The organism is Rhodovulum steppense, assembly GCF_004339675.1.
Lineage (GTDB): Bacteria > Pseudomonadota > Alphaproteobacteria > Rhodobacterales > Rhodobacteraceae > Rhodovulum > Rhodovulum steppense.
Window position 1 is genome coordinate 1 of the sequence record NZ_SLVM01000021.1, and the last position, 55509, is coordinate 55509.

The following is a 55509-nucleotide window of genomic DNA, read 5'->3' on the forward strand; positions in this document are numbered from 1 at the left end:
GTGGCAGAAGTCCCGGCCCGGCCGATAATGCCGGACAATGCCGGGCCATCCGGGATAACCCCCGGACCTCGACCCTCTTCCGGTATCAAACCCCTTGTAACCCCCTGTCAGAACCACCCGTAACGACACACAAGCCGACCCGCCGGGGGCGCTGCCCCCGGACCCCCGGGGTATTTCAGCCAAGAAGAAGGGGGAACCGGGTGTGCCCGGATCACCTGTGCCATCCGGATGCATGGTCACGGGCTTGTGGCTTTCGGGACGGCCTGAACCGGGCTTATCCTTTCGTCGCGAAGGAGGCCGGGAAAGATGCGCATGCGTGACACTCTCAAACCGCTGCTTCTGGCGGCAGCAATCGTTCTGGGCCTGGCCGTCAAGCATCCGGGGGCGCAGGCGGGCGAGATGCAGACCGCGATCGTGGCGGGGGGCTGTTTCTGGTGCGTCGAGGCGGATTTCGAACGGGTCGCGGGGGTGGAGGAGGTCGTGTCCGGCTATACCGGCGGGACGGTGGCGAACCCGACCTATCGACAGGTCACCGCGGGCGGCACCGGGCATTACGAGGCGGTCCGCATCGTCTATGACCCGCAGGTGATCGGCTATGAGCAGATCCTGTCGCTTTTCTTCCGCTCGGTCGATCCGACCGATGCGGGCGGCCAGTTCTGTGATCGGGGCGAGAGCTATCGGACGGCGGTTTTCGTCTCCGATCCGGCGGAGCGGCGGATTGCCGAGGCCGCCAAGGCCGAGGCGCAGGCAGCGCTGGGGCAAGCGGTGGTGACGCCCATCCTGGAGGCCGCACCCTTCTATCCGGCCGAGGAGTATCATCAGGATTATTACCGCAAGCGGGACATCGTGATCACCCGATACGGCCCGAAATCCAAGGCCGAGGCCTACAAGCTGTATCGCGAGGGCTGCGGGCGCGATGCGCGGGTTCGCGCGCTTTGGGGCGATGCCGCGCCCTTTGCAGGATCCTAGGCGCGGGCGAGGAATGCCTCGACCTCGGCGCGTGGCGGCATCGCGTCGGCGGTGCCCGGGCGGGTGACCTGGATTGCGGCGGCGGCGCTGGCATAGCGCAGCGCCTCGGGCCGGGTGAGGCCTCGATCCAGCGCCGCGACGAGCGAACCTATGAAACAGTCGCCCGCCCCGGTGGTATCGACCGGGGTCACCGGGAAAGCGGGCATCGAGAGGGTCTGGCCGTCGATCCGCCAGATTGCGCCGCGCGGGCCATCGGTGACGATGATCTCTGGCCCGTCGATCCGGCCCGGTGCGGCGCGCATCTGGGCGTCCTCGACTGCGTTGAGCACCAGAAGCGACAGATGCGGCAGGACCGCGCCCAGCGCCGCCAGATCGAAGGGCGCGGCGGAATAGACCACGCGCAAACCTGAAGCCGTGGCCAGAGCGGCCGCCTCGGCCTGGTGCGAGGTTTCGTTCTGGAGGAGAAGCGTGTCGCCCCGCCCCGCACCCGCCAGCGCGTCGGCGATCCGGCCTGCATCCTGCCGCATGTTCGCACCGGGCAGGATCACGATGGCATTCTCGCCATCGGGTGCGACGTTGATGATCGCATGACCCGTGGGCGCGTCGCAGATCGCGATGTGATCGGTCTCGACCCCGAAGCGCGCCAGCCGTTGCACCGCCCAGTCGCCCTCCGCGCCGACCGCGCCGATATGGACCACGCGGGCCCCTGCCCGTGCCGCGGCGACGGACTGGTTCGCGCCCTTGCCGCCCAACCCGCGCGTCAGGCCGGTGGCGGCAAGGGTTTCGCCCGGCGCGGGCAGATGCGGGACCGCGTAGACATGATCCGCATTGATCGAGCCGAGGCAGTAGACCGTCACTAGCCGACCTCGCAAGCGGCCAGCAGCGCCATGTTCAGGATGTCGTTCACCGTGGACCCGGTCGAACAGATCTGGATCGGCTTGTCGACGCCCGCAAGGATCGGGCCGATCACAGTTGCCCCCGCCATTTCCTGCATCAGCTTGACCGAGATCGAGGCCGAATGCCGGGCGGGCACCACAAGGATGTTGGCGGGGCCCGAAAGACGGCAGAACGGGTATTTCGCCATCGCCGCGGGGTTCAGGGCGACATCCACGGTCATCTCGCCATCATACTCGAAATCCACCCCGCGCCGGTCCAGAACCCGCGCCGCAAGGTGCATCTTGGTCGCCCGTTCCGACACCGGATAGCCGAAGGTCGAGAATGACAGGAAGGCCACGCGCGGCTCCAGCCCGAGGCTGCGCGCAACATCGGCCGCGCGCTCGGCGATGGTGGCAAGCTCCTCTTCCTCGGGCCATTCATGGACCAACGTATCGGCCACGAAGACGATCTTGCCCTTGTTCAACAGCGCCGTGACGCCGACCGCCCCATCCTCGGCCCTTGCGTCGAAGACATGGTTGATGAGGTCGAGCACATGGGCCGATTTCCGCGTCGCGCCGGTCACCAGCGCGTCGCCATGGCCATGCGCCAGCATCAGCGCCGAGAACACATGCCGGTCGCGCTGGGCCAGCCGGTTGATGTCATGCGCGTCGAAGCCCTTGCGCTGAAGCCGTTGGTAGAGGAAGGACCGATAGGCCTCCAGGTGGCGCGTATTGGCGGCGTTCACCACCTCGATCTCGCGACAGGCATCGCCGAGGCCCGCCTGGTCCAGCTTTTCCTTGACGTCCGCCTCGCGGCCCACGACCAGCGCCTTGCCATAGCCCGACCGCTGATAGGCGACCGCGGCGCGCAGCACCCGTTCATCGTCGCCCTCGGCAAAGATCATCCGCGCCTGCGCCGCCTTGGCCCGAGCCGCGATGCCCGACAGCACGGACGCCGTGGGATCCATCCGCGCCTTGAGGTTGTGGCGATAGGCGTCCATGTCCACGATCGGCCGCCGCGCGGCGCCGGTATCCATGCCCGCACGGGCCACCGCAGGCGGGATCGTGTAGATCAGCCGCGGATCGAAAGGCGTCGGGATGATGTAGTCGCGGCCAAAGCTGAGCTTCTTGCCATAGGCCATGGCAACCTCGTCGGGCACATCCTCGCGTGCCAGTTCGGCCAGCGCCTCGGCGCAGGCGATCTTCATCTCGTCATTGATGGCGCGGGCATGGATGTCCAGCGCGCCGCGGAAGAGATAGGGAAAGCCCAGGACGTTGTTCACCTGGTTGGGGTAGTCGCTGCGTCCGGTGGCCACGATGGCATCGGGCCGGATCGCATGTGCCTCTTCGGGCGTGATCTCGGGATCGGGGTTGGCCATGGCGAAGATCACCGGGTTGTCGGCCATCGCGGCCAGCATCTTGGGCGTGACCGCACCCTTGACGCTGACGCCCAGGAACACGTCGGCGCCCACCATCGCCTCTTCCAGCGTGCGGGCCTCGGTGCGGGCGGCATGGGCCGATTTCCACTGGTTCATGCCCTCGGTGCGGCCCTGCCAGATCACGCCCTTGGTATCGCAGGCGATGCAGTTGTCGTGCCTGGCCCCCATCGCCTTGATCAGTTCCAGACAGGCGATCCCGGCCGCCCCTGCCCCGTTCAGGACGATCCGGCAATCCTCGATCTTCTTGCCTGTCAGGTGCAGCGCGTTGATCAGCCCCGCGGCACAGATCACCGCCGTTCCATGCTGGTCGTCATGGAAGACGGGGATATCCATCTCTTCCTTGAGCCGCTGCTCGATGATGAAACATTCCGGCGCCTTGATATCCTCAAGGTTGATGCCGCCAAAGGTCGGCCCCATCAGCTTGATGGCGCGGATCAGTTCCTCGGGATCCTCGCTGTCCAGTTCGATGTCGATGGCGTTCACGTCGGCGAACCGCTTGAACAGGACCGCCTTGCCCTCCATCACCGGCTTGGCGGCCAGCGCGCCCAGATTGCCCATGCCAAGGATCGCCGTGCCGTTCGAGATCACCGCCACCATGTTGCCCTTGGTGGTGTAGTCATAGGCGGTTCCGGGTGCGTCCGCGATCGCCTGCACCGGCACCGCGACGCCGGGAGAATAGGCCAGGCTCAGGTCGCGCTGCGTGGTCATCGGCTTGGTGGCCACGATCTCGTATTTTCCCGGAACGGGCTCGATATGGTAGCTCAGCGCCTCTTCGGGGGTGATCTTCGACTTCTCGGCCATTCCGGGCGTCTCCTCCTGCTGGTTCTGCCTCTTATCCCTCTGCGGGCCGCGTCTCAATAGACGAGGTTTTCCGGCTTTCGTGGCGGGGGCGGGGTTTGTAAGGTCCGGGTTCGACAGACCGGGGGACAAGGTGAGCGCAGAGGCCGAAACCGTCACGCCGATGATGGCGCAATATCTGGAAATCAAGGCGGCCCATCCCGGGGCGCTGCTGTTCTACCGGATGGGCGATTTCTACGAGATGTTCTTTGACGATGCCGTGGCCGCGGCCGAGGCGCTGGATATCGCGCTGACCAAACGCGGCAAGCATCAGGGACAGGATATCCCGATGTGCGGGGTGCCGGTCCATTCGTCGGAAAACTACCTGCTGACGCTGATCCGCAAGGGGTTTCGCGTGGCGGTCTGCGAACAACTGGAGGATCCGGCCGAGGCAAAGAAGCGCGGGTCCAAGGCCGTCGTGAAACGCGACGTGGTGCGGCTGGTCACGCCCGGCACGCTGACCGAAGAATCCCTGCTGGAAGCGCGGCGGCACAACTTTCTTGCCGCCTTTGCCGGGGTGCGCGATGCGGGCGCGCTGGCCTGGGTGGATATCTCGACCGGCGCCTTCCGGGTGACCGACTGCCCCCCTGTCCGGTTGGGTCCGGAACTGGCCCGGCTGGCGCCTCGCGAGGTGCTGTTGAGCGATCCGTTCGAGCCGGGCTGGGCCGAGATAGTCACTGAATCCGGCGCCGCGCTGACGCCGCTATCGCGCGCCAGCTTTGACAGCATCTCGGCCGAAAAGCGGCTGGCCGCGCTGTTCGGGGTGGATACGCTGGACGGCTTTGGCAGCTTTGGCCGGGCCGAGTTGTCGGCGATGGGGGCGCTGGTCGACTATCTGGAGATCACCCAGAAGGGCAAGCTGCCGCTGCTGCGCCCGCCGGTGCGTGAAACCGCGGGCGGCAGCGTCCAGATCGACGCGGCGACACGGCGGAACCTGGAACTGACCGCTAGCCTGTCGGGCGGGCGTGACGGCAGCCTGCTGCACGCCATCGACCGCACCGTGACCGCGCCGGGCGCGCGGCTGCTGGAACGGCGGATCTCCAGCCCCTCGCGCGATCTGGCCACGATCCACGCCCGGCTGGCAGCGCTGCGTTTGCTGGTCGAGGATGCGGGGCTTTGCAATGCGCTGCGCGATGCGCTGCGGAAATGCCCCGACATGGACCGCGCGCTGTCGCGCCTTGCGCTGGACCGGGGCGGCCCGCGCGATCTGGCGGCGATCCGCAACGGTCTGGCGCAGGCGGGCGCGGTGGCCTTGCACCTGTCGGGCGATCTGCCGGGGCTGCTGGCCGAGGCGCGGGCGGCGCTTCTGGGCCATGACGACCTGCACGATCTGCTGGACGCCGCGCTGATCGCCGAACCGCCGCTTCTGACCCGCGATGGCGGCTTCATCGCACCCGGCCATGATGCCGACCTGGATGAGGCGCGCAGCCTGCGCGACGAGGGGCGCGGGGTGATCGCGGCGATGCAGGCCGAGTTCACGAGGGAAACCGGGATCGGGTCGCTGAAGGTCAAGCACAACAACGTGCTGGGCTATTTCATCGAGGTCACCGCCACCCATGTCGAGCGGATGCTGTCGCCCCCCCTGTCGGAACGCTTCATCCACCGCCAGACCACCGCGAATGCGGTGCGGTTCACCACGGTCGCGCTGTCCGAACTGGAAACCCGCATCCTGAACGCGGGCAACCGGGCGCTGGAGATCGAAAAGCGGCTCTATTACGGCCTGAAAGCCGCCATTCTGGCCAAGGCCGGACCGGTCGCACAGGCCGCCGCGGCGCTGGCCGAGATCGACCTTGCGGCGGGGCTGGCCGATCTTGCCCGGGGCGAGGACTGGTGCGAGCCCAAGGTGGATGACAGCCGGGCCTTCGAGATCGAGGGCGGGCGCCATCCGGTGGTGGAGCGGGCGTTGCGGCGGCAGGGCGGGACACCCTTTGTCGCCAATGACTGCGCGCTGTCGGATGGTGCGGAGGGCGCGGCGATCTGGCTGCTGACGGGGCCGAACATGGCAGGGAAATCGACCTTCCTGCGCCAGAACGCGCTGATCGCGCTCTTGGCGCAGGCGGGCAGTTTCGTGCCTGCGGCCCGCGCCCATATCGGGCTGGTCTCGCAATTGTTCAGCCGGGTCGGCGCGTCCGACGATCTGGCGCGGGGGCGGTCGACTTTCATGGTCGAGATGGTCGAGACGGCAGCGATCCTGAACCAGGCCGATGACCGCGCGCTGGTGATCCTGGACGAGATCGGGCGCGGCACCGCGACCTGGGACGGGCTGTCCATCGCCTGGGCCACGCTGGAACATCTGCATGACGCGAACCGCTGCCGGGCGCTGTTCGCGACACATTACCATGAACTGACCCCGCTGGCGCACCGGCTGGCGGGGGTCGAGAACGCGACCGTGGCGGTGAAGGAATGGCAAGGCGACGTGATCTTCCTGCACGAGATTCGCAAGGGGGCGGCGGACCGGTCCTATGGCGTGCAGGTCGCGCGCCTGGCCGGTCTGCCCGAGGCCGTGATCGAGCGCGCCCGCGCCGTGCTGGACACGCTGGAACGCGGCGAGCGTGAGGGCGGGCGGCCGCAGAAGGCGCTGATCGACGATCTGCCGCTGTTCTCGGCCATACGCAGCGCGCCACCCGCTGCTGCCCCGAAAGGCCCCTCGCCCCTCGAAGAAAAGCTCGCCGGGCTACATCCCGACGAGCTGACACCGAAACAGGCGCTGGAGCTGATCTACGAACTGAAGGCGCTGGCCCGCGGCGATTAGGACGCGGGCGTAGAGGACACGCCGACCTGCGCCGGGCGCAACAGCCGGTCATGCAGCATGAAGCCGACGGTCATCACCTGAATGATCTCGCCCGCCTTTGTGCCCGGCACCGGCGCCTCGAACATGGCCTGGTGCTGCTGCGGGTCGAACGGGTCGCCGGGTTCGGGCGAGATACGCTCGATCCCGTGCTTGGAGAACACGTTCAGCAATTCGCGAAGCGTGAGTTCCACACCTTCGAGGAACGCCTTCTGCGCCTCGCGCTGTTCCTCGGTCACGATATCCAGCGCGCGCGACAGGTGGTCATAGACCGGCAGGATGTCGCGGGCGAACTTGGCCCCGCCGTAATTCTCGGCCTCGCGCCGGTCGCGGTCGGCCCGCTTGCGCGAGTTCTCGGCATCGGCCAGCGCCCGCATGAAACGGTCGCGCAGCTCGTCGCGCTCGGCGCGCAGGGCCTCGATCTCGGCCTCGGGCGCCAGCCCCTCGGCCGCGGCATCCTCGGCGATATCGTCGATCTCGATGTCGGTCTTTTCTGGTTGTGCCATGCCTTATCCCTTGCCCCGGTCGGAAATCAGCTTTCCGACCAGCTGTGCCGTATAGTCCACGATGGGCACGATCCGCCCGTAGTTCAGCCGGGTCGGCCCGATCACGCCAACGGCTCCGATGATCTTCCGGTCAGCGTTCATATATGGAGAGACCACCAGAGAGGAACCCGAAAGTGAAAAAAGCTTGTTTTCGGAGCCGATGAAGATGCGCACGCCCTCGCCTTCCTCGGCAAGCTCAAGGAACTCGACGATGTCGCGCTTGCGTTCCAGATCGTCGAACAGGGTGCGGATGCGGTCCAGTTCCTCGGCCTCGGCGCTGTCGGCCAGCAGATTCGCCCGGCCACGCACGATCAGCCGCTCATGCGGCTCGCCCTCGTTCTCCCAGACGGCCAGTCCGGCCTCGACCATCACGCGGGCCAGTTCGTTCAACTCGCGGCGACGGCGCGCGATCTCGACCTGCATCACGTCGCGCAACTCGCTGAGCGTCTTGCCGGCGGCCAGGGCGTTCAGGAAATTCGCCGCCTCGCGCATGGATGAGGGCGTCTGGCCCGGCGCGGGCTGGAAGATGCGATTCTCGACATGGCCATCGGCAAAGACCAGAACCGTCAGCGCCCGGTCGGGGGCAAGGCTCACGAACTCGATATGCTTGATCGGCGCCTCGTATTTCGGCGCCAGGACCAGCGACGCCCCCCGCGTCACGCCCGACAGCGCCGCGCCGACCCGGTCCAGCATCACGCCCACATCGCGTTCGTTGCTGCCCAGCGTCGCGTCGATCTTTTCTCGATCCTCGCTCTCAAGCTCGCGCATCTCCAGCAGGCCATCGACGAACATGCGCAGGCCCAGTTGCGTCGGTATCCGCCCGGCCGAGACATGCGGGCTGTCCAGCAGTCCCAGGAATTCCAGATCCTGCATCACGTTGCGGATGGTGGCGGCGCTGACCTTCTCGCTCATGCTGCGGGTCAGCGTGCGCGAGCCGACCGGATCGCCGGTTTCCAGATAGCCCTCGACCACGCGGCGGAACACCTCGCGCGAGCGGTCGTTCATCTCGTCGAGAAGTCTCGGGGTTTCGGTCACCTTGGGCAGCTTTCCTGAGAGGCGGAGCAATTAAAGGACAGGTCGCGCTTGCGTCAATCGGGCTTGCATCATGGCCCCTCTCATGGGAGCAAAGCGCCGAACCCGAGAGAGGATATCCCATGCGCCCGTCTGGTCGTGATGTAAGCGAAATGCGCCCCGTTTCAATCGAGACCGGCGTGACGAAACATGCCGAGGGCTCCTGCCTGATCCGGATCGGCGATACCCATGTGCTGTGCACAGCCTCGCTGGAAGAGCGCGTGCCCCCCTTCATGAAGAACTCGGGCCTTGGCTGGGTGACGGCGGAATACGGGATGCTGCCGCGCGCGACCACGACGCGGATGCGGCGCGAGGCGTCGGCGGGCAAGCAGGGCGGGCGCACGGTGGAAATCCAGCGGCTGATCGGGCGGTCCTTGCGGGCCGGTGTCGACCGGGTGGCGCTGGGCGAGCGGCAGATCACCGTCGATTGCGACGTGATCCAGGCCGATGGCGGCACCCGCTGCGCCGCGATCACCGGCGGCTGGGTCGCGCTGCGGCTGGCGGTGAACAAGCTGATGAAGACCGGCGAAGTGATCTCGGACCCGATGACCGATCCGGTCGCGGCGGTGTCCTGCGGGATCTATGCCGGGCAGCCGGTGCTGGATCTGGACTATCCCGAGGACAGCGAGGCGGGCGTCGACGGGAATTTCGTGATGACCGGCTCGGGTCGGCTGATCGAGGTGCAGATGTCAGCCGAGGGCGCCACCTTCACGCGCGAGCAGATGGACAAGCTGCTGGGGCTGGCCGATGCCGGTGTCGCCCAACTGGTCGCGGCGCAAAGGGCCGCGGTCGGAGCCTGAGCGATGCGCCGTTTCACGGGCAACCGGCTTCTGGTGGCGACCCATAACCGGGGCAAGCTGGAAGAAATCGCGCATCTGCTGGAGCCGCACGGCATTTCCGTGGTCGGCGCGGCCGAGATGAACCTGCCCGAACCCCCCGAGACCGAGGACAGTTTCATCGGCAATGCCCGGATCAAGGCCCATGCCGCCGCCAAGGCCACCGGCCTGCCCGCCCTGGCCGATGACAGCGGGCTTTCGGTCGATGCGCTGGGCGGTGCACCGGGGGTGCATACGGCGGATTGGGCCGAAACAGGCTCTGGTCGCGACTTCGGGATGGCGATGGAACGGGTCTGGCGCGAGCTTCAGGCGACCGGGACGCCAGCGCCCTACTCCGCGCGGTTTTCCTGCACCTTCGTCCTCGCCTGGCCCGATGGGCAGGACGAGGTCTTCGTGGGCGAGGTTCCCGGCCGCATCATCTGGCCCGGCCGCGGCGATCAGGGCCATGGCTATGACCCGATCTTTCAGCCCGACGGGTTCGACGTGACCTTCGCCCAGATGGACCGTTGGGAAAAGAACCGGATCAGCCATCGCGGCCGCGCCTTCGAAAATCTGGTGCAGGCCATTGGCGGCTGAGGACTGGCAGGCAGGCGGCTTCGGGCTGTATGTCCACTGGCCGTTCTGCCTGTCGAAATGCCCCTATTGCGACTTCAACTCCCATGTCGCGGCCAGCATCGACATGGACGCATGGCAGCGCGCCTACCTGTCCGAGATCCGCCGCATCGGCGCAGAAACCGGCCCGCGCACGCTGAACAGCGTCTTTTTCGGCGGCGGAACGCCCAGCCTGATGGCGCCCGATCTGGTGGCCGCGATCCTGGACACCGTGCGCGCGATCTGGCCCTGCGCGAACGACATGGAAGTGACGCTGGAGGCCAATCCCGGCTCGGTCGAGGCGGGCCGGTTCGCCGGGTATCGCGATGCGGGCGTGAGCCGGGTATCGCTGGGCGTGCAGGCGCTGAACGATGCCGACCTGCACCGCCTGGGTCGGTTGCACTCCGCCGCCGAGGCGCGCGCCGCCTTCGACATCGCGCGCAACACGTTCGAGCGGGTCAGTTTCGACCTGATCTATGCAAGGCAGGACCAATTGCTTGCCGATTGGCAGGCGGAACTTGGTCAGGCGCTGGCGATGGCCGTCGATCACCTGTCGCTTTATCAACTGACCATCGAGCCCGGGACAGCCTTTGGCGACCGCCATGCGCGGGGCGGATTGCGCGGCCTGCCGGATGACGACCGCGCTGCCGACATGTATCTGGCAACGCAAGAGATCTGCGCCGCCGCCGGGATGCCCGCCTATGAAGTGTCGAACCACGCCCGCCCCGGGGCGGAGTCGCGGCACAACCTGATCTATTGGCGCTATGGCGATTATGCAGGTATCGGCCCCGGTGCGCACGGGCGGCTGACGCTGGGCGGGCGGCGCCTTGCAACGGAAACGCCGCTTTCCCCCGCGGACTGGCTGGCGCGGGTTGCCCGCGACGGGAATGGCGAGGTGCCTAGGGCCGCGCTTTCCCCGCAGGAACAGGCGACCGAATACCTCATGATGGGGATGCGGCTGACCGCAGGGCTATCCCTTATGCGGTATCAGCGCCTTGCCGGGCAGCCGTTGGACGCCAGCCGGATCGCAGGGCTTGAGGGCCTGGGCCTGATTCGATGCGAGGGCGACCGCCTGCAGACCACCGATGCCGGGCGCGCGGTGCTGAACGCGGTGATCCGCGAGCTTCTGCCGGACTGACCTGCCCTAGCTGAAATCGCTGCCGCGCGCCGAACTCAGCGCCCCGCAAAGCCGGTCCAGATCGTCGAGATTGCGATAGCCGATCACCAAGCGCCCCGAGCCGTCGGCGGAATGCTCGATCGAAACCTTCATCCCCAGATTGGCCGACAGATCCTGTTCCAACGCGCGGGTATCGGCATCCTTTTCCGCCGCGCCACCCGACTTGCGCGGCGCAGCGCGCGGTTCCGTCGCGCGTTTCGCCAGCTTCTCGGTCTCGCGCACCGACATCGCGCCGGCGATCACCTCGCGCGCCATCCGCGCCGGATCCTCGGTCGTGATCAGCGCGCGCGCATGACCCGCGCTCAACCGACCCTGCCGCACATGGTCCAGCACCTCGTCGGGCAGATGCAACAATCGCAACAGGTTGGCGATATGGCTGCGGCTCTTGCCCAATGCCTCGGCCACCTTGTCCTGGGTGTGGCCGAACCGGTCCATCAACTGCCGGTATCCCATCGCCTCTTCGACGGCGTTCAGATCGGCGCGCTGGATGTTCTCGATGATCGCGATTTCCAGCACCTCGATATCGTCGAGGTCGCGCACGATCACCGGAACCTCATGCGTCTGCGCCATCTGGCAGGCCCGCCAGCGCCGTTCGCCCGCCACGATCTCGAATCGCCCCTCGGTCCGCTTGCTGGGGCGGACGATGAGGGGCTGAATTACCCCCTTCTCTCGAATCGAGGCGGCGAGCTCCTGCAACGCCTCGTCCGAGAATTGCCGCCGCGGCTGATCGGGATTCGGTTCCAGCAGGTCGAGCGTCACGATCTGGTCGGGCTTGCCGCGCGGCGCCTCGCCCCGCTCCGGCACGGGGTCGATCTGCACATCCGCCATCAGCGCCGACAGACCCCGGCCGAGGCCCCGCTTGCCCGTGTTCTTCAGGGTCATCGGCAATCTCCCAACATCATGCGGTTACGGCTGGTTTAAACCCCAATATCTCGCGTGCCAAGGCCCGGTAAGCCTGCGCGCCCTTGGACATGGGATCGTAGCTCAACACCGGCATGGAAAAAGACGGCGCCTCACTCACCCGCACGTTCCGCGGAATCACGGTCTGGAACACCAGATCGCCCAGATAGGCCCGCGCGTCATTCTCGACCTGCTGGGACAGGTTGTTACGACGGTCGGTCATTGTCATCACGACCCCCTCGATTCGCAGCGAGGGATTCGCGGTCTGGCGCAGCTCGCGAATCGTCAACATGAGTTGCGACAGCCCCTCGAGCGCGAAGAACTCGCTTTGCAGCGGCACCAGAACCGAATGCGCGGCAACCATCGCGTTGACGGTCAGCAGGTTCAGCGAGGGCGGACAGTCGATCAGCACGAAATCCAGCCCAAAGGCGTCGATTGCGGGCTGGCGCAGCGCGTCATGCAGCAGGAAACTGCGCTTTTCATTCGCGACCATCTCGATATCGGCCGAACTGAGATCGGTGGTTCCGGGCGCGATCAACAGGCCGTCGATCTCGGTCTTCACCACGATCTGATCCAGCGGTGCCTCTTCCAGCAGCAGGTCATAGGTGGTGCGCGTCCGCTGTCCGGCCTCGATCCCCAGCCCGGTCGAGGCGTTGCCCTGCGGGTCGATATCGACGACCAGCACCTTGCGCCCCTCTTCGACCAGCGCAGCGGCCAGGTTGATCGCGGTCGTGGTCTTGCCGACGCCGCCCTTCTGGTTGGCCACGGCAATGATCTTCGGGCCTTTGGGACGCGTCGGATCAGACACGGGCGATGCCTCCGATTTTCAGGATGACGGCCTGGGAGTCGGTCGTGCTGGGGATCTTCTGAACGTCGAACTGCCAGGATGCAAGCGCGTCGTCCAGTTCTTCTTCATGGCGCGCGCCCTTGGGGAAAAGCGCGATGCCGCCATGCGCCAGATGCCGGTCGGCAAAGTCCAGAAGCTGGTTCAGCGGCGCCAGGGCGCGTGCCGAGACCACGTCCGCCTGTCGCGATGGCACGGTCTCGATCCGGCTTGCGAAAACGGTCACATTATCAAGGCCAAGCTCCTGCGCCGCTGTCCGCAGGAACACGGCTTTGCGCTGATCGCTTTCGATCAGGTCAACCGCCAGATCCGGCGCGCCTTCGGCGGCCAGGATCGCGATGACCAGGCCGGGAAAGCCGCCGCCGCTGCCCAGGTCGGTCCAGCGTCGCGCGCCATTCGGCAAATGGCTGAAAAGCTGCGCGGAATCAACGATATGTCGGCTTTCCAGAACGTCGAGCGTCGCGCGCGAAACCAGGTTGATTGCCGGGTTCCACTTCCGCAGCAGAGCAGCAAGGTGGTCAAGCCGGTCCGATGTTTCACGTGAAACATCGGAAATTCCCCCGGGCGACGCCGTCATGCCGAGCGCTGCTCGATCTGCCGCAACCGGGCAAGGATCAGCGTCAGGGCGGCCGGTGTCATCCCCTCGAGTCGCGCCGCCTGCGCCAGGGTTTCCGGTCGGGCCGCCATCAACTTGCCCTTCAACTCGTTCGACAGCCCGTCAATGCGGTCATAAGGGAAATCATTCGGCAAGGCATGCGCCTCGTCGCGCCGCATCGCCTGCACGTCCTGTTCCTGACGGCGGATGTAATTCGCATAAAGCGCGTCCCGCTCCAACTGGGCCGCAACCTCTGCATCAACCGCTGCAAGGGATGGGTCCAGCGTCAGGAGATCCGCAAAGCGGACGTCAGGAAAGGCCAGCAGGTCGAAACCGCTGCGCCGGTTTCCATCGGCGTTCACCCTGATTCCGGCCGCCGATATCTCGCGCGGCGTGAGCGACATGGCGTCCAATTGTCCCCGCGCCCGCGCCATCCGCTCCATCTTGTCAGCAAAGACCTGCGCGCGCTCTGCCCCGATGCATCCCAGTTCCAGACCCAGCGGAGTCAGCCGCTGATCGGCATTGTCGGCCCGCAAGGACAGCCGGAACTCGGCCCGCGAGGTGAACATCCGGTAGGGTTCGCTGACGCCGCGGATCACGAGATCGTCGATCATCACGCCGATATAGCTGCTTGTCCGGGTGAATTGCGCCGGACCCTCGCTCCGCACATGGCGCGCAGCATTCAGCCCGGCAACCAGCCCCTGCGCCGCGGCCTCTTCATAGCCCGTGGTGCCGTTGATCTGCCCGGCAAGATACAGCCCCGGCACGTCGCGCAATTCCAGCGTGCTGCGCAGCGCGCGGGGATCGACATAATCATACTCGATCGCGTAGCCGGGTTGCAGGATCACCGCGTTCTCAAGCCCAGCAATGGAGCGGACATAGGCCTGCTGCACCTCTTCGGGGAGCGAGGTCGAAATGCCGTTGGGATAGACGGTCGGATCGTCCAGCCCCTCGGGTTCGAGGAAGATCTGATGCGATTCCTTGTCGGCGAACCGCACGATCTTGTCCTCGATCGAGGGGCAATAGCGCGGCCCGACCCCTTCGATATGCCCCCCATACATCGCCGAGCGCGACAGGTTCTGGCGGATGATCTCATGCGTTTGCGCATTGGTGTGGGTGATACCGCAGGAGACTTGCGGCAGGTGCAGCCCTTTGGAAAGAAAGGAGAAAAGCACCGGCTCTTGGTCGCCGGGCTGACCCTCCAGACGATCCCAGTCAATCGTGCGGCCATCCAGGCGCGGCGGCGTGCCCGTCTTGAGCCGACCCAGCGGCAGGCCGAAACTGTCGATCCTTTCGGCCAATGGCACGGATGGACGGTCGCCCATCCGACCGCCCGGGAACTGCCGGTCGCCGATATGGATAACCCCGCGCAGGAAGGTGCCTGTGGTCAGCACCACCGCGCCCGCGGCGATCTCGGCCCCATCCGCCAGCCGGAGCCCGACGATCCGCTCGGCGGCTTCGATCAGGTCCGCAACCTCCGCCTCGAGGATCGTCAGGTTCGGCACGGCGGACAGCGCCGCCTGAACGGCCTCGCGATAGGCCCGTCGGTCGGCCTGGGCGCGTGGCCCCTGCACGGCCGGCCCCTTGCGGCGGTTCAACAGACGGAACTGGATGCCCGCGCGATCCGCGGCCTGTCCCATGATTCCATCCAGCGCATCGACCTCACGCACCAGATGGCCCTTGCCCAGCCCGCCGATGGCCGGATTGCAGGACATCACGCCAATCGCGTCGCGGCGCAGCGTGATCAGCGCGACCCGGACGCCAAGGCGCGCGGCGGCATGGGCGGCCTCGGCCCCGGCATGACCGCCCCCCACGACAACGACATCGAAGTCGCGATGTTTCACGTGAAACACTCCTCACTTCCCAAGGCAGAACCGCGCGAAGATCTCGTCCAGCACCTGCTCCACATCGACACGGCCAACAAGGGAATCAAGAGCACGAATTGCACGGTGCAGATCCTCGGCGGCCAGTTCCGCCGCGTCCATTCCCAGCGATAGCCGATTCTGCGCCTCGGCAATAGATTCGCCTGCGCGAAGCATCGCCATACGATGCCGCTCCCGCGTGGCGGTTTCGGCACGGGCCGCGCGGGTTTCGAGGAATGCGGTGATCCGCGCAACCAGATCGCCAACGCCCTGACCCGTCTTGCCGGACACCGCGAATTGCCCATCCCTGACAAGATCCGCCTTGCCCCGCACGACGATATCCTCGGGCGCCGGGTCCAACCCCTCGATGCGCCCGGCCTCGTCCAGGAGGAAGACGCGCAGATCGGCACTCCGCGCCCGCGCAATCGCACGTTCGATGCCAATCGTCTCGACCGCGTCGGCACTGTCGCGCAACCCGGCCGTGTCGAGGATCGTCACGGGCAGGCCATTCAGGTCCATCCGAACCTCGATCACATCCCGCGTCGTTCCCGCATGTTCCGACGTGATCGCCGCCTCGCGTCTGGCCAGATGGTTTAAAAGCGTCGATTTTCCGGCGTTCGGGGGACCGACGATAGCAACCTCGAACCCCTCGCGGATGCGCTCGGCCGCCGCGACCCCAGCAATTTCGGCGTCCAGCGATCTGGCGACGCCTTGCAAGAGACCCGCCACTTCGGGCGTCACATCGACGGGCACATCCTCGTCGGCGAAGTCGATCACCGCCTCGAGCAAGGCCGCGGCCCGGATCAGAGCGGACCGCCAACCCTCCGCCTTTTCACCCAACGCCCCGGACAGAACGCGCAAGGCCTGCCGCCGCTGCGCCTCTGTCTCGGCCTCCAGCAGATCGCCCAACCCTTCGACCTGGGCGAGGTCCAGAACCCCGTTCTCCAGCGCGCGGCGGGTGAATTCGCCGGGCTCGGCCATGCGCAGGCCATCCATTTCGCCCAATGTCCGCAACAGCGCGGTCACGGTCGCCGGGCTGCCATGGCAATGCAGTTCGACCACGTCTTCGCCGGTGAAACTGGCCCCCTCTTCGAAACGAAGGACCAGCGCGCTATCCAGAACGTCGCCCTGCGAATCGACCAATCGGCGCAGCCCGGCCCGCCGTGCGGACGGCAGATCTCCCGCCAGCGCCCGCGCCGCGGTCAATGCCTGCGGACCGGAAATGCGTATAACGGCCACGCCGGCCTTTCCGCGCGCCGTCGCCAGGGCGAAGATCGTGTCCATTGTTCACCTCCGGGCGCCGCCCTCAGGTGTTCATCGAATCGAAGAATTCGGAATTGGTCTTGGTCTGCTTCAACTTGGAAATCAGGAACTCGATGGCGTCGGTCGTGCCCATCGGGTTCAGGATGCGCCGCAGGACAAAGGTCTTTTGCAGATCCTTCTGATCGACCAGCAGATCCTCTTTCCGCGTGCCGGATTTCAGGATGTCCATCGCCGGGAAGACCCGCTTGTCCGCCACCTTGCGGTCCAGCACGATCTCGGAGTTGCCGGTGCCCTTGAACTCTTCGAAAATCACCTCGTCCATGCGGCTGCCGGTGTCGATAAGGGCGGTCGCGATGATGGTCAGCGACCCTCCCTCCTCGATATTTCGCGCGGCGCCGAAGAACCGTTTCGGCCGTTGCAGGGCGTTGGCGTCCACACCACCGGTGAGCACCTTGCCCGAGGACGGCACTACGGTGTTGAACGCACGTCCAAGTCTTGTGATCGAATCTAGCAGGATCACAACATCTCGTTTATGTTCGACCAGGCGCTTGGCCTTCTCGATCACCATCTCGGCCACCGCAACGTGACGCGTTGCAGGTTCGTCGAAGGTCGAGGAAATGACCTCGCCCTTCACGGAGCGCTGCATGTCGGTCACCTCTTCGGGGCGTTCGTCGATCAGCAGGACGATCAGATAGGTCTCGGGGTGGTTCGTCTCGATCGAATGGGCGATGTTCTGCAACAGCACCGTCTTCCCGGTGCGCGGCGGCGCAACGATCAGCGCGCGCTGGCCCTTGCCGATGGGCGCCACCAGGTCGATGATCCGGGCCGAGCGGTCCTTGATCGTCGGATCCTCGATTTCCATCTTCAGCCGCTCGTCGGGATAGAGCGGCGTCAGGTTGTCGAAGTTGATCTTGTGCCGCGCGCGGTCGGGATCCTCGAAATTGATGCGCGTGACCTTGGTGATCGCGAAATAGCGCTCGTTCTCGCGCGGGGCGACCATGACCCCGTCGACCGTGTCGCCGGTGCGCAAGGAATGCTGCCGGATCATGTCGGGCGAGACATAGATGTCGTCAGGACCGGGCAGATAGTTCGCCTCGGGCGAGCGCAGGAAGCCGAAGCCGTCCTGCAACACCTCGAGCACGCCCTGGCCCGAGATTTCCCACCCTTCCTCGGCACGCTCCTTCAGGATCGAGAACATCATCTCGCCCTTGCGCATCGTCGAGGCGTTCTCGATCTCCAGCTCCTCGGCCATGGCGAGGAGATCCTTGGGGCTCTTGGCCTTGAGATCGGCGAGGTTCAGGCTTTCCTGGGTCATGGGAATATCGCGACAGGGGCACCCGGAGGCGCGGCTTGCGGAAAAGGGGAATGCGCGTGGCCGGACGGCCCGCTGACCGACGTCAATAGAACCCGGACCGGCCCGAGTCAATCTTTCAGAATTTCAGGACCACCGCGAAGACGATCACGAGCATCAGAAGCGTCGGCACCTCGTTCATCATCCGGTAGCTGCGCCCGGTGCGCGTGTTGGTGCCCGCAAGGAATTCCTTGCGCCGCAGGCCCAGCCACATGTGGAACCAGGTCATCCCGATCACCGCCGCGCCCTTGGCATAGGGCCAGACCGATCCCCAGTCGACGATCCCCGGCGTGAAGACCAGCGCAAGACCGAAGACCCAGACCAGGATGATCGAGGGATTCATGATGTAGCGGTAGAGCTTCATCTCCATGACCTTGAAAACCTCGTCGGTCTCGCTGCCCACGGCTGCGCGTTCGACGTGATAGACGAAGATCCGTGGCAGGTAGAAAAGGCCGGCCATCCAGGTCAGCACCACGATGATGTGCAGCGACTTGGTCCAGGGATAGTAGGACGCCAGGAACTCGGCCATTCTCTCACTCCAGCGCAGGATCCGATCGCGCCCCTTCTAAGGGAATAAGGAAAGAAAAGAAAAGATGATGTTTTTGTAGGGGCTGTGGGTTCTGGGGATTACCGATCCCTCCCCGACTCTGTCCACAGGGACACGGATGTTGAAAAGCGTGTTGGTATCTTCGGGACATCGGGGAAACATGATAAAAATCAATATTTAACAATACTTTAGATATAGTTAATCCGATACGGATCTGTGGATGTCGGGGGATTGTTCCGGTCGGGGCGAGTCCCTCACAGGACCGGGATGCGACGATCCACCGTGGATCGACAGGGCCCTTGGCTTGACTTTTTCCCGACCGACCGGCACCTCGGAGGCTCTGGGGCGGCTTGTTCCACCACATGCGAAAACCGTTCCTACGATTTTCCACAGGGTTCTACCGAGATGTCCGAACGCGTGATCCTTGCTTCCGGCTCGCCGATCCGGCGACAGCTTCTCGAACGGGCAGGTCTGGTGTTCGAGGCGATGCCGCTTTCCGTCGACGAGGCCGCGATCCGCGAGGGTCTGGAGGCCGAGGGCGCCGCCCCCGCCGAGATCGCTGAGACGCTGGCAGCCTTCAAGGCCGAACGCGCCGCGGCCAAGGCACCCGAGGCGCTGGTGATCGGCTGCGATCAGGTTCTGGTCCATCGCGGCCGGGTCCTGGGCAAGCCCGCCTCGATGGATGAGGCGCGCGCGCAATTGCGGACCTTGCGTGGCGGCCCGCATGAATTGCTGTCAGCTATCGTCATCTATGACGACCTCAAGCCGCTCTGGCGCCATGTCGGCCGGGTCAAGCTGACCATGCGCCCCTTTTCGGACGCCTACCTGGAAGACTATCTCGACCGCAACTGGCATGGCGTGCGTGACGCAGTCGGCGCCTACAAGATCGAGGAAGAGGGGATCCGGCTGTTCTCGCGCATCGAAGGGGACTATTTCGACATCCTGGGGTTGCCCCTTCTGCCGCTTCTGACCTTTCTGACCACGCGCGGAGCGTTGATGGCATGAGTGAAAAGATACCGCTGGCCGGGCTGATCGGCTCTCCGGTTGACCATTCCAAGTCACCGCTGCTCCATCGGCACTGGCTGGAACGCTACGGGATCCGGGGCTATTACATTCCCATGGATGTCGCGCAGGCCGACCTGAAGGAGGTTCTGGCCGCCCTGCCGCGCATGGGTTTCGTCGGGGTGAACGTGACCATCCCGCACAAGGAGACGATCCTGGGCCTTGCCGATCTGGTGTCCGACCGGGCGGCGCTGATCGGGGCGGCGAACACGCTGATCTTCCGCGCCGATGGCAAGGTGCATGCCGACAATACCGACGGAATCGGCTTCATCGAGAACCTGCGCCAGGGCGCGCCGGGCTGGGATCCGGCGGCGGGGCCGGCCGCGATCCTCGGCGCTGGCGGGGCCGCACGGGCGGTCATCGCGGCGCTCTCCGAACAGGGCGTGCGCGAGATCCGCGTCAGCAACCGCACCAGATCCCGCGCCGAGGCTCTGCGCGCCGAGTTCGGTCCCAAGATCGTTGTCCATGACTGGGTGCAGGCCGCCGGAATGATCGAGGGCGCGGCGACCGTGGTGAACACCACCTCGCTGGGCATGGTGGGCAAGTCGGAGTTCCGCGTGCCGCTGGATGCGCTCAGCCCCGGCGCGGTGGTCTCGGACCTGGTCTACACGCCGCTCGAAACCACATTCCTCGCCGAGGCGCGGGCGCGGGGCTGCATCGCGGTGGACGGGCTGGGCATGTTGTTGCACCAGGCCGCGCCCGGTTTCGAACGCTGGTTCGGCCGTCGCCCCGAGGTGGACGCCGCCGCCCGCGCGGTGTTGCTGGCGGAATGAGCGGGCGTCCTTTCCTGATGGGCCTGACGGGATCCATCGGGATGGGGAAATCGACGACCGCGGACATTTTCCGTGCGCTGGGCGTGCCGGTCTGGGATGCCGATGCGGCGGTTCACCGGCTCTATGGCCCGGGCGGGGCCGCCATTCCCGCCATTGCCGCGCTTTGCCCCGACGCGGTCGGCCAGGCGGGTGTGGACCGTGCCGCGCTCAAGGACTGGATCTCTCGCGATCCCGGGGCGCTGGCCCGGATCGAGGCCGTGGTTCACCCGCTCGTTGCTGCTGACCGGGCGGCGTTCACAAAGGCGCATGCCGACGCGCCGGTGCTGGTGCTGGATATCCCCCTGCTGTTCGAGACCTGCGCCGAGGACTGGCTTGACGCGGTGCTGGTCGTGACCGCCGCGCCCGCGGTGCAGCGCGCCCGCGTGCTGTCCCGCCCGGGCATGACCGAGGCGCAGTTCGACCTTCTGCTGTCGCGGCAGATGCCCGATGCCGAGAAACGCGCCCGCGCCGACCATGTCATCGAGACGCGCAGCCTTGAACAGACCCGCGCCGAGGTGCAAGCCTTGCTCGACAAGCTGAGGGAACACCATGCGTGAGATCGTTCTCGACACCGAAACCACCGGCTTCGAGCCGTCCGAAGGCCACCGCATCGTGGAAATCGGCGCGGTCGAGCTGTGGAACCACCTGCCCACGGGGCGGACTTATCACCAATATATCAATCCCGAACGCCCGATGCCGCCCGATGCGTTCCAGGTGCATGGGCTGGGCGACGACTTCCTGCGCGACAAGCCCGTGTTCCGGCTGGTGGCCGCCGAGTTCCTGGAATTCGTCGCCGATGCGCGGCTGGTGATCCACAACGCCGCCTTCGACATGAAGTTCCTGAATGCCGAACTGGACTGGGTCGGCCTGCCCGTCATCCCGTGGGAGCGGGCCCTGGACACGCTGGCGATGGCACGGCAGAAATTTCCGGGCTCGCCCGCCTCGCTGGATGCGCTGTGCCGACGGTTCGGGATCGACAACTCGGCGCGCGAAAAGCACGGCGCGCTCCTCGATTCCGAGATCCTGGCCGAGGTCTATCTGGAACTTGTCGGCGGGCGGCAACCCGACCTTGTGCTGTCTTCAGGCCCAGCTGCCGGGACCGACGCCGCGACGGGCGGAGAATGGCGCCCCCGCCCCCGTCCAAAATCGCTGCCCCCCCGACTGACAGAGGAGGAGGCAGCGGCGCATGCCGCCTTTGTCGAGGGCCTGGGTGACAAGGCCCTCTGGCGGCAGTTCGGCTAGACCGTCAGGCCGTTCCGCCATTGCCCACATTCGGGGCCGGCTGGGCCTCCTGCGCCCGGCGGGCGATTTCCTGCCTGTAGAGCGCCACGAAATCCACAGGTTCCAGGTTCAGCGGCGGGAAGCCGCCATCGCGCGTCATGTCGGACACGATGCGGCGGATATAGGGGAACAACATCCGCGGGCATTCGATCAGCAGGAACGGGTGAAGCTGGTCTTCGGGCACGTTCTCGACATGGAAGACCCCGCCATAGTCGATCTCCAGCAGGAACAGCGTCGCCCCGTCGTTCTTGTTCTTCGAGTTGATCGTGAACTTGCAGATGATCTCGAACTGATGCTCGGTGGGACGCTTGCGTGCATCCAGCCCGACCTGAACGCTGATATCGGGCGTGACCTCGCCCTGCACGCCCTTCTGGACAAGGACGTTCTCGAACGAGAGGTCGCGGATATACTGGCCGAGGATTTGCATCCGCACTTGGGGCGGTTGCTGTGCGCCCGCGCCGTTGCCTTCGGTCTCGCTCATGATGTGCTCCTGGCGAATGTTTCGTCGCGATCCGATTAGCAGCTTGGGTGCATCGGCTCAATGCTGTGTCCAGCCCGATCGGCCGCGCGGCTGGTCGTCTCCGGACCTCAGCTCTTCGAATTCGCCCTCGATCACGTCGCCATGGGTCTGTGCGCGGGGCCGGGGGCCGGGGTCTGCGCCATATGTCATGCTCTGGACGACGATCCGTTGCGACAGCCAGCGATAGGCCGCGGCGCGCACGGGCGGCATCAGCAGCGCAAAACCCACGGCATCGGTAAAGAAACCAGGCGTCAGCAGCAGCGCGCCGGCAAAGAGAATCATCGCCCCATGGGCCAGCGGTTCGGCCGGATCGCGCAATTCCCGAAACGAATTGCGAAGCTGCGCCATCGCCATCGCGCCTTGCTGGCGGATCAGCAAGGTGCCGATCACCGCGGTCAGGACGACAATGGCCAGCGTGGCCCACAGACCGATCGCACCGCCCACCTGAATGAACAGGGCGATCTCGATCAGCGGCACACACAGGAAGAGAACGAAAATCCACATCTGGAAACCCCGACGAACCGCGCAGGTAGACTTGACCCTGCACCTGCCTTACATAAGTCCGGTAATGTTCAGATACAAAGACTGACGGCACGCTGCGAGGTCACCATGGGCTCTGCCATCATCCAACTTCTGGTTCTCGCGGGGATTGCCGTGTTCCTGATCCTGCGCCTGCGATCGGTGCTCGGCACGCGCGAGGGTTTCGAGAAGCCGCCCTTGTCGATGCCCGACCCGGCATCGCGCCGTTCGGATTCGCGCCGCGAGTTCGAGGTGATCCAGGGCGGTGTCGACAGCGACATCACCGATCACGTTCCTGATGGCAGCCCGGCGGCCAAGGCGCTGGCGGCCATGAAGATGGCCGAGCCCGGCTTTTCGGTGGGCGAGTTCCTGCATGGCGCGCGCGGGGCCTATGAAATGATCCTTATGGCCTTCGAGCGGGGCGAACTTGAAGAGGTTGAATCCTTCCTCGCCCCCGAGGTTCTGGACAGCTTTGCCGAAGTGGTCCGGCTGCGCGAGGATCAGGGCCTGACGGTCGAGGCGAATTTCGTCGGCGTGCGCGAGCTTGCGCTGAAGGATGCCACCTTCGACCGCGATACCGGAGAGGCCGAACTGGTCGTGAAATTCGTGGGCGAACTGACCTCTGTCGTGCGCAACCTCGCGGGCGACGTGGTCGAGGGCAGCCCCAGCGAGATCAAGCGCCAGCGCGATATCTGGACCTTCGCCCGACGGATGGGGGTCGACGACCCGAACTGGCAGCTTGTCGCCACGGGCGAATGATCCGTGGCCTGGGCGCGGCGGCCTGTCTGGCGCTTGCGATGAGCGCGGGGCCCGCGCGGCCCGATCTGCCGGTCGAAATCCTGCGGTTCTCCGATCTCAAGGGCTGGGAACGGGACGACCACGCCACCGCGCTTGCCGTTTTTCGTGAAACCTGCCTTGATCTGCCCGACCTTACCTGGTCATCGCTTTGCGCGGTCGCCGAACACGAGCAGGATGCGCGCCGTTTTTTCGAACTGTTCTTTCGGCCCGTGCTGATCGGCGGCAACAGCCCGGCATTATTTACCGGCTATTTCGAACCCGAACTCGAGGGCGCGCGCCGCCCCGATGCGCGCTTTCGCTACCCGGTCTATCGCACCCCACCGGACCTGATCCAGGGCGAGCCATGGCATTCCCGGCGCGAGATCGAGGAAGACGGCGTCCTGCGGGGCCGTGGGCTGGAAATCGCCTGGCTCGACGATCCGGTGGATGTCTTCTTCCTTCAGGTGCAGGGTTCGGGCCGCATCCGGCTGAACGACGGCGCGACGCTTCGGATCGGCTATGGCGGCAAGAACGGCCATCAGTATCGTTCGATCGGGCAGGAACTGGTGCGCCGCGGCATCTATGAACCGCACCAGGTTTCGGCTCAGGTGATCCGGTCCTGGGTGCGCCGTAACCCCGAGGAGGGGCGCGCGCTGCTGCATCACAACCCCTCCTTCGTGTTCTTCCGCGAACTCGATCAGTTGCCCGCCGACAAGGGGCCGCTGGGCGCGATGAATCGCTCGATCACGCCGATGCGCACCATTGCCGTCGATCCCGCCTTTGTGCCGCTGGGTGCGCCCGTGTGGATCGAAAAGGGTGGCCGCGCGCCGCTGCATCGGTTGATGGTGGCGCAGGACACCGGGTCGGCGATCAAGGGGGCGCAGCGGGCCGACATCTTTTATGGCACGGGCAAGGCGGCGGGCGAAAGGGCCGGGCGCATCCGTGACCGCGGACGCATGATCGTGCTTTTGCCGATCGAGACCGCGCTTGCCCTGTTGCCCGAGGGCTAGGCCGGTGGTCCGCCGCCGTTCCGGCCAACTGAGCGGCGAGGATCGCGCGCTGTGGGATCTCGTCGCCCGGCGCACCCGTCCCCTGCCGGGCAAGCGACCCGGGCCCGCGCCCGAACCGGGCGAACCCAAAGAGCCGCCCGCCGCCCCGTCCCCGGGCCCCGCCCCGATTGCCCCTTTCCGCATCGGCGCGCGGGCGAACGGAACCGCGACATCCGCCCCGCCCTCGGACGCGGCGATCCGCATGGACCGCAAGGCGTTCAACCGGCTCAAGGGCGGCAAGCTGTCGCCCGAGGCGCGCATCGACCTGCATGGCATGACGCTGGCCGAGGCGCATCCGGCGCTGACCGGCTTCATCCTGCGCGCCCAGGCTGAGGGGCGGCGACTGGTGCTTGTCATCACCGGCAAGGGACAGGGGCCGGACGGCGATGGTCCGATCCCCGAGCGTCGCGGTGTGCTCAGGCGGCAGGTTCCGCACTGGCTGCACCAGCCGCCGCTGGCCGCCGCGGTGCTGCAGGTCGCGCAGGCGCATCGGCGTCATGGCGGCGATGGGGCGGTTTACGTCTATCTGCGCCGCCCCCGCTGAGCCGTCATTGCCGGGCCAGCGCGGTCAGAGGCGACAGGATGACCGCGGTTGCGTTCTGCACGGTGATGACCGTGCCCGGCAACAACCCCGGCCGCCCGGCCGCGCCCGAGTCGAACGCCTGTTGCAGCGTCGGCACGTCGCGCAGCAACCGGAACAGGTCGGGCGAGGTGCCGGCCGTGAAATGGCCCATCCCGGTCGAGAACCCGGTCACGTCCAACACCGTGACATTCAGATCGGCCACGTCGGCGACATTCCGGATATTGCCCAGCCGGTCTCGTTGGCCCGACAGCCGGGCAGACAATGACAGAGCCCGGTCGCGTTGCGAGGTGAAGACGACCACGCTTTGCGGCATCGCGTCGATATCGCGGACCTGCGCGCGGAACACGTCCACGTCGATATCCGGCGAGAGCAGGATCAGCCCGTCGATCTCGCGTGCGACGCGCCCGGGGTTGGCCAGCGCCATGTGGCGCAGGGTCTCCATCGTCAGCAGGCCGCCCATCGAATGGGCAACGATCAGCAACTCGTCGGGGCGGGCCGCGATCAGCGCCTCCAGCAATTCGGCGAACCCCCTGCGCGCGAACAGCGCGCTGTCGCGGTCATGGGCATAGCCGAAGGGGCTGGCGGCGCTGGGCCAGGAATAATGCACCGCGACCCCCTCGATCCCGAAATCATGGGCCAGCTGCGCCGAGCGATAGAGACCTTCGGCGAAATTCGTGTTGAACCCATGGACGAAAACGACCGCCGCCCGCTTTCCCCTGGGCCGTGCGGCGATATCGCGGGCCAGTGCCGCGGTGAAAGCGGAGGGGTGATCGAACAATCGGGCCGAACGCATCAGGAACTGGCGCCCTGGATCGGGCTGGCCCTTGGGATAGGCTATCTCGCCCGGTGCCCGGTTCGGAGGGATGGAAACCGTGAACGCGTCAAAGTCGAGCTCTTCGGACCGGGTATTTGCGAACAGCCGCCCGGCATCCGCCATGCGCGTCGTGCCGACATAGACGATCCGCTCGACCGTCCCGGGTGTCGCTTCGGGCGCCATGGCCACCATACCGCGTGCCGCACAGCCCGCCAGCGCGACAAGGCACAGGAGCATGGCGATCTGTCGCAGCACGGGCAGCCCCAGCGGCCGGGATCAGAGAATGTAGCGCGTCACATCGGCCGACCGTGTCAGCGCCCCGAGATTCTTCTCGACGAAATCGGCATTCACTTCAACCGCCTCGCCGCCGCGATCGGGGGCGGTGAAGCTCAGTTCCTCGAACACCCGCTCCATCACCGTGTAAAGCCGCCGCGCGCCGATATTCTCGACGCTTTCATTCACCTCGGCCGCGATCCGCGCCAGCGCCGCGATGCCATCCTCGGTGAAGGTGACATTGACCTTCTCGGTCTCCATCAGGGCCGCGTATTGCCGGGTCAGCGCGTTTTCGGTTTCGGTCAGGATGCGGACGAAATCGGCCTCGGTCAGCGCGCGCAGCTCGACCCGGATCGGCAACCGGCCCTGCAATTCGGGCAACAGGTCGGACGGCTTGGCGATGTGGAAGGCGCCCGAGGCGATGAACAGGATATGGTCGGTCTTGACCGGGCCGTGCTTGGTGGAAACCGTCGTGCCCTCGATCAGCGGCAGCAGGTCGCGCTGCACCCCCTCGCGGCTGACATCGGCGCCGCGCGTGTCGGAGCGCGCGCAGACCTTGTCGATCTCGTCCAGGAACACGATGCCGTTTTCCTGCACCGCCTCCAGCGCCGTGCGCGTCACCGTCTCGTCATCCAGAAGCTTGTCGGCCTCTTCCGAGATCAGGATCTCGTAGCTGTCGCGCACCGTCATCCTGCGCCGCACCCTGCGCCCGCCGAACGCCTTGCCGAACAGATCGCCCAGCGACATCATCCCGCCGCCCTGGCCGGGTGGCATTCCGGGGATCTCCATCATCGGCAGCGGGTTCGAGGTGTCCGCCACCTCAAGCTCGATCATCGTCTCGTCCAGCTCGCCGCGTTTCAGCTTGCCGCGAAACATCTCACGCGTCTGTTCGCGGGCGTCCGTCCCGGCGATGGCCTCGATCACCCGTTCCTCCGCGGCCAGATGCGCCGCGGCCTTGACCTCGTCGCGCATCCAGTCGCGGGTCTGGGCGATCGCGCTGTCCACCAGATCGCGGATGATCTGTTCCACGTCGCGCCCGACATAGCCGACCTCGGTGAACTTGGTCGCCTCGACCTTGATGAAGGGCGCGCGGGCCAGCCGGGCAAGGCGGCGCGAGATCTCGGTCTTGCCGACGCCGGTGGGGCCGATCATCAGGATGTTCTTGGGGTAGACTTCTTCGCGCAGGTCGTCGGCCAATTGCTTGCGCCGCCAGCGATTGCGCAGCGCGACGGCCACGGCGCGCTTGGCGTCGTTCTGCCCGATGATGAAGCGATCCAGTTCCGAGACGATCTCGCGGGGGGTCAGGTCGGTCATTTCGAAATCGTCTCCACCGTCAGGTTGCCATTCGTGTAGACGCAGATATCGGCCGCGATCGCCATGGCCTTGCGGGCGACCTCTTCGGCCGAAAGCTCGGTGTTCTCGATCAGCCCGCGGGCAGCGGCCAGCGCGTAATTCCCGCCCGAGCCGATGGCCGCCACGTCATGTTCGGGTGACAGGACATCGCCCGCGCCGGTGATGACATACAACTCGGCCCCGTCGCTGACGATCAGCATGGCTTCCAGCTTTTGCAGGTACTTGTCGGTGCGCCAGTCCTTGGCCAGTTCCACCGCCGCGCGCTGCAACTGGCCCGGCGTCGCTTCCAGCTTGGTTTCCAGCCGTTCCAGCAGGGTAAAGGCATCCGCGGTGGATCCGGCAAAGCCCGCCACAACGTCATAGCCGCCGGGGGACAGCCTGCGCACCTTGCGCGCGGTGCCCTTGATGACGGTCTGACCCAGGCTCACCTGCCCATCGCCCGCGATGACCACCTGCCCGCCGCGCTTGACGCCGATGATCGTCGTGCCGTGCCAGCCGGGAAACTCGTCTCTTGCCATGGGCGCCCTCCGTGCCTTGCGCTTCGGCGCATATATGTGCCCGATGCTGCCCCACAAGGCGCGCAACAGAAAGGGGCGCCGCAGCGCCCCATTGTCTCAGTCCCCGGCGTGTCGGCTCAGACCGACTCTTCAATCCAGCCTTTCAGCGCGGCCTTGGGCGCGGCGCCGATCTTGTTGGAGACGATTTGCCCGTCCTTGAACAGGAACAGCGCCGGGATGCCGCGCACGCCCATCTGGGCGGGGGTGTTTGGGTTGTCGTCCACGTTCACCTTGACGATCTTGACCTTGCCCTCGTACTCGTCCGCCAGTTCTTCCAGCGCCGGGCCGATCTGCTTGCAGGGCCCGCACCATTCCGCCCAGAAATCCACAACCACGGGGATGTCGGAATTGCGCACCTCGGTATCGAAGGTATCGTCGGTGACGGCATGGGTCGGCATCGGGTCTCTCCTTGGAACCTGCGATCGTTGCGGGACAGTAAGAAGCGGGGGATGGGCCGTCAAGGCAGGGCCGCGCGGGCAAGCGCCGCCTTGCCCAGGGCCTCGGGGATGGGCATCAGCAGCCCCGTGCGCGTCCACAGGATCGCAGTTTCGATCCGTTTGCCGGGATGGATCGCTGCCAGAGCATGACCATAGGCGCCCATCTGCCGCAAAAGCCCCTCGGGCGCATCCTCGGGCCGGTCGGGGATCAGGGCGTTGGTCTTGAAATCGACCGCGCAAACGTGATCGGCTCCGACGATCAGCCGGTCGATGGTGCCGCGCAGGGGGCGGCCGTTCAGGTCGGCGGAAAACGGCACCTCGGCCAGCGTGCCGGGGGCAAAGACGGGAGCGAGCCGCGGATCGGCCAGCAGCGCCTCGGCTTCGGCGCGCTGGCTGTCGATCCCGGCCTCGGGGGCGGGTGGATCGCAGCGGGACAGCAGCGCGCGGGCAAGCGCCGGGCGGTTGGCAGGCGGGCCATCGGGCAGGTGTTCCAGCAGCAGGTGCAGCCATGTGCCCCGCGCCATCGCCGCCTCGGCCGCCAGCCCGCCAGCCTCGCCCGGCATCACCTTGGCCCCGCCCAGATCAGACGGCGAGAGCGGCTGCGCCGGGCGCGGCGGGCGCACGGCCTCGCGCTGCGTCCAATCGGGCAGCGCCAGGGCCGGCGCCGGTGCCGGGCGCTCGTCCGCCGCGGCGCCGCCCCAATCGCCCAGCTCGTAGCGCTGCCCGGTCGCAAAGCCGAAATCCCAGGTCACTGGCCCCGCGCGGTCCAGCCCCGCCGCGATCCGGCTGTACCAATCGCTGCCTTCCTTGGTCAGCTTGCCCGCCGCGGCGACGATCAGCCATTGCTCGGCCCGCGTCATCGCGACGTAAAGCAGCCGGGCGCGTTCCTCCTCCTCGCGCCGCACCCGCGCCTCATGCGCCGCGGCCAGCGCGGGCGGGCGGTCCTCGGCGGGCGTCTTCCAGGCGATGCTGCCATTTTCCAGCAGGTATAGCTGGTCTTGGATGCGCACTTGCCGGGCTGCCGTATCGGGCAGGATCACCACCGGCGCCTCAAGCCCCTTGGCGCCATGCACGGTCATCACCCGCAGCCGGTTTCCCGCGGAATCGAGCTGGCGCTTGATCTCGACCTCGTCGCTTTCAAGCCAGCCCAGGAACCCGGTCAGCGAGGGTACCTCGGTCCGCTCATAGGCCAGCGCCTGCGCGAGCAGCGCGTCGATCCCGTCCTCGGCCTCGTCGCCCAGTCGGGCGATCAGGCGGCGGCGGCCGTCATGGCGGGTCAGGATGCGTTCCAGCAATTCGTAGGGCCGCAGGAAATCGGCCTCGTCGCGCAACGCGGTCAGGATGGATTTCGTCTCTGTTCCGGCCCAATCCGCATCGCGAAGCGCCTGCCACAGCCAGGCATGGCCTCGCCCCGCGGCCAGCCGGTAAAGTGCTGCCTCGTCCCAGCCGAACAGCGGCGAGCGCAGCGCGCAGGCCAGCGACAGGTCGTCCTCGGGCAGCGCGAGAAAGGACAGCAACGCGGTCAGATCGCGCACCGCCAGTTCGCCGCCGATCTTCAGCCGGTCGGCGCCCGCCACATCCAGCCCCTCGGCCTTGCAGGCGCGGATGATCTCGTGGAACAGGTCCGACCGCCGCTGCACCAGGATCAGAAAATCCCCCTCGCGCAGCTTGCGCCGCCTGAAGCCGCCCTGCTCCTTGACCGCAATCGTCTCGCCCCGGTCGATCATCCCCCGGATCGCGCCCGCCACCTGCCGGGCCAGCCGGACCGTGTGATGCTCCTCGGCCAGCATGTCGACCGGCTCTGCCCAGTCGCCCGCCTCGGGCTTTTCGCTGTCCTCGACCACCGGCCAGAGATCGACGCGCCCCGGCAGATCGGCATGGAACGCCCGGTGCAGCATGTCCCGGTCCAGCCCCTGCCGCGCGCCTTCGGGAAAGGTCAGATCGACCACGTTCAGGATCGCGGGCGAGGACCGGAACGAATAGTCCAGCGTCAGATCGACCAGCGCGCGGTCGATCCCGCGCAACCGCTCGCCAAAGGCGGCCTTCATCCGGTCGAACCCGCCCGGATCGGCGCCCTGGAAGGAATAGATCGACTGTTTCTTGTCGCCGACGACGAATATCGTCCGCTCGACCCCTTCGCGCGCGCCGCGCCCGGCGGTGAACTCCTGCGCCAGCAACTCGATCACTGCCCATTGCGCGGGGCTGGTGTCCTGCGCCTCGTCCACCAGGATGTGGTCCAGCCCGCCATCTAGCCGGAACAGCACCCATTGCGCAACACCCGGATCGGTCAGCAGCGCGCGCGCCTTCAGGATCAGGTCGTCGAAATCGAGCCAGCCATGGGCCTGTTTGCGCTGGGCATAGCGCGGCAGGAACGCGGCGGCAAAGCGGTGCAGCGCCAGCGTCCGTTCGGCGGCGGCCAGTGCGACGCGGTGCGGGCGCGCGGCCTCTACCCTGGCCATCAGCGCGTGCAGATCGTCCAGCGCGGGGCCAAGGGCGGCCTGCGTCGCCTTGGTGGGAAAGGCCCCGATCTTGGCCGAAAACGGCTGCTTGGCGCCCGAGCCGGTCAGGAAGACCGCCTCAAGCCCCGCCAGAAGCGTCGGATCGCGCCGGGTCAGGTCCAGCGCGGCAAGGCGCACCGCATCCTTCTGATCGCTCGAGCTTCCCCCACGCAGGGCGGGCAGCAGCGATGCCATCAGATCGGCCTCGGTCCCCGTCAGGACCTGCGCCATCAAGGCCGCCGCATCGAACCCCGGCGCCAGCCCGAACAGCCGCCAGATCGCATCCGCATCCCCCGCCCCGGAAAAGCGGTCGCGCTGTCCCGCGATCTCGGCGGTCAGGGCGTCTAGGTCTTCGTCGGTGTGGAACCGCGCTAGCCCGGCAAAGACCGCCGCCTCCGGCCCCTCGGCCATCTCCTCGACGATCTCGGCCCGCAGACGCCGCGCCGCGCGGTCGTCCATCTCGGCGAATTGCGGCGAGACGCCCGCCTCCAGCGGGAACCGCCGCAAGAGGGACGCGCAGAAGGAATGGATGGTCTGGATCTTCAGGCCACCGGGCGTCTCGATCGCGCGCGCGAAAAGCCGCCGCGCCTCGCGCAGCAGTGCGGCCTCTATCGGGCCGTCCACGCCAAGTTCGTGCAGCGCGTGGCGCAGATCGGCATCGCCCAGCATCGCCCAGCCGCCCAGCCGTTCGAACAGCCGGTTCTGCATCTCGCTGGCGGCGGCCTTGGTATAGGTCAGGCACAGGATGCGCTGCGGCGGCACCCGGTTCAGCAAGAGCCGCGCCACCCGGTCGGTCAGCACCCGCGTCTTGCCAGAGCCTGCATTCGCCCCCAGCCAGGTCGAGTTCGCCGGATCCGCCGCCTGAACCTGCCGCTCGGTCGCATCATGGCGCCTCATCCGCCGACCTCCATCGCGAGGGGGGCGTCGGTCTCGTCCCATTCGCCGAAGCGCGACAGCAGGTCGTAATCGGTCCGATCCGTCCGCTTCTGCAACCGGCTGCGGGCGGTGTATCCCTGTTCGGGCCGCGCATAATGCGCGATCAGCCGCCCAAGCTCGGCCCAGGTGCGAGCGACCAGCCCGTTTTCAAGCGGGTTCGTCACGGTTTTCGGCGGGTTGCCGAGGCCCAGATAGCTGACCTCATGCACGGGGGCGGCGGCGATGCCCTCGAACCCGCCGCGTTCGGCGATGCAGGCTTCCAGCAGCAACTGCTTGTCGAAGACTTCCATCGCCTTCTGGCTTGGCGGCGTGCCGGTCTTGTAATCGTAGATCACCAACCGCCCGTCATCGCGCAGGTCGATCCGGTCGGCATTCGCGGTCAGCCGGAACCCGTCGGGCAACGTCACCGCCCCGGAACGCTCGCGGGCGATGCACTGCGCCGCGGCTTGCCGTTTGGCCTCGTCCCGCACGAACCCGGCCGCGACGCGCCCCAACCGCGCCCGCCACAGCGCCCGCGCCGCGGGCCAGGGCGCATCCTCGGCCAGAACGGCATCGGCCAACGCCATCAGGCGCGCCTCGGCCTGGGTCGGATCGGGGTCAAGCGGCTCGGCCAGGAAGCGTTCCAGAACCTTGTGCAGAACCGTGCCGCGCAGGGGCGCGTCGGCCTGGTGGATCAGCGGGTCGAGCGGTTTCAGCCGCAGGATATGGCGGGCATAGACGGCGTAGGGGTCGCGGATCAACCGCTCGACGGCTGTCACCGACAATTGCGCGGGCCGATCGGCGACAGGCGGCCGGGGCGAGGGGCGCGGGGCGGCCGGGATGGGCGCGGCGGGCCGTTCCAGTGCATCGGCAAGGCGCAGCCATTCTTCGCCGCGGGCCCGCATCGCCTTCAGCGCCTCGGGTCCGCCGGTGACCTTCAGCCCGTCCAGCAGGTTGGTCAGCCGGTTAAGCCAGCGTGCGGGAACGGTCTGTGCCTCGGCATCGCGGATCGCGCGGCTCAGCACGATTTCGGGGGCACAGATCGCCTGCTGGTAATCATGCGCGGCCAGCCCGATCCGCCGCTCGGGCAGCAACAGGCCAAGCTGGGCGCGCATCTGGCGATTGAGCCAGGGATCGGGCGCGGGCGTCTCGGGCCAGGAGCCTTCGTTCAGCCCGGCCAGGATCACCAGATCGGCCCCCTGAACGCGGGCTTCGAGCGTGCCCCAGATCATGATGCCGGGATGCGGTTCGGGGGCCGAGCGGACCTCGTGCTCGCGCAGGATGGCGTCGAACAGGGCGGCGTAATCGGCGGGCGACATCTCGCCCCCGGCGTCGGCTTCGGCCCGCAGGGCATCGCACGCGGCAAGCGCGACCTCGCCCGCAGCCTCGGCCCAAAGCGCGCCGCTGTTGGTGCCGTCATGTCCGCCGGCCAGTGCCTCGGCCAATGCCAGATGACGCGCGACATGGGCCGATAAAGGCTCTGTTCCGGCCCGATCCAGCCCGTCAAGCGCCGCGCCCAGCCATGCGGCCCAGGCCACCCGACCATCCGCACGCCCCTTGCCCGCCCAGTCGCCCAGCGCCGCGCCATCGGGAAAGGCCGGGCCGTTACGGCGCAGATGCAGCTCAAGCTCGCGCGTCCAAAGCAGATGCTGCGCCCGCTGCCCCAGGCCCGAGGCGGTCAGCGGATGCTTGAGCAGCGCCAGCAGTCCCGCCACCGTCAGCCGCTGGCCGAACAGCGCCGCCACCTGCCGCAGGAACCGGCCCGGCGGCGACAGCGGCAGCGGCATCCCCCCGCTGTCGTCGGGCAGGACGCCCCAGCGGTCCAGCGCGGCGGCGACCTGCCGGGTCAGGGTGCGGTTCGGGGTGATGAGCGCCGCGGTTCGTCCGGCCTCGGCCGCCTCGCGCAGCCGCAAGGCGACGGCCAGCGCCTCGGCCCGCGGCGAGGGTGCCTCGATCAGGGCCATGCGGGCGGTGGCCTCGTCCAGATCCGCGAGGCGCGGACCCTCGTCCATCCATTGATCCGTCACCGGCGCAGGCCGCAGCGAGAGCGAGACCAGCCGGTTGCGCGCCGGGCATGGCGGGGGGGCATCGGCATGCCAGGGCTGCACCGCCGCCGCGTCCATCTCCAACCCGTCGAGCAGGCGGCGGAACCGGTATTGCGGATGATCCTCTGCCGCCAGCGCCTCGTCGAGGCTGGCCCAGGTCGCGCCCGGCATGTCGAAATCGAAACCCGGCAGGACCACCGCCCCCTGCGGCAGCCGCGCAACCGCCGCCATGAACAGCGCCGTCGCGCCCCGCGACCCCGTGCTGCCCGCAACGATCACCGGATGCCCGGGCGGATCGGTCCGCCACCGCGCGGCCAGCCGTTGCGCCGCCATCCGTTGACGGGCGCCGTCATTGCCGCGCGCCGTCGGGTCGGGGCCGAGATAGGCATCGACCAGACCCAGAAACCGCCGCGAGCGTGCCCAATGCGCCGACAGATCGCCCATGTCGAGACGGTCCAGCGCCTGCGGATCCACGCCCTCGGCCAGCATCTCGTCCATCAGCCGCGCCAGGTTGTCGGCAAGGTCGAAGATCGAACTGCGCGGCGCGAGTTCCGGTTCGATTTCCAGAAGTTTGCCCACAAGCGTCGCAAGTTCCAGCTTGCGGCGCAGCGGCGAGGGGGGCGCGGGCAGCTCGGCCAGCACCGGATGGCTGCCCAGTTCGGCCACCAGCCGAATGCGGGGCCAAAGCCGCGGGGGGCTGGCGGCCAGCAGATCCTGCAAGCGCCGCCGCATGCGTTGGGTGTTCACCCAGATTTCCATCCGCGCCCAGGCATCGGGCGGGGCATCGGCCATCCGGTTCTCAAGCCCGGCCAGAAACGCGGCCGGGAAATCGGCGCCCGGCGGCAGGCCGAACAGGCTGGGTCCGTTGTCAGCCATCGTGCGCCCCGGCCAGCATTGCTTCTGCTTCGGCGATGCCGCCCGGATGGCCGACATCGCACCAGCCGCCCGCATGCAGGACGCCGAACAGCCGCCCCGCGGCAATCGCGCGGTCCCAGACGCGGTTGAGCGAGAATGTCTCCTCGGCGATGTCGCCCAACAGATCCGTCCGGACGATCTGCGCCCCGGTATAGACCGATGGTCCCGCGCGGCTGACCCGGCCTTCGGCGTCCAGCGCGAAATCGCCCGTGCCGCGATAGCCGCGCGCCGCGTCGGCCGCGACCAGCAGCAAGAGCGCGTCCATGCGGTCCGGATCCCATGCGTCGGCCAGCCGACGCAGCGGGTTCGGCCCGGTCCAGATCGCGTCACTGTTCAGCGTGAAGACGGTGTCCGCGCCCAGAAGCGGCAGCGCCTTGCGCAGCCCGCCGCCGGTGTCGAGGATCGCGCCCGCCTCGTGCGAGATCGCGACGCCGCGGCCCGACAGATGCGCGTGAAGCTGCTCGGCCCGGTAATGGGTGTTGACGACGATCCGGGCGATCCCGGCATCCGTTGCCAGATCCAGCGCATGGTCGATCAGCGCGCGGCCCGCGACCGCGATCAGGGGTTTCGGCCGGTCGGCGGTCAGCGCGCCCATGCGCGTGCCGAACCCGGCGGCGAACAGCATCAGCGCATCGGGCATTTTCGGGCGATCCGGTCAAGGCGGTCGGGCTCGGGCGACGGGATCAGGTCCAGCACCTGCGCGCGCAAGGGGGCAAGGTCGGGATGGGACAGGTCGCACATCAGGTGCCCCCAGACCCGCGGCAGCAGGGGCAGATAGCCGGGCTTGCCATCGCGCAGGCAGAGCCGGGCAAAGACGCCGAGGATGCGCAGGTTGCGCTGCGCGCCCAGCAGGGCATAGGCGCGCTCGAAGGCGTCGGGTGCCGTGCCGGTCGCCGCGACATAGCGCGCCCGCATCCGCGATTGCAGCGCCGGATCGACATCGCGCCGCGCATCCTCCAGCAGCGAGACCAGATCATAGGCCGGGTGCCCGCACAGTGCGTCCTGGAAATCCAGAAGACCGACCCGCGCAACCCCCTGCCGCGCGGGCAGCCAGATCAGGTTCTCGGCGTGATAGTCGCGCAGGATAAGCACGGAGGGCGGCGCATGTTCGGCCAACATCGTCTCTATTTCGGCCCGAAACGCCTCTGACGAACCATCGGGGGCGGGGGCGTCGATGCCCGGCAGATACCACTCGAAGGGCAGGCAGGCGAGCCGCGCCATCGTCGCCGCATCATAGGCGCCAAGGCCCGAAGGGGGCGGCGTGCGGTGCATCTCGGCCAGCAGATCGACCGCGGCGGCATAAAGCGTTTCTTCCTGCGCCGGATCACGGACAGCGACGCGGGCGAAAAGATCGTCGCCCAGATCCTCCAGCAGCAACAGGCCTGCGCCCGGATCGGCTGCCAGGATCGTTGGCGCGGATAGGCCCAAGCCGGACAGATGCCGCGCGATGGCGAGGAAGGGGCGCACATCCTCGCCCCGCTCGGCGGGCGCATCCATCAGCACGGCGGTTCGCAGCCCGTCGGTCAGCCGTTCATAGCGCCGGTTTGAGGCATCACCCGCCAGCGGACGGCGCGCTGCCCCGTCCCAGCCTGCGCCCGACAGGAACGCGGCGATCACGTCGGAACGCTCAGGCATCGAAGGCGATCTCGGCAAGGGCGGCATCCAGCCGGTCCGACCATGCGGGATCGGAGAAGGAAAGAACCGCCTCGCGACTCTCCTCGTCCGCGCCCTGCGCAAGGCGCAGCCGCAACGCCCCCGCCGGCGCAAGATCGCCCAGCCGGTCCGGCCATTCGACAATGCAAAGCGCGGTGCCGAACGCCTCGTCGAGGCCCAGTTCGACCACCTCGTCGGGATGGGACAGGCGGTACAGATCGGCATGCCAGATTTCGATCGGCCCGGCCTGATAGACCTGAACCAGCGTGAAGGTCGGCGAGGGCACGTCCTCGGGCGGCAGGCCCGCGCGGGCACGCAGCGCGCCGATCAGCGCCCGGGAAAACGCCGTCTTGCCCGCGCCGATCGAGCCCTCCAGCAGGATCGTGTCGCCCGCGCGCAGCAACCCGGCCATCCGGTCCGCAAAGGCCCGCATCCCGGCCTCGGAGGCGAGCGTCAGGTGGATTTCAAGGGAGGAAGGGAGGTGCGGCATGAGCGCAGTCTTACGCCCCGTGCCGCGACCCGCAAGGCCGGATCAGCCCACCGCGCGCGAAACTGCGGGCTCTTCGTCGCGGGCCTGGCAGTCGGCCCGAAAGCCGACCAGAACGGCCCCGCCACCGACCGGCCGCACCCTGCAGGCCAGTCGGCGCCCGTCGCAATGTACCATGCTGCCCGCCCAGGGCTTTCGCTGCCGGATCATGCGGGAGAGTTCGACGGCGGTGCCGATATCTCCGGGAACGCAGTTCTTCTGCCAGACCGCCGTTGCCCCGGCGATGTCCGTGGTCCCCATCACCAGCATCGGATCCTGGCCCCAGAGCGCGGCATATTCAGCGTTCGACATCGTCAGGACACCTGCCCCCGAGAAGACCGCGATGGCCTCGTCCAGGCTGTCGATCACGGCCTGCCCGGTCTCGATCTCGCACCGGAACCGCCGGGTCAAGGACATCTCGGCGCTGATATCCTCGAACAGGAAGGCCACTGCACCATCCGGGTGCGGTCGCCCGGTCACCCGATAGACCTGACCGGAGGGCAGGGTCCAGGTGTCGGAATAGACGCCGTCCTGCGCGTCGCGCTCCAGCCGCATGATCTGTTCCCGCCAGGTGCGGTAATCCTTGGGCTCGGGCATCATCCGGGTCTCGCGCAGCCGGTCAAGCACCGCGATCAGCGTCGGCCGCGCCGTCAGGAACTCGGGCTCGAAGTGAAACAGATCCAGCATCGCCGGATTGAACAGCACCAGTTCGCGCGCCCGGTTGAACACCGCCAGTCCGATCGGCAATTCGGCGAAGGTCTTGGTCAGGGTCTGGACGAAATTGCGCAGCGCGGTTTCGGCGCGGACGGCGGCGTCGGCGGGCAGGGCAAAGCGAAGCCGCGCGCCATCGGCCATGACCGAGACGCAATCGAACCAGCGTTCGCTGCCGTCGCCCGTCTGGATGACTTCGCGATGAGGCGCCTGCCCGCCCGTTTCGGGGGGCGAGAAAAGCGCAGGCAGCGGCCAGCTTGGCTGTGATTCCTCGCTCTGGCGCTGGCGGACCATCGCCAGATAGGCGCTGTTGGCCCAGGCAACCGCGCCCTGCTCGTCCTCCTGCCAGGCCGGGGTGGGCATCGCCTCGACGACATCGCGCAGGGTCGTGAGTTCCGCGGTCATCGCGGCCAGGCTTTGCAGGTCGGGCGCGTCCTGCAAAGCCTCGGGCAGGTGCAGTGCCAGACGGGCCACGCCGTCCAGCCAGGTCGCAGTCAGTTGCGCCGGGCCGCTCGCCTCGGTCATCAGTGCGCAGCCCTCGCTGTCAAGCCGGGCCATCCGATCCCGGAAACCAGGAAACCTCGGTCCGACAAGTGCGCAAAGCCGATGCCAGTCAGACAGCCCCGAGGGGCCGTTCTCCAGAAAGCGCCGGGCCTCGGGCGTGGCATCGACGAGATGATCGCCTTCGAACAGGAAGACGATATTCGTTTCGGCACGCGCCGTTCGTTTTGGCCGACCCAGACGCGGCACGAGTGGCAGCACGAGCAGCGCCAAGGCCGCCGTGGTCAACGACGTCACCCCCATGATCAGCGCGAACACCCAGTCGAACGTCATATCCTGCCCCACAGCCTGTCGCTCAAGGGTCATGTTTTCGCCAGAAGGGTTAACGTCGTCTTAATGCACCGTCTTGGCAGTCCTGATCGTTGCGATGGCCGCGTATGTTCATGCTTCGATGGGCAGGTTCTCGCCCAGCGCCGCCAGTTGGGATTCCGCGCTGACGCCGATGGCCGAGATCGGCCACTGTACCTCGACCACCGCGCCGCGCTGTTCGGTCCGGTCGGCATCCGTCAGGAACGGATCGGACCCGTTGGCAAATATCACCTGCGCGCCCGAGCGTTCCAGAAGCGTCTTGGCGATGAACAGGCCAAGGCCCATCCCCTCGTATTCCGGCCGCTTCTTCTGTTGCAGCGGGTTCTTGCGCTGGCGCACGAAGGGATCGCCGATCCGGCCCAGAAGATGCGGCGGATAGCCCGGCCCGTCATCCATGATGCGGATGGTGATTTCGGCGGGCGTCCATTGCGCCAGCACCCAGACCCGCGTATCGGCGAAATCGACGGCGTTCTGGATCAGGTTTCGCAGCCCGTGGATGATCTCGGGCCGACGATAGACAACGGGCATGCGCGGCGCCCCGCCATGGATCGGCTCGGAGCGGAAGATCAAGTCCTTGCCGCGGTTCACATGCGGCTCGGCGGCCTCATCGACGATGGCCTCCAGCGGCGCGGTGCGCATGTGCAGGTCGTCCTTTCCAGCCCGGCCCATCGAGCGCATGATGTCGCGGCAGCGGTCGGCCTGATCGCGGATCAGCTCCATGTCCTCGCGCAGGTCGGGCCGGTCGGAAAGCTCGTCGATCATCTCGGAACTGACCAGCTTGATCGTGGCCAGCGGCGTGCCCAGCTCATGCGCCGCCGCCGCCACCACGCCGCCCAGATCCGTCAGCTTCTGTTCCCGCGCCAGCGCCATCTGCGTCGCCAGAAGCGCGTCCGACATCTTGTTCATCTCCGAGATCACCCGCTCGGCATAAAGCCCCAGGAACGAGATCCCGATCACCAGCGCCGCCCAGAACCCGAACAGGAAGATCGGCGGCAGGCTCTGCACCGCGCCGTCGGCCGTCACCAGCGGCATGTGGTAGAACGCCAGCAGCGTGAGCAGCGCAAAGGCCACATGCGCCAGGAACAGGGTCGACCGCTGGCTGAGCGCGGTGGCCGAGATCGTGACCGGCGTCAGGATCAGCAGTGCAAACGGGTTGTTCAACCCGCCCGTCAGGTAAAGCAGCGCCGCAAGCTGGACGATGTCGAACAGCAGCGTCAGCATCGTTTCGGTTTCCGACAGGCGCCGGTTCTCGGGGAAGACGGCCACCGCGATGATATTCGCCAGCACCGCGGTTCCCACCACCAGCAGGCACAGCCCCAGGTCGAGCTGGATCTGGAAATAGACCTCGGCGACCACGATCGCGATCACCTGCCCCGCGATCGCGGCCCAGCGCAGCAGGATCAGCGTCCTGAGACGGATCCAGTTGCTGCGCTCGGCGGGCGGCACGAGGCCGGGGGCGGGAACGGGCTCGGGCATGACGGATCCTGTTGCGGGCTTCGCCCTTGTTAATCCGCGCCGGAAGGCCGATCAATGTGAGATGAAGCCTCCGGGGAGCCAGGCCATGAACCGCACAGCCCTAGCCGGGATCGTGTTGATGCTTGCCGCTCTTGTCGGCGGCGGGCTTTATCTCTTGCAGATGGGCCCGGGTGACGACCGGTTCGCCCAGTGCCGCAGCGGTCGGATCGGCGGCGATCCGGCGCAATTGGGCGGTCCGTTCACCCTGATCGACGAAACCGGCGCCACCGTGACCGACCGCGACGTGATCACCGGGCCGACGCTGATCTATTTCGGCTACAGCTTCTGCCCCGATGTCTGCCCGCTGGACAATGCCCGCAACGCCGAGGCCGTGCATCTGCTGGACGCGCGGGGCTATCAGGTTCTGCCGGTCTTCATCTCGATCGATCCCGGGCGCGACACGCCCGAATTGCTGGCCGAGTTCACCGGCTACATGCACCCCCGCATGCTTGGCCTGACCGGCACGCCCGAACAGGTGCGCGCCGCCAGCCGCGCCTATCGCACCTTCTACAGCGTGCAGGACATGGAAGACCCCTATTACCTGATCGACCATTCCACCTTTACCTACCTCGCCTTTCCGGACCTTGGTGTGGTCGAGGTCTTCGGCCGCGACATGACGCCCGAGGAAATGGCGGACCGGGTTGCCTGCTTTGCCGATTCGTTCCGAGTGAAATTGACCCATCCGCGTTAACGTCCTACAAGGAAAAAAATGTCTGGCCCCATCAGGAGGTTGCCCCCATGGCCGACGGCGAACTGAAGGATCTCGGCCCCGATCCGACCCTGCTTATCGTGGACGATGACGAACCGTTCCTGCGCCGTCTTGCCAAGGCGATGGAAAAGCGCGGATTCCAGACGGAAACCGCGGATTCCGTGGCGGCCGGCAAGGCCATCGCGACCGCCCGCCCCCCGGCCTATGCGGTGGTCGATCTGCGGCTTGAGGATGGCAACGGGCTCGACGTGGTCGAGGTGCTGCGCGAAAAGCGTCCCGATGCCAAGATCGTGGTGCTGACCGGCTATGGCGCCATCGCGACCGCCGTGGCCGCGGTCAAGATCGGGGCCACGGATTACCTGTCCAAGCCGGCTGACGCCAATGACGTCACCGCCGCGCTGCTGTCGGATGGCGAGGCGCTTCCGCCCCCGCCCGAGAACCCGATGTCGGCCGATCGCGTGCGGTGGGAGCATATCCAGCGCGTCTACGAGCAATGCGACCGCAACGTGTCGGAAACCGCGCGGCGGCTGAACATGCACCGCCGGACGCTGCAACGCATCCTCGCCAAGCGCAGCCCGAGGTGAGGGCGGGCGCGGCTGCGCTTGTCCTTCTGCTGGCGGGCTGCGTCGCGGCCCCGCCGCAGGACCGGGTTTCGACCCTGTTCCTGCCCGATGCGGGGGGTCTTGCCGTTTCCGGCAGCCCCCTGCGCGTCGATTTCGGCCGTGCGCCCGACGGCGTGATCGCGCCGCTCTCCCGCGAATTGGGGCCGCCCCGCGCCGTGCCACTGACCGGCTGTCCGCAGGGGATCGAGCGGCAACTGGCCTGGGGCGATCTTGTCCTGACCTTCACCCGCGAACAATTCGTCGGCTGGCGACAGGCCGGGGCCGCGGCCGGACAGATCTGCGCCTAAAGCAGCGCCAGCAATTCCGCGTGCCGCGCGGTATAGGCCGCGCGCACCTCGACCGGCGGGCGCAGATGCAGGCAAAGCCCCGCGACCAGCCCGGGTTTCGGCGCGGTGAAGAAGCGGTCCGCCTCCTTCTCCGAGAACCCGGCCAGTTGCGTCGCCTCCAGCCAGGCGGACATCTGGTCGGCCTTCTTGATCTGGGCCTTGACCGTCTTCGGCACCTCGGCCGGCAGCCCGAAGCGGATATGGATCGCCGCCGCCAGCCGCTTGTCGAGCTCGCCATAGGCTGGCCCGACCGCGGCCTTCACCGGCGAGATCATGTCGCCGATCACATATTCCGGCGCGTCGTGCAGCAAGGCCGCCAGCCGCCATTTCACCGGCGCCTCGGGCATCAGCCGGGTAAAGATCGCCTCGACCAGCAGCGAATGTTCGGCCACTGAATAGGGCCAGTCGCCCCGCGTCTGCCCGTTCCAGCGCGCAACAAAGGCCAGCCCATGGGCGATGTCCTCGATCTCGATATCCACGGGTGTCGGGTCCAGCAGGTCCAGCCGCCTGCCCGACAGCATCCTTTGCCACGCGCGCGGTTGCTTCATTTCCGCTCTCCTTCGGTCGTTCGATTGCCACGGGGCGCGCGCATTGTCGACCCGGGCGCGCGGTGCTATGTGCCGCCTGAGCTTCGACACACGAGGAGATTGGCGCAATGGCGCAGGACTACATCGTCAAGGACATTTCGCTGGCCGCGTTCGGTCGCAAGGAACTGGACATCGCCGAAACCGAGATGCCGGGCCTGATGGCGCTGCGCGCCGAATTCGGCGAGACGAAACCGCTGAAAGGCGCGCGCATCGCGGGCAGCCTGCACATGACGATCCAGACCGCGGTCCTGATCGAGACGCTGGTGGCGCTGGGCGCCGATGTGCGCTGGGCGTCGTGCAACATCTTCTCGACCCAGGACCACGCTGCGGCCGCCATCGCCGAGGCGGGCGTGCCCGTCTTCGCCATCAAGGGCGAAACGCTGGTCGATTACTGGGCCTATACCGACAGGATCTTCCAGTTCGCGGAGGGCACCGCCAACATGATCCTCGACGATGGCGGCGATGCCACGCTTTACGTCCTGCTCGGCGCGCGTGTCGAGAATGGCGAGGATGACCTGATCGCCGTGCCTACCTCGGAAGAGGAAGAGGCGTTGTTCGCCCAGATCCGCAAGCGTCTGGCCGAAACCCCCGGCTGGTTCACCCGCCAGCGCGAGGCGATCCGCGGCGTGTCCGAGGAAACGACCACCGGCGTTCACCGCCTTTACGAGCTGCACGCCAAGGGCCTGCTGCCCTTCCCGGCAATCAACGTGAACGACAGCGTCACCAAGTCGAAATTCGACAACAAGTATGGCTGCAAGGAAAGCCTCGTGGACGGCATCCGGCGGGCCACCGACACGATGATGGCGGGCAAGGTCGCCGTCGTCTGCGGCTATGGCGATGTCGGCAAGGGCTCGGCCGCCTCGCTGCGCGGGGCCGGTGCCCGCGTCAAGGTGACCGAGGTCGACCCGATCTGCGCGCTTCAGGCCGCGATGGACGGGTTCGAGGTCGTGCTGCTGGAGGATGTGATCGGCACCGCCGACATCTTCATCACCACCACCGGCAACAAGGACGTGATCCGCATCGAGCATATGCGCGAGATGAAGGACATGGCGATCGTCGGCAATATCGGCCATTTCGACAACGAGATTCAGGTCGCCGCGCTGAAGAACCACAAATGGACCAATATCAAGGACCAGGTGGACATGATCGAGATGCCTTCGGGCGCGCGGATCATCCTTCTGTCCGAGGGGCGCCTGCTGAACCTCGGCAACGCCACCGGCCACCCGTCCTTCGTGATGTCCGCAAGCTTCACCAACCAGGTTCTGGCGCAGATCGAACTGTGGACCAAGGGCGACGACTACCAGCCCGGCGTCTACATCCTGCCCAAGCATCTGGATGAAAAGGTCGCCCGCCTGCATCTGGACAGGATCGGCGTCAAGCTGACCCGGCTGTCGCCCGAACAGGCCGCCTATATCGGCGTGACCCCCGAAGGCCCGTTCAAGCCGGAACATTACCGCTACTGAGATCGGTCCCTTCGCGTGACAGCTGCGCCGTCCGGGGATACCGGGCGGCGCGTTTCGTTTCGGCGGGCGTTTTCAGCCGGAACAGGGACTGATCGGCCTAAAGGTTCTCGCCGAACCCGTAGGTCTGCGTCACATAGTCGATATCCTTGTCGCCCCGCCCCGACAGGTTGATCAGGATCGACTTGCCCGGATGGTTCTCCGCCTCGCGCATGGCAAAGGCCACGGCATGCGCGCTTTCCAGCGCCGGGATGATGCCTTCGTGCCGCGACAGCGCGAAGAAGGCGGCCAGCGCCTCCTTGTCGTCGGCCGCCGTATAGGTGACCCGCCCGGTGCGATGCAGATGCGCATGTTCCGGCCCCACGCCCGGATAGTCGAGCCCCGAGGCCACCGTATGCACCGGCGCCGGGTTGCCGTCCGCATCCTTCAGGACCATCGTGCGAAAGCCGTGGATATCGCCATCCTCGCCATAGGTGATCGTCGCGGCATGGTCGCCCAGCTTCGAGGATGTGCCCAGTGGCTCGACCCCGAAAAGCGCCACGTCGTCGTCGATGAAGCCCGAGAACAGGCCCATCGCGTTCGATCCCCCACCGACACAGGCCGCCACCATGTCGGGCAGCTCGCCCGTCAGTTCCAGAAACTGCTCGCGCGCCTCGACGCCCACCACATGCTGGAAGTTCCTGACCATCATCGGAAAGGGATGCGGCCCCACCACCGAGCCGATGGCGAACAGCGCCGTGTCGGCCTGCCCCAGATAGCTCTGGAAGCACGAATCCACCGCCTCCTTCAGCGACCGCCCGCCAAAGCCCACCGGCACCACCGTCGCGCCCAGCAGCTTCATCCGGGTGACGTTCGGCGCTTCCTTGGCGATGTCGATCTCGCCCATGTGGATTTCGCATTCCATGCCGAAATAGGCCGCCGCCGTCGCCAGCGCCACGCCATGCTGGCCCGCGCCGGTTTCGGCCATCAGCTTGGTCTTGCCCATGAAGCGCGCCAGCAAACCCTCGGCCATGCAATGGTTCAGCTTGTGCGCGCCGGTATGGTTCAGATCCTCGCGCTTGGCATAGATCTGCGCGCCGCCGCACAGCGCCGACAGGTTCTTCAGATGCGAGACCGGCGTCGGTCGGCCCTGGAAATGCTTGCGGATATAGCGCAGCTCGCGGATGAACTCGGCCGACTTGGAAATCCGGTCATAGGCGTCGCGGATCTCCTTGAAATGCGGCTCCAGCGGCGGCGGCAGCATTGCGCCGCCATAGTCCCCGAACCATCCCTCCCGCGTCGGCGTGGTCTTCAGATAGGACGCCATCCCGTTCCCTCCTCGTCGTGACTGGCGCCGATATGACAGCGCCGTGGCGGCGGCCTCAAGGCGTGAAAGCGCCACATCGCAGGGCCGCGCGCAGGTTTTCGTTTTGCCTGATCGGTCTTTTTGCCTAGGGTCCGCTCATGGTGAGGAACGGATTTCTGCAACGGGAGGAGTTCTTATGGGAAAACGCGAAGAGCTGATCGCACGATATGCCGACGACCTGCGCAACAAATGCGGGATCGAACCGGACATGGATTTGCTGACAAAGGTCACCATCGGCTGCGGCCCCGCGATCTACGATGCCGACGCCGCGACCGTCGCCGCCACCCAGCCGGGCGAGATCGAAACGGTTCGGACCAATTTCCTCATCAAGAAGCTGGGCCTGCCCGACGGTCCCGAACTGACCGAGGCGATCAACGCGGTGATCGAGACCTATGGCCAGTCTGAGCGCAACAAGTATCGCGCGGTGGTCTACTACATGCTGACCAAGCATTTCGGCAAGGAACAGATCTACGGCTGATCCTTCGCGGCACGGATCGGGGGCGTCCCCGGCGGGCGCCCTTCGCGTTCCCTGCCCAGTCGTCTCAAATTGCGGGCACTTGCCCTTTGCGCCGAGCGGCAGCCCGGGTTATGGTCCGAACATGCCCTCCAGTATGGTGGGGCCCTCAGATAGGTTCACGTGTGGTGCGCAGGGTGCACGTGGGGTGATGGAGGGTTCCGCATCTGGTGGAGCCCTCCATTTTTTTTCGGAGTGCCGCTGGCGGAATGCCCCGCTACAGCCCGCCCATCTCGCAAACGATCCGCCATTCCTCGTCCGTCACCGGCTGCACCGACAGGCGCGAGTTGTTGACCAGCACCATGCCCGCCAGCCGCGGCTCGGCCTTGCACATCTCCAGCGTCACGGGCCGGGGCAGCGGCTGCACCGCCTTGATGTCCACGCATTCCCAGCGCGGATCTCCGGCCTTGCTGTCGGGATGGGCCTCGGCGATCACCTCGACGATGCCGACCACCGCCTTTTCGCTGAGCGAGTGATAGAAGAACCCCCGATCCCCCAGCCTCATCGCCCGCATGTTGTTGCGCGCCTGATAGTTGCGCACGCCGTCCCATTCCTCGCCCGCATCGCCGCGGGCCACCTGGTCGTCCCAGCTCCAGGTGTTGGGCTCGGACTTGAACAGCCAATACGCCATCAGCCGATCACCCGTTTCCATTCCTCGATCACGACGCTGTCGAACAGCCCCGCCTTGGCGTAAGGGTCGCCCGTCGCCCAGGTCTCGGCCGCCGCGCGGTCGGCCACGTCCAGGATCACCAGCGAGCCGCACATCTGCCCGGCGCCGTCCAGGAACGGCCCGGCCTGCGCTACCACGCCAGATTGTTCGATATAGCCCAGATGGGCGGCGCGGTTGTCCAGGCGGGTTTGCAGATGGCCGGGCCTGTCCCGGCAGATCAGCGCGAAAAGCGGCATGTCTCATTCCTCCTTCAGCGGGCGGCTCAAGAGGATCTTGACCGCCTCGGAAATGCTGCGCCGGCCGTCGATCACATGGGCGACGCTTTGGGTCACCGGCATGTCGATGCCGCGCGCCGTGGCGATGGCGGCAACGGCGCGGGCGGTGGCCGCGCCCTCGACCGTCACCTCGGGGTCGAAATATTGACCCTTGCCCAGCGCCACGCCAAAGCTGAAATTGCGCGACTGCGCCGAGGTGCAGGTCAGCACCAGATCGCCGAAGCCCGACAGCCCTGCCAGCGTTTCGGGCTCCGCGCCATAGACGCGGGCAAAGCGCTGCATCTCGGCAAAGCCCCGCGTGATCAGCGCCGCCCGCGCGCTTTCGCCCAGCCCCGTGCCGATCACGATGCCCGCCGCAATCGCCATCACGTTCTTCAGTGCGCCGCCCAGTTCCGCCCCCACCGTGTCGGTCGTGCGGTAAAGCCTGAGCGTCTGCGTGGACAGCCGTTCCTGCAAGGCCACGCCCACGGACGGGTCGGCGCAGGCCAGGGTCAGCGCGGTCGGCAGCCCGCGCGCGATGTCGGCGGCAAAGCTGGGTCCGGTCAGCACCGCGGGCACCGTCTCGGGGCAGTTCTCGGCGATGATCGCCACCGGCCCCCGCCCCGTCGCCAGATCGACCCCCTTGCAACAGGCCACCATCGCCCGGGCCCCCAGCCGCGGACCATAGGTTTCCAGCACGCTTGCCAGCACCTGCATGGGCGTTGCCAGCAGAACAAGTTCCGAACCGCCGATCGCGTCGATATCGGACGTGATCGCCACATTCGGCGGCAGTTGCACACCCGGTAGGCGGGGGTTTTCGTTGCACTGCCGGATTTCCTCGGCAAACGGTTCTTCATGCGCCCAGATCGCCACGTCGCGCCCGGCTTCGGCCAGCACGACGCCCATTGCCGTGCCGAAGGCGCCTGCGCCTGCAATCCCGATCACGCTCATGCCTTGGCTCCTTTCTTGCCCGCGCCGATCAGGGCGGGTTGTGTCTCGTCCAGCGGCCAGCGCGGCCGGGCGATCAGGTCCATTCCGTCGCGCGCGCCCAGCCGGAACCGCTCCAGCCCCGCCCATGCGATCATCGCCGCATTGTCGGTGCACAAGGCAAGCGGCGGCGCAACAAAGCGCAGCCCCGCATCGCCTGCGACCTGCTCCAGTGCCGCGCGGATCACGCGGTTCGCGGCGACACCCCCCGCCACCGCCAGCGCGCGCGCCCCGGGGGCCGCCGCCACCGCCCGGGCCGCCTTGCCCGCCAGCACATCGCACACCGCCGCCTGGAACGCCGCGCACAGGTCGGCGCGGTCCTGAACGGTGATCCCGCCCTTTTCCGCGATCAGCGCATCCCGCGCCCGCAGCAGCGCGGTCTTCAATCCGGAAAAGGACATGTCGCAGCCCGGCCGGTCCATCAGCGGGCGCGGAAAGGCAAACCGCCCCGGATCGCCCGCCATCGCCGCGCGTTCGACCTCTGGCCCGCCGGGCTGGGGCAGGCCCAGCAGCTTTGCGGTCTTGTCGAACGCCTCGCCCGGGGCGTCGTCGATGGTGCCGCCCAGCCGCGTGAAATCCTCGACGCCCGCGACCGACAGGAACTGGCAATGCCCGCCCGAGGCCAGAAGCATCAGATAGGGAAAGTCCAGCCCGTCGGTCAGCCGCGGCGTCAGCGCATGCCCCGCCAGATGGTTCACCCCCACCAGCGGCAGCCCAGTCGCCGCGCAAATCCCCTTGGCGCACATCACGCCCGCCAGCACGCCGCCGATCAGCCCCGGCCCCGCCGTCACCGCCACCGCGTCCAGATCGCCCAGCCCCACACCCGCAGCGGCCAGCGCCTGCTCCACGCACAGGTCGATCTTCTCGGCATGCGCCCGGGCCGCAATCTCGGGCACCACGCCGCCAAAGGGCGCGTGCAGCGCGGTCTGCCCCCGCACGACCGAGGACAGGATTTCGGGCGGGCACCCGGCGCGCTGGCGCACCACGGCCGCGGCGGTATCGTCGCAGCTGCTTTCCAGCCCCAATACGGTAAGGGTGTCGCCCATGGCTCTGCCGTTGCCTCGTCTGACCGCGGCAGGTAACACCAGCCCGACCACCGGCACAATCCCGCGAGGCCCGCCTTGCCCCATGAACGCCCCCTTCTGCTGCTGACCCGTCCCCGGGCGCAATCGGCCCGCTTCGCCGACGAGTTCACCGCCCGGTTCGGCACGGGCTTCGACATCCTGACCGCGCCGGTGATGGAAATCGTGCCCGAGGCCGATCCGATCCCGCTGGACGGAGTGACGGCGCTGATCTTCACCTCGGAGAACGGGGTCGCGGCCTTTGCTGCCGTCCAGCCCGACCGCTCGCTTCATGCCTGGTGCGTGGGCGAGCGGACGGCGGATGCGGCCCGGGCCGCGGGGTTCACCGCCACCGCGTCCGAAGGCACCGCCGAAACCCTGGTGCGCGACCTTGCGGCGGCGGGGCCAAGCGGCAGGCTGCTGCATCTGCGGGGCGAACATGCCGCGGGCGATGTAAAGGGCGATCTGACCGCGCTGGGCTTCGAGATCGAGACGCGCGTGGTCTACCGGCAGGCGGCGCTGCCCTTCGGCGCGGATGTTCTGGCCCGCGTCGCGCAGGCGCCGCTGACGCTGCTGCCGCTGTTTTCGCCGCGTTCCGCCCGGCTGGTGGGCGCGCAGCTAGGCGACAGCCCGGCCCGGCTTGCCCTTGTGCCCATGAGCCCCGCGGTCACCGCCGCCTGGACAGGCCCCGCGCCGGTTGTCCTGTGCCCGGCCGCGCGGCCAGACGGCCCGGCGATGCTGGACGCCCTGGGCGAGGCGATTACCGCGGCCCCAGCGTCTTGAGACCACAGGGGCGAGCCAGTATGGTTCGCCGCGTCGCCCAGCGCGGCCCAAGGCGTAGCGAATCGAAAGGCGGTTTTCCGTGGCAAATACCCCAGACGACAAGGATCCCGTGAAGACCGACACGCTGTCGCAGCCAGAGGCCGAAACCGGCCCCGAACAGCCCGCGCCCACGGAATCCGAGACGCCCCCCGCCACCGACGGCACAGAGGCCCAGGGCGACGCGCCCCGCGATCTGGCCGACACGATCGACGAGGCGACCGCGGCTTGGGACGATGCCAGGCCGACCGCCGAGCCCGCACCCGCCGCGGCCCCGAAAGCCGCGAAACCGGCCCCCGCGCCCCAGGCCCGGGGCGGCTTCCTCGCGCCCGTGATCGGCGGCGTTCTGGCCGCGGGCCTCGGCTTTGCCGCCGCCAATGTCATCCAGCCCGAGGGCTGGCCCTTCCCCGGATCCGGTGCCGGTCTCGGCGACGAGATGCGCGCCGTCCTGGCCGCCTCGGACGCCCGGCTGGCCGAGACGCAGGCCCAGATCGGGGCCCTTCAGGACCAGATCGCCGCATTGGCCGAGGCGGGCAATGCCGGGGCCGAGGCGCTTGCCCCCCAGATCGCCGCCCTAGCCGAGCAGACCTCCGGGCTGTCGGGCCGGACGGCGGATCTTGCCGACCGCCTTGCCGGGCTCGATGCGCGCGTCGAGGATCTTTCCAAGGCCCAGCTTGCCGTGGCCGGGGAACAGGCCGCCGAGGCCGTTGCCGCCTATGAGCGCGAGATCGCCGCGATGCGCGCGGAACTCGCCACCCAGCGCGACGAGAATGCCCAGCTGGCCGAGTCGGTGTCTGCCGTCGCCGACCGGGCCGAGGCCGAGGTCGATGCCGCCATGGACCGCGCCGCCCAGATCGAGGCGCGCGCCGCGCTGATGCGGATCGACGCCGCGCTGGCCAGCGGTGCCGCCTTCGACGGCGCGCTCGACCAGTTCGCGGGGGTCGAGATGCCCGACGTGCTGGCGCGCCTCGCCGCACAGGGCGCGCCCACGCTTGCCACGCTCCAGCGCGATTTCCCGCCCGCCGCGCGCGCGGCGCTGGACGCGGCGCTGCGGGTCGAGGCCGCGGGCAGCGCGGGCGACCGCGTCAATGCCTTCCTGCGCAGCCAGCTTGGCCTGCGCTCGCTCGCGCCCCGCGAGGGGGACGACGCAGATGCCGTCCTTTCGCGGGCCGAGGCGGCGCTGCGCGGTGGCGACCTGCGCGCCGCGCTGACCGAGCTTGACGCCCTGCCGGACCCCGCCCGCGACGAGATGTCGGGCTGGATCGCCGCCGCCACGGATCGCGCCGATGCCCTCGAGGCCGCCCGCGCGCTCGAGCAAAGCCTGAACCAGTAAGGACGCGCGACACATGCTCTGGTCTATTCTCAAGATCCTCATCTTCGTCGCGATCGTCGCGGGCCTGACCTATGGCGCCGGCATCCTGATGGAAAACGCCCCCGGCCTGCGCATCGCGGTGGCCGATATCGAATTCGCCCTCGGCCCGCTGCAGGCGGTGATCCTCGCGCTGGCGCTGGTGGCCGCGGTGTGGCTGTTGCTCAAGCTGGCGGGCTTTCTGGTCGCGCTGCTGCGGTTTCTGAACGGCGACGAAACCGCGATCTCGCGCTATTTCAACCGTTCGCGCGAACGCCGCGGCTTCCAGGCGCTGGCCGATGGCATGCTGGCGCTGGCCTCGGGCGAATCCCGGCTGGCGATGTCGAATGCCGCCAAGGCCGAACGCTACCTGCGGCGGCCGGAGCTGACCAACCTCCTGTCCGCGCAGGCCGCCGAGATGTCCGGCGACCGCACGCGCGCCACCGAGATCTACAAGAAGCTCCTGCAGGACGACCGGACCCGTTTCGTCGGCATCCGCGGGCTGATGAAGCAGAAACTGTCCGAGGGCGACACCGACACCGCGATGAAGCTGGCCGAAAAGGCGTTCGCGCTGAAACCCCGGCATGAGGAAACCCAGGACACGCTGTTGCAGCTGCAGGCCCGGGCCGAGGACTGGAAGGGCGCGCGCCAGACCCTGAACGCCAAGCTGCGGCATGGCTCGCTGCCCCGCGACGTCCACAAGCGGCGCGATGCGATCCTCGCACTGTGCGAGGCGCGCGACCTGATGGTCGATGGCGAGGGGCCGCGGGCGCGCGACATGGCGATCGAGGCGAACCGGCTGTCGCCCGACCTGATCCCCGCCGCGGCGCTGGCCGCCCGTGCGCTGGACCAGCAGGACAAGCCGAAACAGGCGCTCAAGGTCCTGAAACGGGCCTGGGAAATCCAGCCCCATCCCGACCTCGCCGCCGCCTTCGCCGAGCTTCAGCCCGACGAGACCCCGGCCGAGCGGGTGACCCGGTTCGAGACCCTGGCCGCAGGCAAGCCCGACGAGCCCGAAACCCGCATGCTGATGGCCGAACTGCACATCGCCGCCGAGGATTTCCCCGCCGCCCGCAAGGCGCTGGGCGATCTGGTCGCGACCGACCCCACCGCGCGCGTGCTGACCCTGATGGCCGCGATCGAGCGCGGCATGGGCGCCGATGACAGCGTGGTGCGCGGCTACCTCGCCCGCGCCCTCAGCGCGCCGCCTGGGTCGCAATGGGTCTGCGACAGCTGCAGCGCTGCGCATGAAACCTGGGCGCCGGTCTGCACCCGCTGCCACGGCTTCGACACCCTGGCCTGGAAACGTGCCCCCGCCCCCCAGATCGCCCTGCCCGGCGCGGCCGACATGCTGCCCCTGCTGGTCGGCGCAGCCGATGGCGGGTCTGCGGGCTAGCCGCGAAAAAAGGGACTACACACCCTCCCAAGAGGGTGCTAAAGACCCCGCCACCAGTGCCGGTATGGCTCAGTTGGTAGAGCAATTCATTCGTAATAGTGCTCTCACTTCGGGGCTAGGCGGTTGACGAGTAACGATAATAAGTGCCCTAAAACGGGCCGCTAAGACGGAAAAAGACGGAGATGCCGCAGTAGCTCAGCTGGTAGAGCAATGCATTCGTAATGCATGGGTCGGGGGTTCGAGTCCCTTCTGCGGCACCATTTCCTCCCCTCCTGCGACAAACTGAATCAGCGGGTTGGGCTCTGGATTCCTTTTCCGGGGCAAACGGCGTATGATTCGGGGTTGGGAGGCCGCAATGGAATTTGATGCGTGACAGGGATGTGAGGGCGAGCGTCTGGCGCTGGCTTGAGGTTGCCCATGCGGGGGACCCCGACACGCTGATGCTTGATGAACTAGGCATCCTGAATGGCGCCACCCGCATCGACATTGCAGTGATAAACGGACAGATTGAGGGCTTCGAGCTCAAGAGCGAGCGCGACACCCTAGAGCGCCTCCCGGCGCAGAGGGACCTTTACAACAAGGTCCTTGACCGCATCAGCCTTGTCGTTGCCGAGAACCACCGCGAGGCGGCAGAGGCTATGATCCCGGACTGGTGGGGGCTCGCCATTGCCAGCAGCGGGCCGGACGGCGTTGAAGTGGCGCGCGAGAGGCCACCGGAGATGAACCCCGGGCTGGACGCCGCGACCCTCGCATCCCTCCTCTGGCGCGATGAGGCGCTGGCAGTCCTAGAGCGCTACGGTGCCGCGCGCGGGGTCAAGAGCAAGCCCCGCGAGGCGCTGTATGAACGCCTCGCGGTCGCGCTGGACCTCGACATGGTGCGGGCCGAAGTCCGCGCTGCCCTCAAGGCTAGGGCAGGATGGCGAGTTGACCGGCGATCTCAGCAATGTGGTGGTTGACCCCAATCGTCACCCAAGTCTCAAGGTTGCCCTGACCCTCCGCCCGGCGGTGGATGCGCATGATTTTCCCGTCACCAAAGGAGAACGGCTCGCCCCGGTACTGTGGCATGGCAACGATGGTGTCTGCGTGTCCGAGGAACTGGGCGAAGCCCTGGCCCCCGCGCGTCCGGGTGCCCTGCCCACGCAGGAGTATCCAAGTGTCCTCGAATGTGTAGCGGACACTGGCGGTCGGGTTCATGGTGCGGGGGTCCAGCCCCTCCTCGACAGGGATGGGATGGATTGTCGCGTAGTCGCCATAGCTGACCACGCGGCCCGCCGCATTCCGGTTTGCGAGCCACACGGCCCATTCGTGCCGCTCCACGATGTGAGTGCCGACTGCGAAGCCTGACAGGTTCTCCGGGAATGATCCCGCAACCAGAGCCAGCGCCGCCCAGTCAGCGGCGAAGGGCACAGCGGCCAGCGCGCCCCGGGCGGTGATGACCGACCGGCCCTTTGTCGCGATGTATCCCATGTCCACCACGAAGTCGGCACCTGCGGGCTGCGCCCCGCATTCGTCCAGCATCTCGCGGACCACATCGCCAATGTCGGGCTCGGCAAGGTCGTCAGGTGTCATGCGGAACACCGGGCTCAGGCCGTAGTCTGCGCAGACCGATGCAACTGCCGCCACATAGGCATCGTCGCTTGCCAGCCTCAGCACCGGGCTTGCATTGGCGCGGTCGTCAGCGGCGGCGATCTGGTCAAAGAAGTGGCGGACGGGGTGGACGCCACCGGCGCACCGCGCATCGGGGTCAATATCCCCGAGGTCAACCGCAGCGCTGTGGCCTGCCCAAGCCGAGTTGAGCCTGTCGGCGTCTTGGGCAATCCGCTGGTCAAACGCCCCATCGGTGTCGCCGCCCGGCGGCGGGTTGAAGGCATGTGACGAGATGTTGAGCAGCGGCTTCGTCACGGCCTTGTGGGCATCGGAGAGGTTGGTGAGCGCGGTCTGTTCGCCGCGCTTGAAGCGGAGGATCGGTCGATAGGTCATGTTGCCTGATTCCTTGGCGCAACCCTAGCACAACAAGAACAAGTCGTGAACTCCACTAGTCTGCCCTGAACGCATCGCCTTTTGCTGCCTGGCTGATTGAAACCTCCACGATCCGGTCGAGAACTCGGGCCTGATCTTTCCATTTCATCACCAGCTTGCCGGGGTCCATCCCGTAGTCAGCCACTATGTCCCGGAGCTGTTCAAAGCTGAGGGCCGCAAGGCGCTCCCGCAGGGCGGCTTCCCCCTCCCGCGCAACCGACACCGGGTCTAACCGCATGGATTCAAAATGTGAATCCTCGGCAGACAGAGTTCTGCAACAACGCCGCCCTGCGACAGAATAGTTGATGAAAAGGCTCGGGCATGTGTTAACGTGCCCCTGACGCGGCCCAGCAACCCCGTTCCAAGCCAGGTCCTTCCGCGCCAACCCCGATAGGGAGGGACCATGCTTGAGATCGAGGATCTGTGCGTTGAGGTGGCCGGAAAGTCGGTTCTCGACGGCGTAACGCTGCACCTGCCGCCGGGCGAACTGCATGTGCTGCTGGGTCCGAACGGGTCAGGAAAGTCGAGCCTTCTGGCCAGCATCCTCGGCCTTCCGCCCTACAGGATCACCCGCGGCGCGATCCGCCTTGACGGTGTGCCGCTGACCGACCTGCCGCTGCATGAGCGCGCCCGGCTTGGCATCGGCATGGCGTTCCAGCGCCCGCCCGGCCTCGACGGCGTGTCGGTCTCGGCCTTTGCCGAGGCGCTGGGGGCGGGCGAGACGCTGGCGCGCGAGGCGGCGGCGCTGGACCTGACTGATTTCGTGCGGCGCGACATGAATGTCGGTTTCTCGGGCGGCGAGATCAAGCGCTGGGAAATCCTCAAGCTGTTCCTTCAGGATCCCCGCCTGATGCTGTTCGACGAACCCGAAAGCGGCGTCGATCTTGAACATGTCATCGCCATCGGCCAGGCGATCCGGCGCATGGTGCGCAGCCCCGACCGCCAGGACCGCCCGCGCGCCGGGCTGGTCATCACCCATACCGGCCTGATCCTGCGCCATGTCGCGGCCGACTGCGCGCATATCGTCAGGGATGGGCGCCTGATCCATTCGGGCGATCCCCAGACGCTTTTCACCCATATCCAGACCCACGGCTACAGCGTACCCGACGCGGCCTGACCGCGCGGTCGAGAACAAGGAGCACAGCGATGGACGACATGACGACGACAGCCGGCGCCCTGACCAATGCCGAGCGCGACATCCTGCACGAGGTCGGTT

The 55509-nt window shown here is 67.2% G+C and carries 54 protein-coding genes and 1 tRNA gene (1 of these 55 only partly in view); 24 read left to right on the forward strand and 31 right to left on the reverse strand.

Features of this window, described 5'->3' with window-relative positions; genetic code table 11:
* Positions 1-312 precede the first annotated feature (312 nt).
* Positions 313-969, forward strand: a complete 657-nt coding sequence (gene msrA / locus EV216_RS13255; RefSeq protein WP_424511186.1) for a peptide-methionine (S)-S-oxide reductase MsrA — start codon at positions 313-315, stop codon at positions 967-969.
* Here the strand turns inward: msrA and EV216_RS13260 are convergent.
* The gene (locus EV216_RS13260; protein ID WP_132696016.1) at positions 966-1826 is read right to left on the reverse strand and encodes a ribokinase; all 861 of its coding nucleotides are present in this window, start codon (positions 1824-1826) and stop codon (positions 966-968) included. The genes msrA and EV216_RS13260 overlap by 4 nt on opposite strands.
* Complete coding sequence (locus EV216_RS13265; RefSeq protein WP_132696017.1) at positions 1826-4084, reverse strand: NADP-dependent malic enzyme; 2259 nt, start codon at positions 4082-4084, stop codon at positions 1826-1828. Before EV216_RS13265 ends, EV216_RS13260 begins: the two co-directional genes overlap by 1 nt.
* A 160-nt stretch (positions 4085-4244) precedes the next feature.
* Between EV216_RS13265 and mutS the strand changes: the two genes are divergently transcribed.
* The gene (gene mutS / locus EV216_RS13270; RefSeq protein ID WP_132696067.1) at positions 4245-6872 is read left to right on the forward strand and encodes a DNA mismatch repair protein MutS; all 2628 of its coding nucleotides are present in this window, start codon (positions 4245-4247) and stop codon (positions 6870-6872) included.
* Here mutS and EV216_RS13275 read toward each other — a convergent pair.
* The gene (locus EV216_RS13275) at positions 6869-7414 is read right to left on the reverse strand and encodes a nucleotide exchange factor GrpE (protein ID WP_132696018.1); all 546 of its coding nucleotides are present in this window, start codon (positions 7412-7414) and stop codon (positions 6869-6871) included. The two genes, mutS and EV216_RS13275, sit on opposite strands and share 4 nt — an antisense overlap.
* A gap of 3 nt (positions 7415-7417) precedes the next feature.
* Positions 7418-8458 carry a heat-inducible transcriptional repressor HrcA gene (gene hrcA / locus EV216_RS13280; protein ID WP_290442766.1) on the reverse strand — a complete coding sequence of 347 codons (1041 nt, stop codon included), beginning with the start codon at positions 8456-8458 and terminating at the stop codon, positions 7418-7420.
* A 149-nt stretch (positions 8459-8607) separates the two neighbouring features.
* Between hrcA and rph the strand changes: the two genes are divergently transcribed.
* The 3 genes from rph to hemW are packed head-to-tail and all read left to right on the forward strand — an operon-like array spanning position 8608 to position 11089.
* On the forward strand, positions 8608-9324 hold the full coding sequence (gene rph, locus EV216_RS13285; RefSeq protein WP_132696020.1) for a ribonuclease PH: 717 nt from the start codon (positions 8608-8610) through the stop codon (positions 9322-9324).
* Positions 9325-9327: 3 nt separating this feature from the next.
* Positions 9328-9936, forward strand: coding sequence for an RdgB/HAM1 family non-canonical purine NTP pyrophosphatase (gene rdgB / locus EV216_RS13290; protein ID WP_132696021.1), 609 nt, complete (start codon positions 9328-9330; stop codon positions 9934-9936).
* The gene (hemW, locus tag EV216_RS13295; protein WP_132696022.1) at positions 9926-11089 is read left to right on the forward strand and encodes a radical SAM family heme chaperone HemW; all 1164 of its coding nucleotides are present in this window, start codon (positions 9926-9928) and stop codon (positions 11087-11089) included. Before rdgB ends, hemW begins: the two co-directional genes overlap by 11 nt.
* 6 nt (positions 11090-11095) lie before the next feature.
* Here hemW and EV216_RS13300 read toward each other — a convergent pair whose 3' ends face one another.
* The 7 genes from EV216_RS13300 to EV216_RS13330 form a co-directional block, all read right to left on the reverse strand.
* Positions 11096-12010: a ParB/RepB/Spo0J family partition protein gene (locus tag EV216_RS13300; protein WP_132696023.1), complete on the reverse strand. Its 915-nt coding sequence runs from the start codon at positions 12008-12010 to the stop codon at positions 11096-11098.
* A gap of 16 nt (positions 12011-12026) precedes the next feature.
* On the reverse strand, positions 12027-12836 hold the full coding sequence (locus EV216_RS13305; protein WP_132696024.1) for a ParA family protein: 810 nt from the start codon (positions 12834-12836) through the stop codon (positions 12027-12029).
* Positions 12829-13449, reverse strand: coding sequence for a 16S rRNA (guanine(527)-N(7))-methyltransferase RsmG (rsmG, locus tag EV216_RS13310; RefSeq protein WP_132696025.1), 621 nt, complete (start codon positions 13447-13449; stop codon positions 12829-12831). The genes EV216_RS13305 and rsmG overlap by 8 nt, the downstream gene beginning before the upstream one ends.
* Positions 13446-15320 carry a tRNA uridine-5-carboxymethylaminomethyl(34) synthesis enzyme MnmG gene (mnmG, locus tag EV216_RS13315; RefSeq protein ID WP_132696026.1) on the reverse strand — a complete coding sequence of 625 codons (1875 nt, stop codon included), beginning with the start codon at positions 15318-15320 and terminating at the stop codon, positions 13446-13448. Before mnmG ends, rsmG begins: the two co-directional genes overlap by 4 nt.
* Positions 15321-15323: 3 nt before the next feature.
* Positions 15324-16613 carry a tRNA uridine-5-carboxymethylaminomethyl(34) synthesis GTPase MnmE gene (mnmE, locus tag EV216_RS13320; protein ID WP_132696027.1) on the reverse strand — a complete coding sequence of 430 codons (1290 nt, stop codon included), beginning with the start codon at positions 16611-16613 and terminating at the stop codon, positions 15324-15326.
* Between the two features lie 22 nt (positions 16614-16635).
* Positions 16636-17907 carry a transcription termination factor Rho gene (gene rho / locus EV216_RS13325; protein WP_132696028.1) on the reverse strand — a complete coding sequence of 424 codons (1272 nt, stop codon included), beginning with the start codon at positions 17905-17907 and terminating at the stop codon, positions 16636-16638.
* Positions 17908-18022: 115 nt separating this feature from the next.
* Positions 18023-18472, reverse strand: coding sequence for a CopD family protein (locus EV216_RS13330; protein ID WP_132696029.1), 450 nt, complete (start codon positions 18470-18472; stop codon positions 18023-18025).
* A gap of 423 nt (positions 18473-18895) precedes the next feature.
* On the opposite strand from EV216_RS13330, the gene EV216_RS13335 reads away from it, so the two are divergent.
* From EV216_RS13335 to dnaQ, 4 genes are read left to right on the forward strand one after another with little or no spacing between them, the layout of a single operon-like run.
* Positions 18896-19495: a Maf family protein gene (locus EV216_RS13335; protein ID WP_132696030.1), complete on the forward strand. Its 600-nt coding sequence runs from the start codon at positions 18896-18898 to the stop codon at positions 19493-19495.
* Positions 19492-20325 (forward strand): shikimate dehydrogenase, encoded by an 834-nt coding sequence (locus EV216_RS13340; protein WP_132696031.1) that lies wholly within the window; start codon positions 19492-19494, stop codon positions 20323-20325. The genes EV216_RS13335 and EV216_RS13340 overlap by 4 nt, the downstream gene beginning before the upstream one ends.
* Positions 20322-20921, forward strand: coding sequence for a dephospho-CoA kinase (gene coaE / locus EV216_RS13345; protein WP_132696032.1), 600 nt, complete (start codon positions 20322-20324; stop codon positions 20919-20921). The genes EV216_RS13340 and coaE overlap by 4 nt, the downstream gene beginning before the upstream one ends.
* On the forward strand, positions 20914-21606 hold the full coding sequence (gene dnaQ / locus EV216_RS13350; RefSeq protein ID WP_132696033.1) for a DNA polymerase III subunit epsilon: 693 nt from the start codon (positions 20914-20916) through the stop codon (positions 21604-21606). The genes coaE and dnaQ overlap by 8 nt, the downstream gene beginning before the upstream one ends.
* A 4-nt stretch (positions 21607-21610) precedes the next feature.
* Here dnaQ and secB read toward each other — a convergent pair whose 3' ends face one another.
* On the reverse strand, positions 21611-22126 hold the full coding sequence (gene secB / locus EV216_RS13355) for a protein-export chaperone SecB (RefSeq protein ID WP_132696034.1): 516 nt from the start codon (positions 22124-22126) through the stop codon (positions 21611-21613).
* Between the two features lie 57 nt (positions 22127-22183).
* Entirely contained in the window at positions 22184-22669 is a 486-nt protein-coding gene (locus EV216_RS13360) for an FxsA family protein (protein WP_132696035.1), read from the reverse strand.
* A 105-nt stretch (positions 22670-22774) separates the two neighbouring features.
* On the opposite strand from EV216_RS13360, the gene EV216_RS13365 reads away from it, so the two are divergent.
* Genes EV216_RS13365 through EV216_RS13375 form a run of 3 tightly spaced genes read left to right on the forward strand, consistent with a single transcriptional unit; the run spans position 22775 to position 25054 of the window.
* Entirely contained in the window at positions 22775-23443 is a 669-nt protein-coding gene (locus EV216_RS13365) for a Tim44/TimA family putative adaptor protein (RefSeq protein ID WP_132696036.1), read from the forward strand.
* Positions 23440-24471, forward strand: coding sequence for a murein transglycosylase A (mltA, locus tag EV216_RS13370; protein WP_132696037.1), 1032 nt, complete (start codon positions 23440-23442; stop codon positions 24469-24471). The genes EV216_RS13365 and mltA overlap by 4 nt, the downstream gene beginning before the upstream one ends.
* Before the next feature lie 4 nt (positions 24472-24475).
* Positions 24476-25054, forward strand: a complete 579-nt coding sequence (locus EV216_RS13375; protein WP_132696038.1) for a Smr/MutS family protein — start codon at positions 24476-24478, stop codon at positions 25052-25054.
* A gap of 4 nt (positions 25055-25058) precedes the next feature.
* On the opposite strand, the gene EV216_RS13380 is transcribed toward EV216_RS13375, so the two are convergent.
* From EV216_RS13380 to regB, 11 genes are all read right to left on the reverse strand, one after another.
* Positions 25059-26162 carry an alpha/beta hydrolase gene (locus EV216_RS13380; protein ID WP_132696039.1) on the reverse strand — a complete coding sequence of 368 codons (1104 nt, stop codon included), beginning with the start codon at positions 26160-26162 and terminating at the stop codon, positions 25059-25061.
* Between the two features lie 21 nt (positions 26163-26183).
* Entirely contained in the window at positions 26184-27494 is a 1311-nt protein-coding gene (hslU, locus tag EV216_RS13385; protein WP_132696040.1) for an ATP-dependent protease ATPase subunit HslU, read from the reverse strand.
* The gene (gene hslV / locus EV216_RS13390) at positions 27491-28051 is read right to left on the reverse strand and encodes an ATP-dependent protease subunit HslV (RefSeq protein ID WP_132696041.1); all 561 of its coding nucleotides are present in this window, start codon (positions 28049-28051) and stop codon (positions 27491-27493) included. Before hslV ends, hslU begins: the two co-directional genes overlap by 4 nt.
* Before the next feature lie 116 nt (positions 28052-28167).
* Positions 28168-28488: a thioredoxin gene (gene trxA / locus EV216_RS13395; protein WP_132696042.1), complete on the reverse strand. Its 321-nt coding sequence runs from the start codon at positions 28486-28488 to the stop codon at positions 28168-28170.
* A gap of 59 nt (positions 28489-28547) precedes the next feature.
* Complete coding sequence (gene addA, locus EV216_RS13400; RefSeq protein WP_132696043.1) at positions 28548-31922, reverse strand: double-strand break repair helicase AddA; 3375 nt, start codon at positions 31920-31922, stop codon at positions 28548-28550.
* A complete protein-coding gene (addB, locus tag EV216_RS13405; protein WP_132696044.1) occupies positions 31919-34861 on the reverse strand; it encodes a double-strand break repair protein AddB in 2943 nt (980 codons plus the stop codon). Before addB ends, addA begins: the two co-directional genes overlap by 4 nt.
* Positions 34854-35540, reverse strand: coding sequence for a nucleotidyltransferase family protein (locus tag EV216_RS13410; protein WP_132696045.1), 687 nt, complete (start codon positions 35538-35540; stop codon positions 34854-34856). The genes addB and EV216_RS13410 overlap by 8 nt, the downstream gene beginning before the upstream one ends.
* Entirely contained in the window at positions 35525-36535 is a 1011-nt protein-coding gene (locus EV216_RS13415) for an aminoglycoside phosphotransferase family protein (protein WP_132696046.1), read from the reverse strand. The genes EV216_RS13410 and EV216_RS13415 overlap by 16 nt, the downstream gene beginning before the upstream one ends.
* Positions 36528-37043 carry a tRNA (adenosine(37)-N6)-threonylcarbamoyltransferase complex ATPase subunit type 1 TsaE gene (tsaE, locus tag EV216_RS13420; RefSeq protein WP_132696047.1) on the reverse strand — a complete coding sequence of 172 codons (516 nt, stop codon included), beginning with the start codon at positions 37041-37043 and terminating at the stop codon, positions 36528-36530. The genes EV216_RS13415 and tsaE overlap by 8 nt, the downstream gene beginning before the upstream one ends.
* A 42-nt stretch (positions 37044-37085) precedes the next feature.
* Positions 37086-38624 (reverse strand): PAS-domain containing protein, encoded by a 1539-nt coding sequence (locus EV216_RS13425; protein WP_165899248.1) that lies wholly within the window; start codon positions 38622-38624, stop codon positions 37086-37088.
* A 108-nt stretch (positions 38625-38732) separates the two neighbouring features.
* Positions 38733-40136: a sensor histidine kinase RegB gene (gene regB, locus EV216_RS13430; RefSeq protein ID WP_132696049.1), complete on the reverse strand. Its 1404-nt coding sequence runs from the start codon at positions 40134-40136 to the stop codon at positions 38733-38735.
* Between the two features lie 85 nt (positions 40137-40221).
* Here regB and EV216_RS13435 point away from each other — a divergent pair, with 85 nt between their 5' ends.
* From EV216_RS13435 to EV216_RS13445, 3 genes are read left to right on the forward strand one after another with little or no spacing between them, the layout of a single operon-like run.
* Positions 40222-40866 carry an SCO family protein gene (locus EV216_RS13435; RefSeq protein WP_132696050.1) on the forward strand — a complete coding sequence of 215 codons (645 nt, stop codon included), beginning with the start codon at positions 40222-40224 and terminating at the stop codon, positions 40864-40866.
* Between the two features lie 47 nt (positions 40867-40913).
* Positions 40914-41468, forward strand: coding sequence for an ActR/PrrA/RegA family redox response regulator transcription factor (locus tag EV216_RS13440; RefSeq protein ID WP_132696051.1), 555 nt, complete (start codon positions 40914-40916; stop codon positions 41466-41468).
* Positions 41465-41794, forward strand: coding sequence for a hypothetical protein (locus EV216_RS13445; RefSeq protein WP_132696052.1), 330 nt, complete (start codon positions 41465-41467; stop codon positions 41792-41794). Before EV216_RS13440 ends, EV216_RS13445 begins: the two co-directional genes overlap by 4 nt.
* On the opposite strand, the gene EV216_RS13450 is transcribed toward EV216_RS13445, so the two are convergent.
* The gene (locus tag EV216_RS13450; RefSeq protein ID WP_132696053.1) at positions 41791-42381 is read right to left on the reverse strand and encodes an HD domain-containing protein; all 591 of its coding nucleotides are present in this window, start codon (positions 42379-42381) and stop codon (positions 41791-41793) included. The two genes, EV216_RS13445 and EV216_RS13450, sit on opposite strands and share 4 nt — an antisense overlap.
* A gap of 107 nt (positions 42382-42488) precedes the next feature.
* On the opposite strand from EV216_RS13450, the gene ahcY reads away from it, so the two are divergent.
* Positions 42489-43883, forward strand: coding sequence for an adenosylhomocysteinase (gene ahcY / locus EV216_RS13455; protein WP_132696054.1), 1395 nt, complete (start codon positions 42489-42491; stop codon positions 43881-43883).
* 97 nt (positions 43884-43980) lie between these two features.
* On the opposite strand, the gene trpB is transcribed toward ahcY, so the two are convergent.
* Positions 43981-45186: a tryptophan synthase subunit beta gene (trpB, locus tag EV216_RS13460; protein ID WP_132696055.1), complete on the reverse strand. Its 1206-nt coding sequence runs from the start codon at positions 45184-45186 to the stop codon at positions 43981-43983.
* 175 nt (positions 45187-45361) lie between these two features.
* On the opposite strand from trpB, the gene EV216_RS13465 reads away from it, so the two are divergent.
* Positions 45362-45703 (forward strand): DUF2853 family protein, encoded by a 342-nt coding sequence (locus EV216_RS13465; protein ID WP_132696056.1) that lies wholly within the window; start codon positions 45362-45364, stop codon positions 45701-45703.
* A 253-nt stretch (positions 45704-45956) separates the two neighbouring features.
* Here the strand turns inward: EV216_RS13465 and EV216_RS13470 are convergent, their stop codons facing one another.
* The 4 genes from EV216_RS13470 to tsaD are packed head-to-tail and all read right to left on the reverse strand — an operon-like array spanning position 45957 to position 48696.
* Positions 45957-46370: an EVE domain-containing protein gene (locus tag EV216_RS13470; protein ID WP_132696057.1), complete on the reverse strand. Its 414-nt coding sequence runs from the start codon at positions 46368-46370 to the stop codon at positions 45957-45959.
* A complete protein-coding gene (locus EV216_RS13475; protein ID WP_132696058.1) occupies positions 46370-46645 on the reverse strand; it encodes a YciI family protein in 276 nt (91 codons plus the stop codon). Before EV216_RS13475 ends, EV216_RS13470 begins: the two co-directional genes overlap by 1 nt.
* Positions 46646-46648: 3 nt before the next feature.
* Positions 46649-47614 (reverse strand): NAD(P)H-dependent glycerol-3-phosphate dehydrogenase, encoded by a 966-nt coding sequence (locus EV216_RS13480; protein ID WP_132696059.1) that lies wholly within the window; start codon positions 47612-47614, stop codon positions 46649-46651.
* The gene (gene tsaD, locus EV216_RS13485) at positions 47611-48696 is read right to left on the reverse strand and encodes a tRNA (adenosine(37)-N6)-threonylcarbamoyltransferase complex transferase subunit TsaD (RefSeq protein ID WP_132696060.1); all 1086 of its coding nucleotides are present in this window, start codon (positions 48694-48696) and stop codon (positions 47611-47613) included. The genes EV216_RS13480 and tsaD overlap by 4 nt, the downstream gene beginning before the upstream one ends.
* A gap of 75 nt (positions 48697-48771) precedes the next feature.
* Between tsaD and EV216_RS13490 the strand changes: the two genes are divergently transcribed.
* The 5 genes from EV216_RS13490 to EV216_RS13510 all read left to right on the forward strand — a co-directional run bounded on the left by EV216_RS13490 (position 48772) and on the right by EV216_RS13510 (position 53230).
* Positions 48772-49494, forward strand: coding sequence for a uroporphyrinogen-III synthase (locus EV216_RS13490; RefSeq protein ID WP_132696061.1), 723 nt, complete (start codon positions 48772-48774; stop codon positions 49492-49494).
* A gap of 79 nt (positions 49495-49573) precedes the next feature.
* Positions 49574-50863, forward strand: a complete 1290-nt coding sequence (locus EV216_RS13495; protein ID WP_132696062.1) for a COG4223 family protein — start codon at positions 49574-49576, stop codon at positions 50861-50863.
* A 13-nt stretch (positions 50864-50876) separates the two neighbouring features.
* Positions 50877-52274 (forward strand): heme biosynthesis protein HemY, encoded by a 1398-nt coding sequence (locus EV216_RS13500; RefSeq protein WP_132696063.1) that lies wholly within the window; start codon positions 50877-50879, stop codon positions 52272-52274.
* 184 nt (positions 52275-52458) lie between these two features.
* Positions 52459-52534, forward strand: a tRNA-Thr gene (locus tag EV216_RS13505).
* Between the two features lie 105 nt (positions 52535-52639).
* A complete protein-coding gene (locus EV216_RS13510) occupies positions 52640-53230 on the forward strand; it encodes a sce7726 family protein (protein WP_132696064.1) in 591 nt (196 codons plus the stop codon).
* On the opposite strand, the gene EV216_RS13515 is transcribed toward EV216_RS13510, so the two are convergent.
* Complete coding sequence (locus EV216_RS13515) at positions 53181-54254, reverse strand: beta family protein (protein WP_132696065.1); 1074 nt, start codon at positions 54252-54254, stop codon at positions 53181-53183. The two genes, EV216_RS13510 and EV216_RS13515, sit on opposite strands and share 50 nt — an antisense overlap.
* A gap of 442 nt (positions 54255-54696) precedes the next feature.
* Between EV216_RS13515 and EV216_RS13520 the strand changes: the two genes are divergently transcribed.
* Positions 54697-55410 carry an ABC transporter ATP-binding protein gene (locus EV216_RS13520; RefSeq protein WP_132696066.1) on the forward strand — a complete coding sequence of 238 codons (714 nt, stop codon included), beginning with the start codon at positions 54697-54699 and terminating at the stop codon, positions 55408-55410.
* 29 nt (positions 55411-55439) lie between these two features.
* On the forward strand, positions 55440-55509 hold the beginning of the coding sequence (locus EV216_RS13525; RefSeq protein ID WP_207894008.1) for a SufD family Fe-S cluster assembly protein. It continues 1049 nt past the right edge of the window; 70 of the gene's 1119 nt are visible here — the first part of the coding sequence; it begins with the start codon at positions 55440-55442; its stop codon lies off the right edge, out of view.

What these genes read in the sequence shown, in the direction of transcription:
- msrA (WP_424511186.1), top strand. Translation starts at nt 313, where the DNA reads ATGCGTGACACTCTCAAACCGCTGCTTCTGGCGGCAGCAATCGTTCTG.
- EV216_RS13265 (WP_132696017.1), bottom strand. Translation starts at nt 4,084, where the DNA reads ATGGCCGAGAAGTCGAAGATCACCCCCGAAGAGGCGCTGAGCTACCAT.
- mutS (WP_132696067.1), top strand. Translation starts at nt 4,245, where the DNA reads ATGATGGCGCAATATCTGGAAATCAAGGCGGCCCATCCCGGGGCGCTG.
- EV216_RS13275 (WP_132696018.1), bottom strand. Translation starts at nt 7,414, where the DNA reads ATGGCACAACCAGAAAAGACCGACATCGAGATCGACGATATCGCCGAG.
- hrcA (WP_290442766.1), bottom strand. Translation starts at nt 8,458, where the DNA reads ATGAACGACCGCTCGCGCGAGGTGTTCCGCCGCGTGGTCGAGGGCTAT.
- rph (WP_132696020.1), top strand. Translation starts at nt 8,608, where the DNA reads ATGCGCCCGTCTGGTCGTGATGTAAGCGAAATGCGCCCCGTTTCAATC.
- rdgB (WP_132696021.1), top strand. Translation starts at nt 9,328, where the DNA reads ATGCGCCGTTTCACGGGCAACCGGCTTCTGGTGGCGACCCATAACCGG.
- EV216_RS13300 (WP_132696023.1), bottom strand. Translation starts at nt 12,010, where the DNA reads ATGACCCTGAAGAACACGGGCAAGCGGGGCCTCGGCCGGGGTCTGTCG.
- rsmG (WP_132696025.1), bottom strand. Translation starts at nt 13,449, where the DNA reads ATGACGGCGTCGCCCGGGGGAATTTCCGATGTTTCACGTGAAACATCG.
- mnmE (WP_132696027.1), bottom strand. Translation starts at nt 16,613, where the DNA reads ATGGACACGATCTTCGCCCTGGCGACGGCGCGCGGAAAGGCCGGCGTG.
- rho (WP_132696028.1), bottom strand. Translation starts at nt 17,907, where the DNA reads ATGACCCAGGAAAGCCTGAACCTCGCCGATCTCAAGGCCAAGAGCCCC.
- EV216_RS13330 (WP_132696029.1), bottom strand. Translation starts at nt 18,472, where the DNA reads ATGGCCGAGTTCCTGGCGTCCTACTATCCCTGGACCAAGTCGCTGCAC.
- EV216_RS13335 (WP_132696030.1), top strand. Translation starts at nt 18,896, where the DNA reads ATGTCCGAACGCGTGATCCTTGCTTCCGGCTCGCCGATCCGGCGACAG.
- EV216_RS13340 (WP_132696031.1), top strand. Translation starts at nt 19,492, where the DNA reads ATGAGTGAAAAGATACCGCTGGCCGGGCTGATCGGCTCTCCGGTTGAC.
- coaE (WP_132696032.1), top strand. Translation starts at nt 20,322, where the DNA reads ATGAGCGGGCGTCCTTTCCTGATGGGCCTGACGGGATCCATCGGGATG.
- dnaQ (WP_132696033.1), top strand. Translation starts at nt 20,914, where the DNA reads ATGCGTGAGATCGTTCTCGACACCGAAACCACCGGCTTCGAGCCGTCC.
- secB (WP_132696034.1), bottom strand. Translation starts at nt 22,126, where the DNA reads ATGAGCGAGACCGAAGGCAACGGCGCGGGCGCACAGCAACCGCCCCAA.
- EV216_RS13360 (WP_132696035.1), bottom strand. Translation starts at nt 22,669, where the DNA reads ATGTGGATTTTCGTTCTCTTCCTGTGTGTGCCGCTGATCGAGATCGCC.
- EV216_RS13365 (WP_132696036.1), top strand. Translation starts at nt 22,775, where the DNA reads ATGGGCTCTGCCATCATCCAACTTCTGGTTCTCGCGGGGATTGCCGTG.
- mltA (WP_132696037.1), top strand. Translation starts at nt 23,440, where the DNA reads ATGATCCGTGGCCTGGGCGCGGCGGCCTGTCTGGCGCTTGCGATGAGC.
- hslU (WP_132696040.1), bottom strand. Translation starts at nt 27,494, where the DNA reads ATGACCGACCTGACCCCCCGCGAGATCGTCTCGGAACTGGATCGCTTC.
- hslV (WP_132696041.1), bottom strand. Translation starts at nt 28,051, where the DNA reads ATGGCAAGAGACGAGTTTCCCGGCTGGCACGGCACGACGATCATCGGC.
- trxA (WP_132696042.1), bottom strand. Translation starts at nt 28,488, where the DNA reads ATGCCGACCCATGCCGTCACCGACGATACCTTCGATACCGAGGTGCGC.
- addA (WP_132696043.1), bottom strand. Translation starts at nt 31,922, where the DNA reads ATGAGGCGCCATGATGCGACCGAGCGGCAGGTTCAGGCGGCGGATCCG.
- addB (WP_132696044.1), bottom strand. Translation starts at nt 34,861, where the DNA reads ATGGCTGACAACGGACCCAGCCTGTTCGGCCTGCCGCCGGGCGCCGAT.
- EV216_RS13410 (WP_132696045.1), bottom strand. Translation starts at nt 35,540, where the DNA reads ATGCCCGATGCGCTGATGCTGTTCGCCGCCGGGTTCGGCACGCGCATG.
- EV216_RS13415 (WP_132696046.1), bottom strand. Translation starts at nt 36,535, where the DNA reads ATGCCTGAGCGTTCCGACGTGATCGCCGCGTTCCTGTCGGGCGCAGGC.
- tsaE (WP_132696047.1), bottom strand. Translation starts at nt 37,043, where the DNA reads ATGCCGCACCTCCCTTCCTCCCTTGAAATCCACCTGACGCTCGCCTCC.
- EV216_RS13425 (WP_165899248.1), bottom strand. Translation starts at nt 38,624, where the DNA reads ATGACGTTCGACTGGGTGTTCGCGCTGATCATGGGGGTGACGTCGTTG.
- regB (WP_132696049.1), bottom strand. Translation starts at nt 40,136, where the DNA reads ATGCCCGAGCCCGTTCCCGCCCCCGGCCTCGTGCCGCCCGCCGAGCGC.
- EV216_RS13435 (WP_132696050.1), top strand. Translation starts at nt 40,222, where the DNA reads ATGAACCGCACAGCCCTAGCCGGGATCGTGTTGATGCTTGCCGCTCTT.
- EV216_RS13440 (WP_132696051.1), top strand. Translation starts at nt 40,914, where the DNA reads ATGGCCGACGGCGAACTGAAGGATCTCGGCCCCGATCCGACCCTGCTT.
- EV216_RS13450 (WP_132696053.1), bottom strand. Translation starts at nt 42,381, where the DNA reads ATGAAGCAACCGCGCGCGTGGCAAAGGATGCTGTCGGGCAGGCGGCTG.
- ahcY (WP_132696054.1), top strand. Translation starts at nt 42,489, where the DNA reads ATGGCGCAGGACTACATCGTCAAGGACATTTCGCTGGCCGCGTTCGGT.
- trpB (WP_132696055.1), bottom strand. Translation starts at nt 45,186, where the DNA reads ATGGCGTCCTATCTGAAGACCACGCCGACGCGGGAGGGATGGTTCGGG.
- EV216_RS13465 (WP_132696056.1), top strand. Translation starts at nt 45,362, where the DNA reads ATGGGAAAACGCGAAGAGCTGATCGCACGATATGCCGACGACCTGCGC.
- EV216_RS13470 (WP_132696057.1), bottom strand. Translation starts at nt 46,370, where the DNA reads ATGGCGTATTGGCTGTTCAAGTCCGAGCCCAACACCTGGAGCTGGGAC.
- EV216_RS13475 (WP_132696058.1), bottom strand. Translation starts at nt 46,645, where the DNA reads ATGCCGCTTTTCGCGCTGATCTGCCGGGACAGGCCCGGCCATCTGCAA.
- EV216_RS13480 (WP_132696059.1), bottom strand. Translation starts at nt 47,614, where the DNA reads ATGAGCGTGATCGGGATTGCAGGCGCAGGCGCCTTCGGCACGGCAATG.
- tsaD (WP_132696060.1), bottom strand. Translation starts at nt 48,696, where the DNA reads ATGGGCGACACCCTTACCGTATTGGGGCTGGAAAGCAGCTGCGACGAT.
- EV216_RS13500 (WP_132696063.1), top strand. Translation starts at nt 50,877, where the DNA reads ATGCTCTGGTCTATTCTCAAGATCCTCATCTTCGTCGCGATCGTCGCG.
- EV216_RS13510 (WP_132696064.1), top strand. Translation starts at nt 52,640, where the DNA reads ATGCGTGACAGGGATGTGAGGGCGAGCGTCTGGCGCTGGCTTGAGGTT.
- EV216_RS13515 (WP_132696065.1), bottom strand. Translation starts at nt 54,254, where the DNA reads ATGACCTATCGACCGATCCTCCGCTTCAAGCGCGGCGAACAGACCGCG.
- EV216_RS13520 (WP_132696066.1), top strand. Translation starts at nt 54,697, where the DNA reads ATGCTTGAGATCGAGGATCTGTGCGTTGAGGTGGCCGGAAAGTCGGTT.